This window comes from Nocardioides imazamoxiresistens (genome assembly GCF_032378595.1).
Classification (GTDB): domain Bacteria; phylum Actinomycetota; class Actinomycetes; order Propionibacteriales; family Nocardioidaceae; genus Nocardioides; species Nocardioides imazamoxiresistens.
This window is the reverse complement of sequence record NZ_JAVYII010000001.1, coordinates 696,095-750,706: the sequence shown is the minus strand read 5'-3', so window position 1 is coordinate 750,706 and position 54,612 is coordinate 696,095. Positions and strand designations below refer to the sequence as shown.

The window sequence follows — 54,612 nt, the reverse complement described above, 5'->3', positions numbered from 1 at the left end:
GGCGAACGGCCCCTGACCTGCGAAGACGCGGGTCGGGGGCCTTTCTGCTAGGTGTTCGGGTGGTGGAGGGCGGCACCGGCTGTCAGCGGTCGGACGCGGCTGGCCTGCCGAAGCCGTGCCGTAGTCTCAGACCTTCGGGTCGGGCCCGCGGGTGTTCGGAGCGCCGAGCGCTGTGCGCGCCGTAGCACCGGTTGCTCGCCGGTGCAGCTCTCCACGAGCCGGCTGTGACGGACGGCGTCGCCGGCAACGCGTCGGGGTTGGTCGATCTGGTGCTCGTCCTGCTGATCCACGTGGTCGGTCTCCGGCGCCGGCCGTTCGTGCGATCGACGGCGCCCCGCCGGTGGGGCGGCTTGGTCCAGCCGAGCTCGGGATCGTCGAGGGGGATGTCGATAGCGGCGTTGCGAGGTAGGCGTCGACCAGGTCGCGGTCACTGACCGGTTCCCTGTCGAGGCGTAGAACCCTTGCCGGGAGCTGCCGGGCACCCGGCAGGTCACCGCGACAGGGACCGGGCCGGTCTCATCGGCGGCGAGGTCAGGGACCAGCGGGAACGTAGCTTCGTGTGTGCCGAGCCGTCGCGTCGAGGCCCTCGACCGGCTGACGGCGGGCGAGCCGCCGGACTCGCCGGACTCGCCGGACTCGTCACCGTCCCCGGCCGGTTTACGTCGAACTTACGCACCGGGACGCGCACCGTCTTCCAGACGTGACCAGTCCGAAACATCCGGCTCGTGGACTTCTCCCATGACGTTCACGGCTCACGACGCCCACCGGCACATCGGTCGGCTGCCGGCGTACCCCTTCTACGGTGGTCCGGCGATCCAGCCCGACGTGACCGCCCGCGAGAGCGTCGCCGAGCTCGTGGCCGACCTCGACGCGGAGGGGACCGAGCGGGCGCTGGTGCTTCCGAACTACGGCGTGCCGGACCCCGACGTCTCGTTCCGCCTCAATCACCTCGCCCTCGACGCGGCGCAGGTCGACGACCGGATCCGTTGCGGCCTGTGGGTCTCACCCAAGGCCTCCGACGCGGAGCGCAACACGGCGGCGCTCGCCCTGGCTGCGGAGGAGGGGGTCGCCGCGCTCAAGACCAGCTTCCTGCTCGGCGGCTCCGTCGACGACCCCGACTGCCGGGTCGAGCTCGACCGGATCTTCACCACGGCCGCCGATCTGGACCTCGTCGTCCACGTGCACACCTCGCCCGGCGCCGCCTCCGACGTCGACCGCATCGGGGAGCTGGTGGAGCGCCACGGCGACGCCACCAAGATCCACCTCGTCCACCTCGGCGGGGGCATGAGCGGTCACCTGAAGCTCATCGGCGGCCGGTTCTTCGACTGGATCGAGGCAGGCAAGCAGGTCTACACCGACACCTCCTGGGCCATCGGGTTCGCCCCCGTGTGGCTCTGCGAGGAGATCCAGCGACGCGGTGTCGGTGCCGACCGTGTCCTCTTCGCCACCGACACCCCCTGGGGCGACCACGCCGGCGAGTTCGCCCGCCTGGCTGCCGCGACCGACGACCCCGAGCTCACCGCCGCGCTCTTCCGGGGCAACTTCGAGGCCCTCTACGGGGGCTGAGACCGCACCAACCCGCCGTACCCGACCCGCCGTACCCGACCCGCCGTACCCGCAAGCCGGACCACCCAAGGAGACCCGCATGCCCACGTTCGACGACGAGATCATGGCCAACATCGAGAAGTCCGTAGCCGAGATCCCGCACCCCTCGCAGCCGAAGGGCACCAACCTCTACGGCTCGACGAAGATCTTCCCGGACTACCAGGCGAGCGAGGGGCAGAGCTACCTCACCCTCGTGCACGGCATCCCGCACGAGAGCTCGGTCAGCTTCGTCGCCGTCCTCCAGGCGACGCGCGCACTGCGCAAGGGTTTCGAGTCGGCGCTCTACTTCTACGGCCCGGGCGCCCTGGCCTGCGTCGACACCCGTGGCTTCCCGACGACGGGCGACGTCGCCTTCCCCGGCAACCAGAACATGAACGACTCCATCAAGACGTTCGTGAAGGAGGGCGGCACGGTCTTCTGCTGCCGCTTCGGGCTCGCGCTCCACGGCAGCCGCGAGGAGGACCTGATCGAGGGCGTCATCCCCGCGCACCCGCTCGACGTGCAGGACGCGGTCATCCACTACGCCAACAAGGGCGCCATCATCAACTCCGTCTACAACCTCTGAGGGCCGGACGATGACCGCACCGGCCCCCTCCACCCGGGTGGACGTCGCCATCCAGGGCATCCGTCTCCTCGACGCCCCCGTCGCGCGCCGTGCCGGCGCGGGACCCAGCGACGACGGGCACGTGCTGCTGGGCGGGGTCGGCGCGGCCATCCCCCTCAACCCCCGCAGCCCCTACACCGTCCGGGGCGGCAAGCTGCTCCTCGACGGCGCCGACACCGGCCTCGGCCTCGAGGCGATCCGCCGCCCGCGGTTCTACGACCTCACGACCGCCGACGGCGTCCCCTACGAGAAGATCGCGCGCCTGCACTCCTCCAACGTGCTGGCCACGACGGTGGTGCAGACCTGCGCCCGGTACGCCGAGGCCGAGCGCTGCCGCTTCTGCGCCATCGAGGAGTCGCTGCGGGCGGGCGCCACGGTGGCGGTGAAGACCCCGGCCCAGATCGCCGAGGTGGCCCGCGCCGCCCACGAGCTCGACGGGATCACGCAGGTCGTCATGACGACCGGCACCTCGACGGGCCGCGACCGCGGCGCCACCCACCTGGCCCGCTGCGTCCGGGCCGTGCGCGCCGTGCTCCCGGACCTGCCGATCCAGGTGCAGTGCGAGCCGCCCGGCGACCTCGCGACCATCACCGAGCTGAGGGAGGCGGGCGCCAGCTCGATCGGCATCCACGTGGAGTCGCTCGACGACGAGGTGCGTCGCCGCTGGATGCCGGGCAAGGGCAGCGTGCCGATGGCGGAGTACCGCGCCGCCTGGGCCGAGGCCGTCCGCGTCTTCGGCTGGAACGAGGTCTCGACCTACGTGCTGGTCGGCCTCGGCGAGGACCCCGACGAGCTCGTCGCCGCGGCGGCCGGGCTCATCGCGATGGGCGTCTATCCCTTCGTCGTCCCCTTCCGACCCCTCGCGGGCACCCTCGCGACCGACGTCGACCACGTCCCGGCCCCCGACCCGCGGGTCGTCGCCGACGTGACCACCCGCGTCGCGGCGCTCCTGCGCGCGGCCGGGATGGCCGGCGCCGACCAGTCCGCCGGCTGCGCGGCCTGCGGCGCCTGCTCCGCGCTCTCGTGCGAGGGGGCCTGAGGTGACGCTCGACCTCCACGTCCTCACCGGGGTGCGGCGCGACGCCGCCCCTGCGCGCACCCCGGCCCCCGGCTGGTCGGTGGCCGAGGCCGCGTCGGTGGCGGAGCACGCGGCGTACCGGCGCCTGCGGCGCGACGTGTTCGTCGCCGAGCAGGGGCTCTTCGCCCACGACGACACCGACGCGGTCGACGACGACCCCCGCACCGTCGTGCTGCTCGCCCGCGCCTGCGACGGCACGGTGCTGGGCGGCGTGCGCCTCCACCCGGCGCCCGAGGCCGACGGCTCCGTCCGGGCCCGGGACATCGGCTGGTGGCGGGGGAGCCGGCTGGTCGTCGCCCCTGGCGCCCGCAGCGTCGGGCACCTCGGTCCCGCGCTCGTGCGCGCCGCCTGCGCCCGCGCCGAGGCGGAGGGCGCGCTGCGGTTCGACGCCGTCGTGCAGGTCGCCAACGAGCGGCTCTTCACGCGGCTCGGCTGGCGCACCCGCGCCTCGGTGACCGCGCACGGCACGGCGCACGTCGTCATGGACTGGCCGATCGACCGCGTCCAGCGGCTTGCGGACGCCACGAAGGCGGCGCTCGGCCGGCTGCTGGACCCGCTGCGCGCCGGGGTGCCGGCGGGGTACGTCGGGGACGACGCCGCCCCCGTCCCCGGCGCCGACGGCCTCGTCGCCGCCTGCGACGCGATCCTGCCGTCGATGGTCGAGCGCGACCCCGAGTGGGCCGGCTGGTGCGCGGTGCTCGTGAACGTCAACGACCTCGCGGCCATGGGCGCCCACCCCGTCGGCCTCCTCGACGCGGTCGGGGCGCGCGACGCCTCCTTCGCGCGCCGCGTGCTGCGCGGCCTCGGCGACGCCGCCGCCGCGTGGGGCGTGCCGGTGCTCGGCGGCCACACGCAGCTCGGCGTCCCGGCGGCCCTGTCGGTGACCGCGCTCGGCCGCACCGACGACGCCCTGCCGCGCCCCGTGCCCGGGGGCGGCGGTCGCGCCGGCGACGTGCTCCGGGTGACCGCCGACCTCGGTGGCGGCTGGCGCCCGGGCTACACCGGCCTGCAGTGGGACTCCACCTCCCACCGTCGGCCCGAGGACCTGCGGGCGCAGGCCCGCGTCGTACCGGCCCTGGCGCCCACCGCCGCCAAGGACGTCTCGATGAGCGGCCTGGTCGGCACCACGGGGATGCTCGCCGAGGCGAGCGGCTGCCGCGCCGTGCTCGACGTGGCAGCGATCCCCACGCCCGCCGACGCGCGCGTCGGCGACTGGCTCACCTGCTTCCCGGGCTTCGCCGTCGTCACCGCCGAGCGCCCCACCGCGCTCCCCGGCCTCGCGGCCGCGCTGCCCCACCACGTCGACACCGCCCGCTGCGGCGGGCTCACCCCGGGGACCGGGGTCGGGCTGCGCTGGCCGGACGGCGTCGTCACCGAAGCCGTCCGTCACACCGTCACAGGAATGGGACCCGCATGAGCACTCCCGCCACCACTCCCGGCAGCAGCGCGGCCGGCACCCCCGCGGTCGCCGCCGCTTGCGCCGGCTTCGGCCGCGACGTCGAGGAGAACCTCGCCCAGGTCGCCGCCCACGTCGAGGCCGCCCGCGCCCAGGGCGTGCGCCTCCTCGCCCTGCCCGAGGCCTGCCTGGGCGGCTACCTGTCCGTGCTCGGCCGCGGCCGCGACGGCAGCGGCGACGAGCTGCCGGCCGACCTGCCGCCCGTCATGGACCTCGACGGTCCCGAGCTGCGCCGCGTCGCCGCCATCGCCCGCGAGATGACGCTCGTCGTCGGGCTGTGCGAGTCGGACGGCGCCGAGCGCTACAACACGGCCGCCATCGTCACCGGCGACGGCCTCGTCGGGGCGCACCGCAAGGTGCACCAGCCGCTGGGGGAGAGCCTCTTCTACGCCGCGGGCGACACGTACGCCGCGTTCGACACGCCGGCCGGGCGCGTCGGCGCGCTGATCTGCTACGACAAGGCGTTCCCGGAGGCGGCCCGCGCGCTCGCGCTCGACGGGGCCGAGGTCGTCACCTGTATCTCGGCGTGGCCGGCCTCGCGCACCGCCGGCGCCGCGGACATCGCCCAGGACCGCTGGACGACGCGCTTCAACCTGTTCGACGCCGCGCGGGCGCTGGAGAACCAGGTCGTGTGGGTTGCCTCCAACCAGCACGGCACCTTCGGGTCGCTGCGCTTCGTCGCCAACGCGAAGGTCGTGGGCCCGGGCGGTGACGTGCTCGCGAGCACCGGCACCGCCGCCGGTCTCGCGGTCGCCCACGTCGACGTGCCGGCCGCGCTCGAGACCGCCCGGCGGGCGATGTTCCACCTCGGCGACCGCCGTCCGGACACCTACCCGGCGACCCTCGCGCAGGGCGCCCCGACGCGGGACCCGGTCCGTGCCTGAGGCCACCTTCACCGTGCGCTGGCCCGACGGCGCCGTCACCGACTGCTGGTCGCCCTCCCTCGTCGTCCACGACCACCTCGACGAGGGGGCCACCTACACCGTCGAGGAGTTCACGCGCCGCTCCGCCGCGGCCCTGGCGGAGGCGAGCGAGCGGGTCAGGGCGCGCTACGGCTTCGCGTGCACCGCCTCGGCCGCGTCGCTCGACCGGATCGAGGTCCGCGCGGCCACCCACGCGCCCGACGCCTCCGTCGAGGTGCTGCGCCTGTTCCCGCCCCTGCCCGAGGAGGCTCCCCGATGAGCACCGCACCCACCCTGCACCGCACCGACGTCGTGGTGGTCGGCGGCGGCCAGGCCGGACTGTCGACCAGCTGGTACCTCACCCGCGACGGCGTCGACCACGTCGTGCTCGAGGCCGGCACTGCCACCCACGAGTGGGCCGACACCCGCTGGGACGCCTTCACCCTCGTCACGCCCAACTGGCACTGCCGGCTGCCGGGCTGGTCCTACGACGGACCCGATCCCGACGGCTTCATGACCCGCGACGAGGTCGTCGCGTGGCTGGCGGGCTACCCCGCGAGCTTCGGCGCGCCGCTCCGCGAGCACACCCGCGTCACCGCGCTCACCGAGCGCGAGGGCGGTGGCTTCGTCGTCGACGCGGTCGGGCCCGCCGGGCCCGAGGTGTGGGAGGCCGACCAGGTCGTCGTGGCGACCGGTGGCTACCACGTGCCGATCGTGCCCGCCTGGGCCCCGGCGCTCTCGCCGTCCGTGACGCAGCTGCAGTCGGCGGACTACCGCAACCCCGACGCGCTCCCCGACGGCGAGGTGCTCGTCGTCGGCACCGGCCAGTCCGGCGCCCAGATCGCCGAGGACCTCCACCTCGCCGGGCGTCGGGTCCACCTCGCCGTGGGTGACGCGCCGCGCGTCGCCCGCTGGCACCGGGGCCGCGACGTGATGACGTGGCTGGCCGAGATGGGGCTCTACGACACGTCGGTGGCGCAGTACCCCGGCGGCCTCGCCGCCCGCGAGAAGACCAACCATTACGTGACGGGCCGCGACGGTGGGCGCGACATCGACCTGCGGGCGTTCGCGGCCGAGGGGATGCGGCTCTACGGGCTGCTCGACGGCCTCGGGGCCGGCAGCGGCACGACGTTGACGTTCCGCCCCACCCTGCGGGCCGCGCTCGACGCCGCGGACGACACCTACCGCTCCATCTGCCGCGACGTCGACCGCTGGATCGAGGCGCGCAACGCGGAGGGCGCCGGGATCGACGCGGCGCCGGCCGCGCCGTACGAGCCCGTCTGGGAGCCCGAGACCGAGCCGGGGTCGCTGGACCTCGCCGCGGCGGGCGTCACGAGCGTGGTGTGGGCGATTGGCTACCGCCCGGACTACCGCTGGGTGCGCGTCGGGGTCTTCGACGGCACGGGGCGACCGACCCACACGCGCGGGGTGACCGCGGTGCCGGGCCTCTACTTCCTCGGCCTGCCCTGGCTGCACACGTGGGGCTCGGGCCGCTTCCTCGGGATCGCGGCCGACGCCGAGCACGTCGCCGGCTGCATCACGGGACGCCCGACGCGCACCACGCCCGCCGCGTCCGCGCTCGCCCGCGAGGTGTCCCCGGGGCCGTGGGGTCGCGACGTGCGGGTCGAGACCGCCGCAGCCACCGCGCGCTAGGGTCACCGGCCGTGCCCGCCCTCCGCATCGCCGCCGTCGCCGCCCATTTCGGGCGGGACGTCCAGCGTGCCCTCGCGAAGGTCGAGGGCATCATCGGCGACGCCCGGGCGGCGGGCGCGGGCCTGCTCGTGCTGCCGGACGCGACGTTGGGCGGCTACCTGTCCGACCTCCGGCACCCCGACCCGGCCGCGCTGCCGCCGGCGCTGGCCGAGGACTCGTGGGAGGTGCAGCGCATCGTCGCGCTGGCGGGCGACATGGTGGTGTGCTTCGGGTACGCCGAGGAGGTCGTCGTCGACCGCCCCGGCGACCCCGCGGGGCCGGAGGTGCGGCTCTACAACACCGCCCTGGCCGTGACCGGCGACGGCGTGCTCGGACGGCACCGCAAGGTCCACCAGCCGGCGGGGGAGTCGCTCGTCTACGCCGCCGGCACCACCTTCGAGGCCTTCGACACCCCGGTCGGGCGGCTCGGGATGCTCATCGACTACGACAAGACGTTCCCCGAGGCGGCGCGCACCCTCGCCCTCGACGGCGCACGGCTCCTGGCCTGCCTCTCGGCGTGGCCCGCGAGCGTCACCGACCGCGCCTCCCGCCTGCCGCAGGACCGGCAGTCCCGTCTCTTCGACCTGTACGACGCGGCCCGCGCCGCCGAGAACCAGGTCGTCTGGGTGTCGTCCAACCAGACCGGCGTGATGGGCGGGCTGCGGTTCCTCGGCCAGGCCAAGGTGGTCGGCCCGGGCGGCGACGTGCTGGCGCGCACCTCGTCCAAGGGCGGGCTCGCGCTGGCGGAGGTCGACGTCGACGTGGAGGTCGCCCGGGCCCGGCGGCTGCTCCACCACCTCGCGGAGCGCTCGCCAGCGGCGTACGGGAGCCTGGACGGGTGAGGATCGCGCTCGTGACCTACTCGACGAAGCCGCGCGGCGGCGTCGTCCACACGCTCGCGCTCGCGGAGGCGCTCGTCGGGCTGGGGGCGGAGGTCGACGTCTGGACGCTGGGGCGTGGCGGGGACACCGCCTTCTTCCGTCCCGTCGCGCCCGGGGTCGGGGTGCATGCCGTGCCCTTCGAGGCACGGGACGACGAGAGCGTCGGCGAGCGGATCCTGCGCTCGATCGAGGTGCTGGGCGCCGCCCTCCGGGCAGCGGGGCCGTCGTACGACGTCGTGCACGCCCAGGACTGCATCTCGGCCAACGCGGCGCTGGGCGCCGGCCTGCCGTGCCGACGCACCGTGCACCACCTCGACACCTTCACGACGCCCGAGCTCGTGGCCTGCCATGACCGTGCCGTCGCGCTGCCCACCCACCTGCTCTGCGTGTCCGCCTCGGTCGCCGCCGAGGTCGAGGAAGGGTGGGGACGCACGCCCGTGGTCGTGCCGAACGGGGTCGACGCGGCCCGGTTCGCGGGCGGTGCCGGGGACGCGGTCGGCCGGGCGACGTGGGCCGCCCACCTGGGGCGCTACGTGCTGGCCCTCGGCGGGATCGAGCCGCGCAAGGGCACGCTCGACCTGCTCGAGGCGTTCGCCGCACTGCGGCACTCGTCACCCGACCACGCTGACCTCGAGCTGGTGGTCGGCGGCGGTGAGACGCTCTTCGACTACCGCGACTACCGCGCCGCCTTCGAGTCCCGCGCTGCGGAGCTCGGCGTGACTCCCGTCGTGCTCGGCCCGGTCCCTGACCCCGACCTGCCGTCCCTCGTGGCCGAGGCCGCGGTGCTCGGGTTCCCCTCGACCAAGGAGGGCTTCGGGCTCGCCGCGATGGAGGCCCTGGCCGCCGGCGTCCCGGTCGTCTGTCGCGACCTGCCGGTGCTCCGCGAGGTCTTCGACCCCGCGGTGCTCTTCGGCGCCGACGTACCGGAGCTGACCTCCGCCCTCGACCGCGCGCTGCGTTCGCCGCTCGACCCGGACCTCGGGCGGGAGCTGGCTGTGTCGTACACGTGGGAGGCGGCGGCAGGCCGGCACCTGGAGTGGTACGCGCACGGTTGACGGGATCTGGCGCCGCGGCACTCACCCGACGGGGCCGATCCGATGCCCGAACATCGACCCGCCCGGTACGGCGGCCTCTCGCTGGTCTGCGAAGTCGGCCCACATGGACCAGGGAGCGTTGACGTGTCGGACTCCGCGTGTCGCCGGTTCGCCTCGGCCAGCGCTCTGCGGGCCGCGGACTGTGGAACCGTCGGCGTAACCTCCGGTCGGGCTGCTGCTACGTTGAGCGGGCTCACCCGCGCTCCCGGACGCCCGGTCGTCCGAATCATGACGGAGAGGGCCTGTCGCCAGGCACACGTCCGCATGGAGTGTTGCGTCGCTGGACGCACCCCATGACGTCGACGCCCGCGCGTCGGCCAGCGAGAGGACACACGCATGACCAAGGACGAGAAGAACCTCGAGCAGGTGCTCGCGAAGATCGCCGGGCTGGACCAGCCCGAGCGCAGTGCCGTGCAGCGGATGCACGAGGTGATCCTCGAAGCGGCCCCGCACCTCAAGCCGCGGATCTGGTACGGCATGCCCGGTTACGCGAGGACGGCGAGCACCCCCGTGCTGGTCTTCGTGCGCAAGGACGACGTCATGGTGCTCGGCGTGAGCGAGAAGGCCGCCCGCGTCCCGGGCGGCGAGGGCGACGGGCGCCTGAGGCCCTCCGCGTGGTACTTCGACGCCGTGGACGCGGCGACCGAGCGCCGCGTCGCCGAGATCGTCCGCGCCGCGACGGCGTGAGCCGATCTGCGCCCGCGTGCCTACGCTGACCGGGTGAGCGCGACGAGCGGGGCCTGACGTGCCCGTCTGGCTGGAGGCCGGGGCGTGGGGCCTGGTCGGGGGCGGGGCCCTCGTCGTCGGCGCGCTCGTGGCCTGGTTCGTCCGCGTGCCCCAGCGGGTGGTCGCCTCCGTGATGGCCTTCGGGTCCGGCGTGCTGATCTCGGCGCTGTCGTTCGAGCTCGTCGACGAGGCGGCGTCGACCGGCGGTCTGGTGCCCACCGCGGTCGGCTTCCTCGCCGGCGCGGTGACCTACGTGCTCGCCAACGTCGCACTGGCCCGGCGCGGAGCCGCCCACCGCAAGCGGTCGCAGGACCAGCAGGCCAGCGAGTCGGACCAGCCGGGGTCGGGCGCGGCCATCGCGGTGGGCGCGTTGCTCGACGGGGTCCCGGAGTCGGTCGTGCTGGGTGTCTCGCTGCTCGGCGGCGGCAGCGTGGGCGTACCGGTCCTCGCCGCGATCGTCATCTCCAACGTGCCCGAGGGGCTGTCCAGCGCTGCCGGCATGAAGCGGAACGGGCGCAGCGCGCGCTACGTGTTCGGCGTGTGGGTCGGCATCGCGCTCGCCAGCGGCCTCGCCGCCCTGCTCGGCGCCCTGCTGCTGCAGGGCGCGCCGCCCGAGGCGCTCGCCGTGATCACCGCGCTGGCCGCGGGCGCGATCCTGGCGATGGTCGCGGACACCATGATCCCGGAGGCGTTCGAGCGCACGCACCTGTACGCCGGGCTCATCGCCGCGACCGGCTTCCTGCTCGCCTTCGTGGTCGGCCGCGCGTAGCGCTAGCGGACCTGGCCCGCCGTCGGCGCCTCGCCGGCCGGCGGCACCTGCACCACGGGCTCCGCGTGGCGCAGCCGGCCGCGGGCCCAGAGCCGGTGCACGACCCACGCGCCCACCACGGCGCCCACCACGCCGAGCCCGAGGTCGCCCAGCGTGTCCTCGTAGGCGAAGCGCTTCTCGGTCGACTCGGACAGGAAGGCGGCGTACTCGGCCAGCTCCCACGCGATCGCGGCCGTGGCACCGAACGCCAGGGCCCGCTCGACGAGCGCTCCGAGCGAGGCCGTGCGCGGCAGCGTCAGCACGATGACGGCGGCGGCGAGCAGGACCAGGTTGAAGAAGTGCATCCAGTCGTCGAACCACCAGATGCTGTCGTAGAGGTCCAGCCGGTTGCCGAGGATGTCGCTGAAGCACGTGACGGTGATCAGGGTGTCCGCGAGCCAGGGGAAGCGCACCCGGTGCTGCCACAGCGCGAACCACAGGGCCGGCAGCGCGAAGGCCGCGGCGGTGTAGCCGATCGCGCGGGCCTCGGCGCCCTTGTCGCGCAGGTGGGCGCCGTCGGGGTCGACGAGCGCGGCCACCAGCATCACGACCAACGTCGTCTTGGCGGCGACGTCGACCAGCTTCACCGCGCCGTGCACGGTGCCGGCCTCCGTCCCGGACAGGTGCCCGGCGGGCGCCGCCGGCGCCGCGGGGGCCACGGGCGCCGCTGCCGTCGGGCGCAGGGGGTCGGGGGTCTCCACTGGTGTCACCGGTCCGGAAGGTCGGGGGAGGGCGGGGATGGTCGGTCCCGGAGACTACCGAGCCGGGGGCCGTGCGACCTGATCGTCGCGACGCTGTGCGATGGTGCACACCCGCCCTGCGCGACCGGGCATTGTGTCGTGCGTCTCTCGTGGCGAGGGTGGGCGGGCCGCGCGCGCGGTGGAGGACCGACGGCTGGAAGGACGCCTGTGAACCTGGACGACGACGACGTCGAGGCGATGGTGGGGGCGGTGCGCGCGTTCGCGGGCAGTGAGCTGGCGCCGTTCGCGCAGGAGCGTGACGAGCAGAAGATCTTCCCGGTCGAGGCGTTGGCGCGGGCCGGTGGGCTGGGCCTGGGCGGGTTGTACGTGGGTGAGGAGCACGGGGGGATCGGGTTGCCGCGGCGGGTGGCGGTGCGGATCTTCGAGGAGCTGGCGCGGGGTGATGTCGCGGTCGCGGCGTACATCAGCATCCACAACATGGCGGCGGCGATGATCGACGCGTACGCGACCGAGGAGGTACGGGCGGCGTGGTTGCCGGAGCTGACGGCGATGACGCGGTTGGCGAGCTACTGCCTGACCGAGCCGGATGCGGGTTCGGACGCGGCGGCGGTGCGCACGAGCGCGCGGCGTGAGGGTGACGAGTACGTGCTGGACGGGGTGAAGCAGTTCATCTCGGGTGCGGGGTCGACGCATGCGTACGTGGTGATGGCGCGCACCGGTGGCCCGGGCCCGAGGGGGATGTCGGCGTTCTTGGTGCCGGGTGAGAGCGAGGGGCTGTCGTTCGGGGCGAACGAGCGGAAGATGGGCTGGAACGCGCAGCCGACCCGTCAGGTGGTCCTGGACGGTGTGCGGGTGCCGGCCTCGCACCTGTTGGGTGAGGAGGGTCAGGGTTTCGCGATCGCGATGCGGGGTCTGGACGGGGGTCGGTTGAACATCGCGGCGTGCTCGTTGGGTGGGGCGTCGTGGGCGGTCGAGCGGGCGGTGGCGCACCTGCGGGAGCGGGTGGCGTTCGGTCGGCCGTTGAGCGAGCAGCAGGCGTTGCAGTTCCGGGTGGCGGACATGGAGACGGCGTTGGAGGCGTCGCGGTGCCTGTTGGAGCGGGCGGCGGGGGCGTTGGACGCGGGGTCGTCGGATGCGTTGAAGCTGTGTGCGATGGCGAAGCGGTTCGTGACCGATGAGTGCTTCGATGCGGCGAACGCGGCGTTGCAGCTGCACGGTGGGTACGGCTACCTGGCGGAGTACGGGGTGGAGCGGGTCGTGCGCGACCTGCGGGTCCACCAGATCCTGGAGGGGACGAACGAGGTCATGCGGGTGATCATCAGCCGGGCCGTGCTGGAGCGCGCGGCATGAGCGGCCAGACGAGCGACGTCACGGTCCAGGCGGCCCCGGCCGAGGCGCCGGTGCTGCTGGAGCGGCGCGGCCGGGCGGCCGTGCTGACCCTGAACCGGCCGCGGGCGATCAACGCCCTGACCCACGAGATGGTCGGTCTGCTCGACCGGGCGCTGCGCGAGCTGGCCGACGACGCGAGCGTCGAGGTCGTGGTGCTGCGCGGCGCGGGGGAGCGCGGCCTGTGCGCCGGCGGCGACATCGTCGCCATCCACCGCGACGCCACGACGGGCGGCACCGGGTCCGAGGACTTCTGGCGCGACGAGTACGTGCTGAACGCCCTGATCGCCCGCTACCCCAAGCCCTACGTGGCGCTGATGGACGGCATCGTCCTCGGCGGCGGCGTGGGGGTCTCGGCCCACGGCTCGGTGCGGGTGGTCACGGAGCGCACGCGCATCGGCATGCCCGAGACCGGCATCGGCTTCGTGCCCGACGTCGGCGGCACCTGGCTGCTCTCGCACGCCCCCGGCGAGCTGGGCACCTACGTGGCGCTGACCGCCGGCCACGTCGACGGCGCCGACGCGATCGCGATCGGCCTGGCCGACCACTACGTCGCCTCGGGCGACCTCGACCGGCTCGTCGACCTGCTGGCCGCGCGGCCCCTCGACGAGGCTCTCGGGGAGGTCACGACCGAGCCCCCGGCCTCGCGGCTGCTGGCCTCCCGCCCGTGGGTGGACGCCGGCTTCGCCGCCGACGACGTACGCGACGTGCTCGCCGCCCTGCGCGAGCGTCCGGAGCCCGAGGCCGCCGAGGCCGCCGACGCGGTGGCCGCCAAGTCCCCGACCGCGGTCGCCGTGACGCTGCGCGCCCTCCGTGGCGCCCGAGCGATGGGCTCGCTCGAGGAGGCGTTGGCGCAGGAGTACCGCATCGTCCTGCGGATGCTGCGCGGCCACGACTTCCCCGAGGGCATCCGGGCCCAGGTCATCGACAAGGACCGCAGCCCGCGCTGGCGCCCGGCCTCCGCCGACGACGTCACCGCCGACGTGGTCAGCGCCCACTTCGAGCCCCTCGAGCCGTCCCGCGAGCTCGACCTCCCCCACCCCGACCGAACGGAGCAGCAGTGAGCGAGTCCCCCCAGTCGTCCGAGTCCGCGGGCGAGCCCCGCAACATCGTCGTCGGCCGGATCGGCCGCGTCGGCACGATCACGCTGGACCGACCGAAGGCCCTCAACGCCCTCAACGTCGAGCTGATGGAGGAGGTCGTCGCGGCCGCGCTGGCGTTCGACGCCGACCCCGAGATCGGCGCGATCCTGCTGTCCGGCTCCGAGCGGGCCTTCGCGGCGGGCGCCGACATCAAGGAGATGGCGGCCCAGGACTACGCGGCGATGGCCGTGGGCGACTGGTTCTCGGCGTGGGACCGCTTCGCCGGCCTGCGCACGCCGGTGGTCGCGGCGGTGTCGGGGTACGCCCTGGGCGGCGGCTGCGAGCTGGCGATGATGTGCGACGTGCTGATCGCCTCCGAGACGGCGAAGTTCGGCCAGCCGGAGATCACGCTGGGCACGATCCCGGGCATCGGCGGCTCGCAGCGCCTGACCCGGGCGATCGGCAAGGCCAAGGCGATGGACCTCGTGCTGACCGGCCGGATGATGGACGCCGAGGAGGCGGAGCGCGCGGGCCTGGTCTCGCGGGTGGTGCCGGCCGACGAGCTCGACGCCACCGCGGCCGAGGTCGCCGCGACCATCGCGGGCATGTCGTTGCCGGTGGCCTACGCGGCCAAGGAGGCGGTGGCCCGGTCGTTCGAGACGTCGCTGGCCGAGGGAGTGCGCTTCGAGCGCCGCACCTTCCACGCGACGTTCGCGCTGGAGGACCGCACCAGCGGCATGCAGGCGTTCCTGGCCAAGGAGCGCCCCACGTTCCAGCACCGCTGAGCCCAGCAGCACGACGCCCCGCCCGCCGGACCGGCGGACGGGGCGTCGCTGCGTGCGGGGGCGGTTACGGGTTCGAGACCCACAGCCAGTACGACGTGCTGCCGCCGCGGTAGGTCGGGTCGCTCGGGACGAACGAGACCGAGACCTGGTGCGTGCCGCGCTGGGTGAACCACGGGGTCCACACGTTGCGGCCGTAGCCGTCGTACCAGTACGACGTCGTGGTGACGACGTCCGAGCCGAGCGCCCTGGTGGACACGTAGACGCGGCCGGTGATCCGGGCGTCGTCGCGGCCGCCGTACCAGACGGCGAGGCGCTTGGGCTTGCCCACGCCGGCGTACCGGTAGGGGGCCGCGGCCTTCACAGCCTGGTAGGTGCCGACCGAACCCGGCTCGGGCTCCGGCTCCGGGTCGGGCGCGACGGTCTCGGTGAACGTCCAGGTGCCGGAGCCGATCTCGAAGACCGCGCGGCCGTCGGCCTGCTCGACGAGCTGCGCCTCGGCGTCGCCGCGGCGGGCGTCGACCACGTTGCCGTCGGCGACCGGCACGGAGACCGTGGCGGTGGTGTTCACCGGCACGCTGACGCTCGCCTCGGTGCGGCCGTCGCCACGGTCCCAGTCGACCGCGACGGGTCCGCGCTGGGTGTGGATGGTGCCGCTGGCCGCGTCCAGCTCGAGCTCGGGCACGACGATGTCGAAGGAGCGTGCCCCCGCCTCTGCGAGGCGGATGCCGACGATCTCCTCGACGATGTCGCCCATCACGTTGGCGCTCCAGCCGTGCGACAGGCTGTTGGCCGAGCCGGCCGGCTGCCACGCCTCCGAGGTGAAGGTGTCGCCCGCGGCCAGGCGCTGGGCCCAGCCGAAGTCGTCCTCGTTGGTCAGCAGCCGCACCAGCGCGTCGCCCTGGCCGCCCTCGCGCAGCGCCGAGGCCAGCCAGTGCACCGTCATCGGCCCCTGGCGCATCCCCATCGCCGCGATCGCGGCGGCCAGCTCGACCCGCTCGTCCTCGGGCGCGATGTCGAAGGCGATGGCGTACGAGGTCGCGTGCTGACCGGCGTGGGTGCTCTGGGTTCCGTCGGCGAGCAACCCGTCGACGTACAGGCCGTCCTCGCGGCGCAGCTCGGTGTTGATGGTCGCGACGAGCTCGTCGCGGGCGGCGCGCAGCCCGGCGACGTCCTCGGCGGGCTCGCCGAGCAGCTCGCCCATGTCGGCGACGCGGGTCAGCACGTCGACGGACAGGGCGTTGACGGTGGTGCGGGCCGCCGCCGTCATGTCGTAGCCGAAGCGGCCGTGCTCGGGCCAGTCGACGATGCCGTACTGGTACTGCCCGCTGCCGCCACTGAGCTGGGTGACCAGGCCGGCGGTGGGCCCGGTCTCGGGGATGTGGCGCAGCACGTAGTCGGCGGTCGCGCGGATCGCGTCGTACGCCTCGGCGACCATCTCCTCGTCGCCGCTCTGCTCGTAGTACTGCCACACCCAGCCCGGGACGGTGAGGGTGAAGTCGGGGATGTCCCGCTTGCCGTCGCCGTTGGGGTAGACCGCGTTGAAGCGGCCCGCGTCGTTGCCCGAGGTCCAGTGCCGCTCCTGCGAGGCCAGGAACTCGCGCAGCGCCTGCCGCGAGTGCACGCGCTCGTTGAAGCCGAGCGTCGTGGCCGCCGAGATGTTGACGGTGTCGTGGAGGAACTGGCCCTTCTCGCGGGTGGGGGTGTCGACGAACTGCTCCTGCACGGAGTAGAGCGCCGAGCGCGACATCAGGTCCCACACCTCGTCGAGGGTCTCGTCGGAGCTCGTGAACTCCGCCTGGTCGCCCTCGGGCACCTCGGTGTGCACGATCGTCGCGGTGACGTCGTCGACCGTGATCTCCTCGCCGGCCCCGGGGATCTCCAGGTAGCGGAAGGCGAGGTGGGTGAAGGCCTCGAAGCTCTGCTCGCCCGCCACCTGCGTGTAGGGGAACGACATGTTGGTGCCCTGGGTCGCGACCGAGTCGGTCGCCACGCGGCCGTCCTCGCGCAGCTGGTAGCTGGCGCGCAGGGTCAGGGTGCGGCCCTGCTCGCCGGCGTCGAAGTCGACGGCCGGCCGGGCGGGCACCACGACGCCGAAGTCCGCGACGGCGGTGCCGTCGTCGGCCACGAGGATCTGCTCCGGGTGCACGACGGTCTCGGTGATCCGCGACTCCTGACCGGTCAGCGCCGTGAAGGGCGCGACCGGGTGGGCGCCCAGCTCCTGCGCCGGGGCCCAGGCGGAGTCGTCGTAGCCGTGCGCGGTCCACTCGCCGATGGCCGCGGCCGCGGTGGCGTCGTAGTGCTCGACGAAGTCGCCCTCGCCGTTGCGGGCGCCCGCCTGCGTGTAGGGGCCGCGTCGTGTGCGCCACGAGTCGTCCGTGACGACGACCTGCTCGGAGCCGTCGGCGTACTCGACCACGATGCGGGCCAGCAGACCCGGCGCGCCGGCCGGTCGCCCCTGCCCGCCGCTGTACCAGTGCAGCACCGCGCCGAGACCGATCTCGGTGCGGCCCTGGACCAGGTCGGTGATGTCGGCGGCCTGGTAGTAGCCCTCGCCGGGGTGGGAGAACGACTGGCCGCGGTCGGCGCGCTCGCCGTCGATCAGCAGCTCGTAGGTGTGGCTGCCCGCGACGTAGCTGCGGGCCCGCACGATCTCCTTGTCGGCCAGCTCGACGTCGGTGCGCAGCAGGCTCCAGTCGTCGGCCTCCTGCACCCCGCCGGTCGGGAAGTCCCAGCGGCCGAGGCCGTCGGAGAAGTCGTCGGCGAAGAGCTCCTCGCCGTCCAGCGTCGTGACGCGGACGTCGTCGAACTCGGCCGTGTCGGTGCCGCCGCCGCTGGAGACGTGGCGGAACCCGACGGTGCCGGCGCTCGACCCGGAGGCCGACGGGTCGGTCCAGTCGTCGACGAGGGTGTCGTCGACCCACGTGCGGATCCGCTGTCCCTCGACCCGGATGCGCACGTCGTAGGTGCTGCCCAGCGTGATCGCGGGGGTGATCGCCACCGTGCGCCGCGCGTCCTGCGGGTACGCCCCGTTCGTGCGACGGTGGGTCTTCAGCCCGTCGGGCGAGAACTGCCACAGGTAGCCGCTCGAGGTGTCGGGGGCGCGGAAGATCAGGCCGGCCGCGCGGCTGACCGGGGTGACCTGCGCGGACAGCTCGTAGTCGGTCCAGTCGGTGCCGGTGCCCGCGAGCACGATCTCGTTCGCGGCCTGGCCGCCGTTGCCGGCGATCCGCAGCCGCTCCTGCGGCGTGACGCTGTAGATGCTGGCGGTCGGCGTGCGCTTGATCCAGGCGGCGCCGTCCCAGTCGCCGTCGCCGATGCCCGTGTCGAAGGTCGCCGGCTCCGACCACGGCGAGACCTGCTCGGTCCGGTCCCACGTGCGTACCTGCCAGGAGTAGCTCGCGCCGGGCGCCAGCTCGGGGCCCGCGTACGCGACGTTGCTCTGCTCCTCGGAGGCCTGCACGCCGCTGTCCCACACGTCCGCGCCGTCGGCGTCGAGGACGCGCAGCTGGTACGCCGTCTGCACCTCGCCCGGGTCGACGTCCTGGGGGAGCCAGCCGAAGCGGGGCGTGCCCTCGACGTTGAGCGGACGGGCGGAGTCGTTGACGGTGGTGCTGATCGGCGCGGTGGGCGCCGTCCCCGCAGCCGTGGGAGCGGCGGCGGGGGCGGGGCCCGGTGGGCCCGAGGCGCCGGCGGGTCCGACCGACCCGGCGACCAGCCCGGCGGCGAGCAGCGCCGTGGAGGCGACCACCACCCCGGCCAGCTGTGGCTTCGACGTCGACATCGTTCTCCTCTCGACGGGCCGGTGTGACCCGAGACACACGTGCAACGTAAAACGATTCAACGTGGGATCGGTAAAACGATTCAAAGATTCTCACCCAGTGGAATCACGGGCGCGGGGAACTGCTCCACGCACGACGCCCCGCCCGCCGGACCGGCGGACGGGGCGTCGCTGCGTGCGGGGGTGGTTACGGGTTCGAGACCCACAGCCAGTACGACGTGCTGCCGCCGCGGTAGGTCGGGTCGCTCGGGACGAACGAGACCGAGACCTGGTGCGTGCCGCGCTGGGTGAACCACGGGGTCCACACGTTGCGGCCGTAGCCGTCGTACCAGTACGACGTCGTGGTGACGACGTCCGAGCCGAGCGCCCTGGTGGACACGTAGACGCGGCCGGTGATCCGGGCGTCGTCGCGGCCGCCGTACCAGACGGCGAGGCGCTTGGGCTTGCCCACGCCGGCGTACCGGTAGGGGGCTGCGGCCTTCACGGCCTGGTAGGTGCCGATCGAACCGGGCTCGGGCTCGGGCTCCGGCTCGGGCTCCGGCTCGACGGCCGAGCCGAGCAGCACGACGGAGAGCGTGCTGCCACCCCGCGGCCACTCCTCGCGCGGCAGGTCGCGGTTCTCCGGGAGCGTCTCCCAGCGCAGGACGTAGCGGCCCCGGTCGGTCGCGGGCTCGGGCACGTCGCCGCGGTCGCGGGTGACGTTGACCTGAAGGCCCTCGGCGCCGTCCCACTCGGTGCGGACCTCGGAGAGGTCGCCCGGCAGGTCCGGCGTCGCCGTCTGCGCGATCGGCTGCAGGTCGGGGTCGATCACGATGCTCTGACGGGCGCCGCTGCACAGGAAGTTGACCTGCACGTTGCCGTCGGCGAGCACCTCGGAGCCGAGCATCTGCACCTCGAAGATGAGGGTGCCGCCGCCGCCGAAGCTCCAGCGGCCCTCCCAGTCGCTGATCTGGCTGATCTGCCAGTCGGCGTCGGCCGGGCTCGCGGCGTAGAGCTGCGAGTGACCGTCCTCGTCGTACTTGTGGTAGCTGATGAGGATCTCGTCGTCGGCCGTGAAGCCGATCCGGGCGTTGCCGTTGAGCAGGCCGGCGCGGTCCGGGATCGGGTCGACGACGTCGCCCTCGCCGTAGCGGAACGGGGTCTCGAGCGGCTCGCCGCTCGCGTCGACCCAGTTCACGAGGTCCTCGCTCTTCGCGTAGGTCAGCATGCTGTTCGTCGCGGCGTCGGGGGTGTCGCGCCAGACCCACACGAGGTGGAACATGCCGTCGGGGCCGAGCGTGGGGCCCTGGAAGTAGGAGTTCCAGGTGCCGTCGGGGTTCTCGTCGGAGCCGAGGCCGTCGAAGAAGGGCTCGTCGACGAGGCGCGACCAGGAGCCGGTGGTCTCGTCGTAGACGTTGAAGTACGTCACCCCGCTGCCGCTGCCGCCGTTGCGGTGGCTGAAGACGAGGCTGCCGTCCTTGCGGTTCACGAACTCCGGGTAGGTCACGGAGTTCTCCGTGGCCGGGTCGACCATCGTCGTGACCCGCTCGAGCGTCGTGATGTCGCCGCCCGGCGCGCTCTTGAAGTAGCGCAGGTTCACGTTGTGCATGTTGCCGGACACGTGGAGCGTGTCGTCGCGGTCGAGGCCGAGCGAGATGTAGTTGTGGCTGTCCCACACGATGCGCTCGTCGAGCACGCGGTAGGTCCACTCGCCGTCGGGCAGCGTGCGGTGGGCGATCACCATGTTGCGGTCGACGTCGTAGAAGCCGACGTACTGGTCGTCGCCGCGGGTCAGCAGGTCCTGGACGACGAACATGCCGGCCCACGTCATGCCGAGCTCGCTGGTCTCGAGGACCTCGTTGTCGGCCTCCGGGAAGGTGTACTGCCCCTCGGGCTCGTCGCACACCAGCGGGCCGGGCGGGTTCACCGCGGGCGTCGAGGTGGTGACACCGAAGGAGTCGGCCCGGAGGTTGTCGGTCACGGTGTAGAGGCCGGCGTGGCCACCGACGAGCATGATGTCGCGCTCGACCGGGACGGTCTCGTCGATGACGACGGTCTCGTCGGGAGCGACGACCGTGGCGGTCAGCTCGTCGCCCTCGCGGGACAGGGTCGCGGTGACGCCGGCGTGGCCGGGCCGCGAGGCGTCGCCGGTGAAGGTGCCCTCGCGCAGCACCTGGATGGTGGTGTTGTTCGTCATCTTGAGCAGGTGCCAGCGCCCGGTGGTCGGGGACCCGGACGTGGCGGCGGTCGCGAGCCGCAGCAGGTAGTAGGAGAACTGGCCGGGCGACGTCTCCTGGACGTTGCCGGCGATGCCGCTCCACTCGCGACCCGTGGCGGGCGAGTACGGGGCCACGCGCAGGTCGGAGGTGACGCTCCAGGACGCGCCGAGGTCGACGCCGTCCTGGACCAGGAGGTTGTTCTGCGCGCCGCTGACCGCGTTGCGCACCTCCCCGTCGTCGATGCGCCACTCGCCCCGTGCGGCGCGCCAGTCGTTGCCGACGGCGCCGGCCGCGCGCTCGAAGTCGTCGGTGAACGTGACGGTCTCCGCGTCGTCGGTGGGCTCGGCGGCGGCGACGGGGGTGCCCGTCGCGAGCAGGCCGACGACGACGGCGGCAGCGGTCGCGAGGACCGTGCCGGAGGCGGACGCCCGGCGTCGTCGCCGGGGGAGGGATCTGAGGTGCATGCGGTGGCTCCGGATCAAATCGTTTTAATCGGGGACGCCGCCCACCCTTCCACATCGGTGTGACCGCTGTCACCCCTGTGGTCCGACCTCAGCGACACCGGTCAGGCCGCGTCGGGGTCGCTCCAGCGTGCGCGGCGCCAGGTCGCGAGGACCGTGAGGGGCACTGCGAGCGCGGCGAACCCCGCGTACACGACCCAGAACCGGCCGGCCTCCGCCAGGCCGCCGACGAGCGCGGCGCCCAGCGCGTTGCCGACGAAGAGCGCCGAGGCGAAGAACGAGACCATCGTGGCGCGCGCGCCGGGCACGACCTGGGTGGCCCAGGTCTGCAGGCTCGAGTGCATCGAGGTCCACGCCAGGCCGATGCAGGTCGCGGCGAGCACGGCCGACCACGGCGAGCGGGCCACGACGACCAGCAGGCTGCCGACCACCGCGAAGGAGCCGCCGATCGCGATCAGGCGGGCCGGGGGCCAGGTGGCCGAGAGCCGGCCGACGACCTGCGAGCCCACCAGCACCGCGGCGCCGTAGACGGCGGCCACCGCGCCGGCCACCGTGGCGCTCGCGCCGCCGCTCTCGACCGCGGCGGGCAGCAGGGTGAGGGCGCCGAGCAGGACGGCTCCCTCGACCAGCGCGAAGCAGAGCACCACGAGCGCCACGGGGGTGCGGCGGATCGCGCGGATCGCCGCCATCGGTCGCGGTCGGGGCTGGTCCGAGGCCGGCTCCGGCAGCGCCCCGAGCAGGACCGCGAGGACCACCGACGCCGTGCCGGTCACGACGAACGCCGCGCGCCAGGTCGCCACGTCGGCGAGCAGCCCGCCGCCGACCGAGGCGAGTGCCGTCCCGAGCGCCACCCCGACCATGAGACCGGTGATCTGCCGCTGGCGCCGCTCGGGCGGCACGGTGTCGCCGACGTAGACGAGGGTGGAGGGGTAGGCGGCGCCGAAGAACCCGCCGGCCAGCGCCCGCGCGACCGCCAGGGCGGCCACGGTGGGGCTCAGGGCCGAGAGCAGCGAGCACACCCCCGCGAGCGCCAGGGTCACCCGCATGGTGCGGACCCGCCCGAACCGGTCGGAGGCGAATCCCCACAGGGGCTGGGTGAGGCCGTAGACGAGGAAGTACGCCCCCGCCGCGGCCACGACGTCGGCCAGCGAGACGCCCAGGTCGGCCGCGATCGCGACCAGCATCGGCGGCATGACGTAGCGGTCGAGGCTGCTGGTGCCCGTCGTCAGTCGCAGCAGGACCGCGGGGGAGGGGCGGCCGGGCATGCCCGCCATCGTAGGGAGCCGTCGGCGCGCCCGCCGCGGCGCGTCGCCTACCAGGCGCCGGGGAAGCGCAGCAGCTGGCCCGCCCCACCCGTGCTGCCGGCCACGACGGCCGCGCCGTGGCCGGTGGTCAGCCAGTCGAGGTGGTGCGCGACCTCGGCGGCCAGCGCGGTCGCCAGCTCGGCCGGCTCGGCGTCGGTCCGCTCCTCGACGACGGTGTGCACGATGCCGTCGGCGAGCAGGTCGTGGGCGCGTACCCGCTGGCGGGCGGCCAGCTCGGCCGCACGGTCCGGGGTGCCGTGCACGATCACGCTGGCGCCCTCCGGCGGCAGCGGCGAGAGCCACGCGTTGCCGGCGGCCACGACGACCCGGGCCGGGAGCAGGGCCAGCGCCCCGCCGCCGCAGCCCTGGCCCATCAGCAGCGCGACCGTGGGCACCGTCATCGTCGTCATGGTGGCGATGCAGCGCGCGATCTCGCCGGCGATCGAGCCCTCCTCGGCCTCCTGCGACAGCTCGGCGCCGGGGGTGTCGATGACCGTCACCAGCGGGAGGCGCAGCTCCTCCGCCAGCCGCATCGCGCGCCGGGCCTCGCGCAGGGCGCCCGGGCCCATCGGTGTGGCCGGCGTCTGGCGGGCCCGGTCCTGGCCGACGACCACGCAGGGCTGCCCGTCCAGGCGCGTCAGCGCGATCAGGACGGACCCGTCGCGCTCGCCCTGCTCGGTGCCCCGCAGACGCAGGGTGCCGGAGCCGCCGAGGCGCAGGAGCTCGCGTACGCCCGGTCGCTCGGCCGCCCGGGTGGCCGTGACGGCCTCCCACGCGGTCGGCGGCTCGGTGTGGTCGCCGTCGACCGCGCGCACCGGGCGTGCGGCCGAGAGCGCGTCGGGCCGCGGCAGGCGTGGCGGGACCGGCGCGTCGAGCAGCGTCGCCAGCGCGAGGTCGACCAGGCCGCGCAGCTCGTCGGCGGTGGCGACGGCGTCGATGATGCCGTGGGCGGCCAGGTTCTCCGCAGTCTGGACCCCGGCGGGGAAGGGCTCGCCGTTGAGCGCCTCGTACACCTTCGGGCCCAGGAACCCGACCAGCGCGCCGGGCTCCGCCAGCGTCACGTGGGCCAGCGAGCCCCAGGAGGCCAGGACGCCGCCGGTGGTGGGGTGGCGCAGGTACGCCAGGTAGGGCAGCCCGGCGGCCCGATGGTCCATGACCGCCCGGGTGATGTCGACCATCCCGACGAAGGCGGGCGTGCCCTCCTGCATGCGGGTGCCGCCCGAGGACGTGCTGGCGAGGAGGGGGAGGCCCTCGTCGGTCGCCCGACGCACGGCCGCGACGATCCGGGCGGCGGTGGCCGCGCCGATCGAGCCGGCCAGGAAGCCGAAGTCGTTGACGACGACCGCGACGGGGCGACCGCCCACCGTGCCCCAGCCGGTGAGGACCGACTCGTCCAGGCCGGTGCGCTCGGAGGCGCGGGCGAGCTGCGCGCGGTAGTCCTCGTCCCAGCCGGAGGTGTCCACGGGGATGTCCCAGCACTCGAAGGAGCCCGGGTCCAGCACGGTCGCGACGAGCTCGGGCGCCGACAGGCGGGCGGGGGTGCGGTCGGCGGAGCTCGTGGTCATGCGCGCGGGCCTCTCGTTGGTCCGTTGTACCAATGGCTGATTGGCCTAGCCAATAGGTCAACAGTGGAACTGTCAATAGAGTGCGGCGCATGAGTGCCTCGGAACCCCGGCTGCCCGGCCGGGTCGCGCGGACGCGGCTCTACGAGCAGGTGGCGGAGCAGATCACCGCCTGGGTGGCCGCCGAGGGTCTCGTCGCGGGGGACCGCCTGCCGCCCGAGCGCGAGCTCGCGGTGCAGCTCGGGGTCAGCCGCGCCACGCTCAGCCAGGCCCTCGTGGCCCTCGAGGTCGTCGGCGTCGTCGCGGTGCGCCACGGCGACGGCACCGTGCTCACCGGCGCCGAGGCCGCCTCCGCCCCGGTGATGAGCGCGATCCGGGCGCACGCCGACCGGTTGCCCGAGGTCATCGACGCGCGCGACGCGCTCGAGACCAAGATCGCCCGCCTCGCGGCGGAGCGACGCACCGACGACGACCTCGCCGAGATCGACGCCGCACTGCGGGACATGGAGCGCGACATCGAGGGTGGCGGCCGGGGCGTCCACGCCGACGAGCGCTTCCACGGCGCCGTCACCCGAGCGGCCCACTCGCCCCTGCTCGCCCAGATGATGGCGACCATCGGCGAGCTGATCCGCGAGAGCCGGATCGAGTCGCTGGCCCAGCCCGAGCGTCCCCGCAACTCGCTGGCGGGGCACCGTGCGGTCGCCGACGCCATCGCGGCCGGCGACGCCGACGGCGCGGCCGCGGCGATGCACGCGCACATCATGATGGTCAGCGACGTCGCGCTGCTGCGCGACTGAGTTCCCCGGGTCGTCGGGGCTTCGGGGCGTCAGCCCTCGCCGTCGTCGACCAGGCGCGCCTCGAGGCGCGCGAGCAGGTCGACGCCGCGGCGCACCGCGTCCTCGTCGTCGCCGAGCGCGGGACGCAGGCTGGCGGCCCAGGCGGCGCGCAGCTGCTCGAGGTTGCGGCCCGCCAGGGCTGTGGCGGTCACCGCCACGCCCCGGCCGGAGGACGCGGACCGCGTCACCATGCCCTTCGTCTCCAGCGAGCGGAGGGCGGCGCTCACGTTGGTGCGCTGCAGCCGGGCGCGGGCGGAGATCTCGCTGGGCGAGGAGCCGGGGAACAGGTCGACGAGCCGCATGACGGCCCGCTCGGTCTCGGTCAGCGGCACGGCCTCGGCGTCGGCGGGGGTGCGCGCACGCACGAGGCGCCCCACGTTCATCACCAGGTCGGCGAGCTCGGCCAGGAGGTGGTCCGGGTCGGGGACTGCGGGATCCGGCGGGGGCATGCGGGCATCCTACGAGAGTTATGGCAGGATCATTATGTGACAATAACTCGACCGGTCGCATCCCCCGGGCGGCTCGTGGCGCTGCTGGGCGTCCTCAGCGCCCTCCCGGCCCTCGCGATCGACCTGTACCTCCCGGCGCTGCCGACCATGAGCGGCGACCTCGGCACGACGCCCGGGCTCCTCCAGCTCACGGTGACGGTGTTCGTCCTCGGCCTCGCCGTCGGCCAGGTCGTCGTCGGGCCGCTCTCCGACGCGTGGGGGCGCAGGCCGCTGCTCGTGACCGGGATGGTGGCCTTCGTCGCGGGCTCCCTCGGCTGCCTCGCCGCACCGGGGGTCGACTGGCTGCTCGGGGCCCGGGCGGTGCAGGCGCTCGGCGCCGCCGCGGTCACGGTGCTGGCCCGGGCGGTCGTGCGCGACCACTTCGAGGGCGACGAGATGACCCGGTTCTACTCGACGCTCATGCTCGTCAACGGCGTCGCGACGGTGCTCGGGCCGATCGTCGGCGGGCAGCTCCTGCTCGTCGCGTCGTGGCGCTCGTGCTTCGCCGTCCTGGCCGTCGGCGGCACGCTCCTGCTCGTCGTCGTCCTCGCCCGCCTGCCCGAGTCGCTGCCGCCGCAGCGACGCCGTCCCGCCCGGCCGCGGGCCGTGGCGGCGGCGTTCGCCGAGGTCGCGCGCGACCGCGGCTACCGGGCGTACGCGCTCGCGGGTGCGTTGATGTTCGCCGCCATGTTCGCCTACATCTCCGGCAGCCCGTTCGTGCTGCAGACGCTGCACGGCCTGAGCGCGCAGCAGTACAGCGTCGTGTTCGCCGTCAATGCCTCCGGGATCGCGCTGCTCGGCCACGTCAACGCCCTCCTCGTCGGCCGGGCCGCGACCGCGGAGCGCCTGCTCGGCCTCAGCCTCGCCGGCGGCGCCGTCGCCGGCCTGGGCGTCCTCGCCGCGGTCGTGCTGGCGCTTCCGCTGCCGGTGCTGCTCGTCGCGCTGTTCGCCGTGGTCGGCCTGCTCGGGCCGGTGCTCGCCAACGCCACCTCGCTCGCCCTGGCCGCGCACCCCGGCGCGGCGGGGACGGCGGCGTCGCTGCTGGGGGTGGTGCAGTACGCCGCGACCGGCGCCGTGGTCCTCGCGATGGGGCTCGTCGGTCACGACGCGGCGGCGTCGGGCACGGGGATGGCGGTCGCCGTCGCGACGTGCACGGCCGGCGCGGCGGGCGCGTACGCCCTCCTGCGGCCCGCCGGTCGGGACCAGGTCACCCGAAAGTGGGACGCGGTGGCCCCGGTGCGCCAGACTTGACCGGGTGGGACCACCGTCGTGGGGGCGGTGGCTGCGACGTCCGGCGTGGGGCCGGACCCGCTGTCTCGGGGGACAGGGGACGTGTGTCATGGGTTGGGAAGAAGAGTGGGCGACCGAGGTCGTCGGGACGCCGCTGGCGACCCGGGTGACGGTCACCCGGTTGCAGGGCGCCGGGACGGCCTTCGACGTGGAGCTGGTGCCCGGTCGCGGCACCCGGTGGATCGCCGTCGGGCGGGCCGTGCGCGGGCTCGCGCAGGGCGGCACCTCGGTGTCGTCGGCGTTCGCCGTCGAGGCCGGCGCGACGAGACCGACGGTGCGCCTGCGCTGGCGTGACTCGCACCTCGGCGAGGTGCGCGCGGCGGACCTGCCGCTCAGCGCCGCCTGAGCGGGGCACGGGGCGCGTCACCTACGCGCAGCCGACGCAGCGCGTGGCGGACGGGCGTACCGCCAGTCGCTCGGGGTCGATGGGCCGCCCGCAGGCGGTGCACACGCCGTAGCCGCCGCGCTCGGCCCGCGCCAACGCCTCGTCGACGTCGGCCAGCCGCCGCACGGCCTCCCGCAGCAGGGCCTCGACCTGGGCGCGCTCGAACGCGATCGTGGCGCCCTCGGGGTCGTGCTCGTCGTCGGCGTTGCTGTCGCGGCTCGCGCTCACGAACTCGGCGTGCGTCGCCTCGAGCCGCCGGATCCGGGCGGCCACGCGCTCCCGCTCCGCGCGCAGGGCAGCGGCGGGGGCGGCGGGACCGGTCGTCCCCTCCTCGCTCATGCCGGACCGTCCCGGCGGGCGCGCAGCCGCTTGTCGAGGTCGCGCACCAGCTCGGCCACCCGGGAGCGGCCGTCCGGTGCCGGCGGGTAGCGGCGCAGGACCGCGACGACGACAGGCTCCGCAGCAGCCGCGGAACGGGTCAGGCGCTCCTCGGCCGCGGCCGGGTCGCCGGCCTCGAGCTCGGCGACGCGGGCGGCGAGCGCCGCCGCGCGCAGGACGTGCCCGACCTGCGTGGCCCGGGCGATCGGGTGGAGGTACGCGGCGGCCGCGGCGTCCCCGGCCGCCCGCGCGGCGAGTCGCGCCGGCTCGCCGTCGGCGCTCGCGGCGGCCCGGTGGGCCTCGACGGCGGCGACCCGCAGCCGGTTGCCCCGCGGGGCGCCGCTGACGAACGCGCGGGCCGCCGCGAGCGCCTCGCGCGGGCGGAGGTCGTCCGGGTGGGCCGCCTCGAAGACGTCGAGCAGCTCGGCGGCGGTCTCCAGGGCGTACGCGGTGACCGCCCGCAGCTCGTCGACCGTCAGGTCGAGGTCGGCCACGGGCTCAGCGCAGCGGCAGCGACGCCGTCACGAGCGTCGACTCGGTGATGGGGTCGCGCTCGACGCGCCAGGCGTCGCAGATGGCGTCGACCATGAGGAGGCCGCGACCACGGGGCGCCTCGTCGTCGTGGACGCCGGTCTGGTCGCCGATGAAGGAGGGGCCGCTCCCGGAGTCGAGGACGCTGACCTCCACGTGGGTGGTCGTGCGTCGCCACGCGAGGCGGATCGTGCCGACCGGCCCGGCCGCGCCGTGGTCGACGGCGTTGAGGACGAGCTCGCCCGCGACGATGACGACGTCCGCGACGAGCGCGGGGTGCAGCCCGAGGCCGTCGTCGCCCAGCGCCGCGCGCAGGAGGTGGCGGCTGCGGGTGCCGGCGTCGGTGGCGTGCGGGAGGTCCTCGGTGACCCAGGCCTGGTCAGCACCCTCGTGCCGCACCCCGTCGGGGCGCTGCTGGAGGTCGGAACCGAGACGCACGTGGGCCAGATTAGCGAGACCGTGGGCGCCTGCGGGCCGGGGGAGGGGCCCGCACGTCCCGCGGCCCCGGCCCTCCCGTCCCACGACGGCAGCCGCGTCACCGCTGACGTGCGACGATGTGCCCCGGAGCTCCGCGGGACGTCCGCGGCGCAGGTGAGGGAAGTGGCGATGATGATGCAGCACCTGTCGGACACGTCGTCCGGCGCACCTCGATGAGCGACGCCTCCCTCCCCGAGCGTCGGCGCCCGTCCGGCTCGTCCGACCTGTCCGGTCCGTTCGGCTCCGCGCGCAGCAGCGGCGAGTCCGCCCGCGTCGAGCAGGCCCGGCGCCTCGCCGCCCGCGCGGACGGGCTGCCCTCCCTGAACCGTCTGGCCGAGCTGGCCGCCCGGCTGCTGCACACGTCGTCGGCCCAGGTCTCGGTGATCGCCGACGACCAGACCGTCATGGGTGGCGCGGGCGACGCGTCGTCGTCGGTCGGGCAGCGCTCCCCGTCCGCCGACTCCCTGTGCACCGTGACGACCGAGGCCGCCGTGCCGGTCGTCATCCCGGACGCCACCGCCGACCCGCGCACCCGCGACCTGCCGTCGGTCCGGTCCGGCGCGGTGGGGGCGTACCTGGGGGTGCCGCTGCACTCCGGCGACCACGTGGTCGGTGCCCTGTGCGTGTTCAGCCCCGGCGAGCGGGCGTGGACGGCGGAGGAGGTCGGCCTGCTGGCCGAGCTGGCCGGCCCGACCATGACCGAGCTGGAGCTCGCCGCCCTCGAGTCCACCTACGAGGAGGACCGCGTGCTGTGGCAGCTCGCGGTCGACGCCGCCGGTGTCGGAGCCTTCGACTGGGACCTGCGCACCGACGTGCTGCGCTGGGACGAGCGGCTGCTCGAGCTGTTCGGCCACACGCGCGAGTCGTTCGGCGGCACGATCGAGGCGTTCAACGCCTGCGTGCACCCCGAGGACCGTGATCGCGTGGGGCTCGCGCTGTCCAGTGCCATCGAGAGCTGCGGGGGGTACGCGGCGGAGTACCGCGTCGTGCGCCCCGACGGCGAGGTCCGGTGGGTCTCGGCCCGCGGCCACGCCATCGCCGGGCCCGACGGCACCGCGGCGCGGGTGGTCGGCGCCGCGTACGACACCACCGCGGTGCACGACGGCGAGGCCCGCGTCGCGCGCACCCTCGACGCGATGCCCACGGCGTTCTTCCACCTGGACCGCGACTGGCGCTTCAGCTACGCCAACCCCGAGGCGCGGCGCCTGCTGGGCGCCATCGGGTCCGAGGTGGTGGGCCACGTCATCTGGGAGCTGTTCCCCGACGCGGTGGGCACCGAGTTCGAGAGCAGCTACCGCGGCGCGATGGACTCCGACGAGCCGGCCGCGTTCGAGGCGTACTACCCGCCGCCGCTGGACGCCTGGTACGAGGTGCGCTGCTGGCCCGTGCCCGACGGTCTCTCCGTCTACTTCATCGAGGTCACGCAGCGGCACCAGGCGCGGGCGGTCCTGGAGCGCGCCGCCCGCCGCAGCGAGCTGCTCGCCGAGGTGACGCGCGCACTGACCGCCACGCTGGACGAGGAGGAGGCCGTCGCCCGCCTGACGCAGATCCTCGTGCCCGGGCTCGGCGACTGGTGCGTGGTGACGCTGGTCGAGGGCAGCCCGCCGCCGGACCCGCGCTCCGAGCGCGGCTGGCGACGGCGGCTGCGGGACATCGGGTGGTGGCACCGCGACCCGGAGCGCCGGACGATGGTGGAGCGGTACGCCCAGCTGCGGGTGCCCGCGCTCACCGACGACTCGCTCGTCGCCGAGGCGCTGGTCAGCCAGGAGCCGGTCGTCGTCCCGTCGGGGGCGACCGAGCGGATCGTCGGGATCCTGCGCCCCGGCGAGGCCGGGCAGATCTGTCGCGACCTCGCCCCCTCGGCCGTGGCCGTCCTCCCGCTGCAGGGCCGCGGGCGGCTCTCCGGGCTCATGACCGTCTTCCGCGACGCCGAGCGCGGCTCCTTCAGCGAGGAGGACCTCGACCTGCTGGCCGACGTGGCCGGTCGCGCGGGCCTCGCGCTCGACAACGCGAACCTGTACGCCGGCCAGCGCAAGCTCGCCGAGGGCCTCCAGCGCAGCCTGCTCACGGCCCCGCCGCAGCCGGCGGACCTCGAGGTGGCGGTGCGCTACGAGCCCGCTGCCGAGTCGGCGCAGGTGGGCGGCGACTGGTACGACGCCTTCGAGCAGACCGACGGCACCCTGACCCTCGTGATCGGCGACGTCGTCGGCCACGACACCGTCGCCGCCGCCGAGATGGGCGAGGTCCGCGGGCTCCTGCGCGGCATCGCCGCGACCACGGGGGACGGGCCCGCCGCCCTCCTCGAGCGCGTCGACCGGGCCATGGAGACGCTGGCCGTCGACACGATCGCGACCTCGGTGGTCGCCCGTCTCGAGCCCTCCGACGCCGGCCCCGGCTGGCGGCGGCTGCGCTGGGCGAACGCCGGGCACCCGCCGCCGCTGCTGCTGGAGCCGGGGGACGACGGCGTACGCACCGCCCGCCTGCTGTGGTCGACCCCGGCGAACCGGATGCTCGGCCTGCCGACCGACGACGAGAGCCGCGCCGAGTCGGTCGTCGACGTGCCGCCCGGCGCCGTGCTGCTGCTGTTCACCGACGGCCTCGTGGAGCGACGCGGCGAGGTGCTCGACGTCGGTCTCGAGCGGCTGCGCGACACCGTGCTCGCGACCTCGCCCGACGCCTCGCTCGAGGAGGTCGCCGACCAGGTGCTGCGGCGTCAGCTGCCCGGCTGGACCGAGGACGACGTGGCGCTCGTGGTCGTGCGGCTGCGCGGCTGACGGTCCCGTCGGGGAGCTCAGGCCGCGCGGGCGCGCGCCGAGAGCGTCGAGCCCGCGCTGGCCGCGACGACCAGCAGCACCGCGCAGACCACGAGCAGGCTGACCCCCTGCCCGAGCAGGACCAGGCCGGCGACGACCGCGACGACGGGCTCGAGGCTGAGCAGCACCCCGAAGACCGGGCGGGGGAGGCGGCGCAGGGCGGCGAGCTCGAGCGTGTACGGCACCACGGACGCCAGCACCGCCGTGCCCACCGCGATCGCCAGGAGCCGCGGGTCGAGCGCCACGGTCGGGAACGCGCGGGCGCCGAACGGGAGCAGCACGAGCGCGCCGACGGCGAGCGCGACCGCGAGCCCGCCGGTCCCGGGCACCAGTGCGCCGACGCGGTGGCTCGCGAGGATGTACAGCGCCCAGAAGGCGCCCGCGGCGAGGGCGAGCGCCACCCCCAGCGGGTCGAGGACGCTGTGGCCGGTGAGGTCGGCGACGAGGAACAGGGCCATGCCGGCGAGCGCGAGGCCGACCCATCCGAGCTCGCGCAGGCGCCGGGACAGCGCGGCCGCCAGGGCGAGGGGTCCGAGGAACTGGATGGACACCGTGACGCCCAGGGGCAGGCGGTCGATCGCCGCGTAGAAGAAGCCGTTCATGCCGGCGAAGGTGAGTCCGAAGGCGACCACGGCGACCCACTCGGTGCGCCGCCAGTGCCGCACCCGCGGGCGCACGAGCACGAGCAGGACCAGGGAGGCGATCGCGAGGCGCACGGCCGTCGTGCCCCAGCTGCCCACGACCGGGAACAGCGACATCGCCATCGCGGCGCCGAACTGCAGCGAGACGCACGAGCCGAGGACGAGGGCGACGCCCGAGAGCCGGACGGTGCCGTCGGTCGGGGTGGTCGTCGAGTCGCCTGCGGGTCGCGCCGCCACCGCCTCCGTGCTCACGCCGCGCAGTCTCGCCGCGCCGCCCGCGCGGCGCCGAATCGGCCGGGGTGGTGGGGGAGCCGGCTCCTCTGGATTACCCGGTTCACCGGGTAACGCTCGACTTGGGACCCGTTCGGACGGGGTCGAGGTCGAGCGTTCCGGCACAGAGTCCCCGGCGTCGGTTCGGACGCGCTGGGAGCCCTTCGGGTCTTTCTCCACAACTGAGTCTCCGGCCGGGCCGGACTGTCGGTGGCTCCTGCTTGAGTGGGTTCATGGCAGGGGGAACGGGGACCTTCTCGCCGGGATCGAGGCATCCGGTGCTGGCGGCGATCGGGCGCGCCGACGAGCACGTCGGGGACGCGCTCGAGCTGGGTCTGCTGACGCTCGGTGAGGCGGATGCGCGGTCGGCGCTGGTCGCGGTGCAGCAGGTCTCGGCCAGGCTCGATGCCCTGGCCGCGAAGCTCGCAGCGCGTGCCGATGAGCTGCAGGTCGGCCGTGTGAATGGGTCGCCGTCGACGGCGGTGTGGTTCGCGAACGCGACCGGCGTGACGCGGGGTGAGGCGTACCGGGTGCTGCGGGTGGGTGGCGCGTTTGAGCGGTACGTACGTGTGGCCGCGGCCGCCGCAGCCGGCGCCGTGTCGCTCGACCAGGCCGACGTCATCGTCCGCGCCATCGACGCGCTGCCGGACGAGTTCGACGCCGAGACACGGCAGCGGGCGGAGGCGGTGCTGGTCGAGAACGCGGCCCGGTTCGACGCACTCGCGCTGCGCAAGCTCGGCAAGCGGATCCTCGACGTGGTCGCCCCGGAGGTGGGTGAGGCGCACGAGGCGCGGTTGTTGGCGGCCGAGGAGCGTTCGGCGATGGCGGCGGCGTCGTTGACGCTGCGTGACCTCGGCGACGGGCGCACCTCGGTCCGGGGGATCCTGCCGACCCTGCACGCCGAGATGCTGGGCAAGGCACTGGACGCCTACGCCTCACCGGGCCACAAGAACGCCAGTTCTGATGAGGCGGACCGGTTCGCGACCGGGACCCCGTCGCCGCTGCGCCGCGGTAAGGCGTTCGTCGAGCTCATCGAAGGCCTCGATGCCCGCGACCTGCCCGAGGTGGGCGGCACGAGCGCGACCGTGGTGGTGAATCTCGACCTCGATGCGTTGCTACGTGACCTGGGCGTGGCCACGTTGGACACCGGCGGGCGGATCAGCGCCGCCGAGGCCCGGCGCCTGGCGTGCTCGGCGAATCTCGTGCCCGCGGTCCTGGGCGGCAGCAGCGAGGTGCTCGACCTCGGACGGGCGCAGCGCTACCACTCCAAACCGCAACGACTGGCGATCGCGATCCGCGACAAGACGTGCGTGACCGACGGTTGCGACCGACCGGCCCACCAGTGCCAGGTCCACCACTGGACCCTCTGGTCCGCGGGAGGCTCCACCACGGTGAGAGATGCCGGACTGCTGTGCGGCCACCACCACCGCAAGGTCCACGACCCCCGCTACGAGACCCGCCGCACCCGACATCCCCTCGGCCACACCAGCGTCAGATTCGTGCGACGGCCCTAGACGGCACATCTGCAGAGCACCCTGGGCCGAGACCGTGCACGTCAGTCCGGCAGCGAGAACCACGCGACGGTGCCGCCGCCGGCACGTGGCAGCAGGCTGATCCGGCCGCCGTGGCTCGCCACGACGCGGCGGCACGTTGCGAGCCCGATGCCCGATCCCTCGGCCTCGCCCACGCGGACGAGGGGCTCGAAGACGTGCTCGGTCTCGGTCGGGTCGATCCCGATCCCGCGGTCGGCGACCTCGACCACCCAGCCCGGTGCTCCGGAGCGGGTGCGCCGGGCGGAGACCTCGATGCGCGGGCGGGTTCCCGGGGCGACGAACTTGGCCGCGTTCGCGATGAGGTTCTGCAGGACGGCGCGCAGCTGCGTCGGGTCACCGACCACGGTCGGCAGCGCGTCGACCGTGACGTCGGCCCCGACCAGGGCGTCCGCGAGGTCGGACAGCACGTCGCGGACGACCTGGCGGAGGTCCACGGCGACGCGGCCGTGCTCGCCGCCCACGCGGGCGTACGACAGCAGGTCCTCCACCAGCGTCTCCATGCGGGCGACGCTGCGCAGGGCGTGGTCGAGGACGTCGACACCGTCGGCCAGTGACGTCCGCGGCGCGGGTGCGTCGTCCCCGAGGTCACTGCCGTTCCCGAGGTCGCCGAGCTCGTCGTGCTCGGTGAGCACGTCGCGCAGGAGGTGCAGCGCCATGGACGTGGTGGTCAGCGGGTTGCGCAGGTCGTGGCTGACCTGTCCCGCGAACGCGGCGAGGTGCTCGTTGGAGCGCTGCAGCTCGGCGGAGACCTCGGTGACCCGCAGGAGCGCGGCGTCCAGGGCCTGGGCCTGGCGCGACATCTCGATCACGTCGACCACCCGGTCGGCGAGCGCCTGCAGGCCGAGCCGCTGACGACGGTCGACCTCCCGCGGCTCGACGTCGAAGACGCACAGGGTGCCGATCACCACGTCGTCGGAGGTCACCAGCGGGTGGGCGGCGTAGAAGCGCACCGCCCCGGCGCGTCCGTCGACCCACGGGTTGTCGCGGAACCGCTCGTCGAGGCGCGCGTCGGCGACCACGACCGGCCGGCCGTCGTCGACGGTCCGGGCGCACAGCGAGGAGGCGCGCTCGACCGGCGGTCCGTCGAACCCGACCGTGGCGACCTGGTGCTGGGCCTCGGAGGTGACGACGTTGACGCTGGCGAGGGGTACGCCCGCGATGCTCGCGGCCATGTCGACGACGGCCTGCAGCTCCTTCGGGGCGGCGTCGAGCACCCCGAGGGGGGCGATCTCCTCGTCGCGGCGCCGCAGGACGTCGAGCGGGGCCGTGTCGGCCAGGGTGGTGGCGGTGGAACGGTGCATGCGGCGGTGCGCTCCCGGTGGGGTGGTGGGTCGTCGTGCTCTCCCGAGAGCGGACGCTGCGGACGGCGGTCCGCCGGTGCCGCAGGCCCAACGCCCGGCGGCGCCCGACGTCACGGCCGATCGCGCGCCGCGCGGAGTCGGCCGCGTCACACCCCGGCTGCCACCATGGCCGGATGGATTCCGAGACGCGCTCCTACCGCACCGGTGGCCAGGACACGGTGCTCGACCTGACCCGCGACTGCGAGGCGTACGGGTCGTCGCGCGGCAGCGGCCTGCTCCACCTGTTCGTGCCGCACGCGACCGCCGGCCTGGCCATCCTCGAGACCGGTGCCGGCAGCGACGACGACCTGCTCGCCGCGCTTGCCGACCTGCTGCCCGCCGACGACCGCTGGCAGCACCGGCACGGCACCCGGGGCCACGGACGGTCGCACGTGATGCCGGCGCTCGTCCCGCCGTACGCCACGGTGCCCGTCATCGACGGCCGCCTGATGCTCGGCACCTGGCAGAGCGTGTGCCTCGTCGACCTCAACGTCGACAACCACGAGCGCGAGGTGCGGTTCAGCTTCCTGACGGGCTGAGGCGGCCGGGCCGCGAGGGGCGCCGTACGCCCGATGCGCGCAAGGTATCGCGGGATGCCAGAGAAGTGTTGGACGGGAATGACCCCGGCTTCCTAGTCTCACTGTGTCGGCGGCCACACCCGCCTGCCGGCCCGAGACCGCACGGAGGAAGCCGATGACCGCCACCGCCACCCCGCCCACCAGCGCGCTCGCCGGCCCCGGTGCCGCCCTCGTCGCGGCGTCCGCGGGACCCTCCACGGTGGACCGGATCGCCCACGTCAAGCTCTCCTCGGTCGTGCTGCCCCTGGCCACGCCGATCAGCGACGCGAAGGTGCTCACCGGTCGCCAGAAGCCGATGACCGAGGTCGTGTTCCTCGTCGTCGAGATCCAGACCGAGGGCGGCCACGAGGGCGTCGGCTTCTCCTACTCCAAGCGCGCCGGCGGCCCCGGCCAGTTCGCGCACGCCCGCGAGATCGGCGACGTGCTGATCGGCGAGGACCCCAGCGACATCGCGAAGCTCTGGACGAAGCTGGCGTGGGCCGGTGCCTCCGTGGGTCGCAGCGGTCTCGCCACCCAGGCCATCGCCGCGTTCGACGTCGCGCTGTGGGACCTCAAGTCCAAGCGCGCCGGTCTCCCGCTGGCGAAGCTGATCGGCTCGCACCGCGACTCCGTGCGCACCTACAACACCTCCGGCGGCTTCCTGCACACGCCGATCCAGGAGGTCATGGAGAACGCGGCCAAGTCCCTCGAGGCGGGCATCGGCGCCATCAAGCTCAAGGTCGGCCAGCCCGACTGGCGCACCGACGTCGCCCGCGTGACCGCCGTGCGCGAGCACCTCGACCCCGACGTGCCGCTGATGGTCGACGCCAACCAGCAGTGGGACCGCGCCACCGCCATGCGGATGGGCCGCATCTTCGAGGAGTTCGGCCTGGTCTGGATCGAGGAGCCCCTCGACGCCTACGACGCCGAGGGCCACGCCGAGCTGCGCCGTGCCCTCGACACCCCCATCGCCACCGGCGAGATGCTGGCCAGCGTCGACGAGCACCTGCGGCTCATCGAGGCCGGCGCCCAGGACATCGTGCAGCCGGACGCCCCGCGCATCGGTGGCATCACGCAGTTCCTCAAGCTCGCCACGATCATGGAGAGCAAGCGTCTCGAGATGGCGCCGCACTTCGCGATGGAGATCCACGTCCAGCTCGCGGCGGCGTACTCCATCGAGCCCTGGGTCGAGCACTTCGACTGGCTCGACCCGCTGTTCAACGAGAGCCTCGAGACGCGCGACGGCCGCATGTGGGTCTCCGACCGCCCCGGCCTCGGCTTCACGCTCAGCGACCAGGCCCGCGCCTGGACCGTCGCGACCGCCGAGCTCGGCACCCGCCCCTGATCCTCGCGGGCTCCGCGACGTCCCGACGGAGTCCGCGGGACCCACCGCTCCGGCGCCGCGCCCACCCGGCCGGCGGCGCCCGCCACCACCACGACCTCACCACTCAAGGAGATCCACGATGGGTCGCTACGCCCCCGACGAGCTGCGCACCGCGCTCGGCTCCGGACTGCTCTCGTTCCCGGTCACCCACACGACCCCCGACCTGGCCTTCGACGAGGCGGCCTACCGCGAGCACCTGCGCCACCTGGCGCAGTTCGACGTCGCGGGCCTCTTCGCCGCGGGCGGCACCGGCGAGTTCTTCTCGCTGACCCACGCCGAGGTCGACACGGTCGTGCGGGCCACGGTCGACGAGATCACCGACATCCCGGTGATGGGCGCCGCGGGCTACGGCACCACCCAGGCCGTGGCGATGACGCGGGCGTCCGCCGAGGCGGGGGCCGACGGGGTGCTGCTGCTGCCGCCGTACCTGACCGAGCTGTCCGACGCCGGTCTCTACGAGCACACCGCCCGCGTCTGCGCCTCGACCGACATCGGCGTCGTCGTCTACCACCGCGCCAACGCCCGCTACTCCGCCGAGACCGTGGAGCGCCTCGCCGACGAGTTCGACAACTTCATCGGGTTCAAGGACGGCATCTGCGACATCGACCTGCTCGCCACGCTGAACGCGCGGCTGGGCGACCGGCTGGTCTACGTCGGCGGCCTGCCGACGGCGGAGACGTACGCGCTGCCGTACCTGGAGCTCGGGGTCACCACGTACTCGTCCGCCATCTTCAACTTCGCGCCCCGCTGGGCCACCGAGTTCTACACCGCGGTGCGCTCCGGCGAGCGCGACGAGGTCCTCGCCCGACTGCGCGAGTTCGTCGTGCCTTACATTGCGATCCGTGACCGCCAGGCCGGCTACGGCGTCTCGATCGTGAAGGCCGGCCTGACGGCCGCGGGTCGTCCCGCCGGTCCGGTCCGTCCTCCGCTGACGGACCTGACCGACGCGGAGCTGGCCGAGCTGACCGACCTCGTGAAGAAGGTGATCTGAGATGACGCAGCCGCAGGCGGCCTCGGGGCTGACCGGCGAGATGTTCCTGGGCGAGCGACGCGTGCTCGGGACCGAGGGCACCGTGCGTGCCGTCGACCCGCGCACCGGTGAGGAGGTGGGGGTCGAGTACGGCCTGGGCTCGGCCGCCGAGGTCGACATCGCCGCCACCCTCGCCGCGCAGGCCCACCCGGTCTACCGGGCCACCGGCCCGGAGGAGCGCGCCGCGTTCCTCGAGCGGGTCGCGGACAACATCGCCGCCCTGGGCGACACCCTCGTCGCCCAGGTGCTGCTCGAGTCGGGCCTGCCGGAGCCGCGGGTGCGCGGCGAGATCGGGCGCACCACCGGCCAGCTGCGGCTCTTCGCCTCCGTCGTGCGCGACGGCTCCTTCCACGGCGCCCGCATCGAGACCGCGCTGCCCGAGCGCACCCCGCTGCCGCGTCCCGACGTGCGCCAGCGCAAGGTGCCCGTGGGTCCCGTCGCGGTCTTCGGCGCCAGCAACTTCCCGCTCGCCTTCTCCGTCGCCGGCGGCGACACCGCCTCGGCGCTCGCGGCCGGCTGCCCCGTCGTGGTGAAGGCCCACGAGGCCCACCCCGGCACCTCCGAGCTCGTCGGCGGCGCCATCGCGTCGGCCGTCGCGGAGTCCGGGCTGCCGCAGGGCGTCTTCTCGATGGTCTACGGCGAGGGCCCGGTCGTCGGGTCCGCGCTCGCCGCTCACCCCGCGATCAAGGCCGTCGGCTTCACGGGCTCGCGCCGCGCCGGCGTGGCCCTCATGCAGGTCGCCGCGGCCCGCGAGGTGCCGATCCCCGTCTACGCGGAGATGTCGTCGATCAACCCGGTGTTCCTGCTGCCCGGCGCGCTCGCCGAGGACGCGGCGGGCATCGCCGACGGCTACGTCGCGTCGCTGACGACCGGAGCCGGTCAGCTGTGCACCAGTCCGGGTCTCGTGCTCGCGGTGGCGGGCGAGGGTCTCGACACCTTCCTCGAGCGCGTGGGCGAGCAGCTGCCCGGCTGCGCCGCGCAGACCATGCTCACCCCCGGCATCCACTCCGCCTACGAGGCCGGCGTCGAGCGGCTCGTCAACGCCGACGGCGTGCGGGTCGTCGGCCGGGGCGCCACGCCCGCCGAGGGCGCGCCCACCGAGGGCCAGGCGCTCGTCGTCACCGTGCCCGCGGAGACGTTCGTCGCGAACCCGGCGCTGGGCGAGGAGAACTTCGGGTCCTCGTCGGTCGTCGTCGTCGCCGACGACACCAGCGCGCTCGTGCGGGTCGCCCAGGAGATCGAGGGCCAGCTGACCGCGACCCTCCAGGCCACCGGCGCCGACCACGAGGCCGCGGCCGCGCTGCTGCCCGTGCTCGAGGACAAGGTGGGCCGCATCCTGTTCAACGGCTGGCCGACCGGCGTCGACGTCGGCCAGGCGATGGTGCACGGCGGCCCGTTCCCGGCCACCTCCGACGGGCGGAGCACGTCGGTCGGCACGCTGGCGATCGAGCGCTTCCTGCGTCCCGTGGCCTACCAGAACGTCCCGGCCGACCTGCTCCCCGCGCCCGTCGCGGACGCCAACCCGCTCGGCATCTGGCGCCAGGTCGAGGGGGACCTGACCCGTGACTGAGACGGCGACCAGCACGAGCACGGACACCCTCGAGCGCAGCCGCGTCGTCGAGGCGGCCGGCCGCGGGCCGGTCGTCGCCGGCCTGCGGGTGGTCCCGGTCGCGGGGCACGACTCGATGCTGCTGAACCTCAGCGGCGCCCACGCGCCCTTCTTCACCCGCAACATCGTCGTGCTCACCGACTCCGACGGCCGCACCGGCGTCGGCGAGGTGCCCGGCGGCGAGGCGATCCGCTCGACGCTCGAGGAGTCGGCGCGGCTGGTCGTGGGCCAGCCCGTCGCGCGCTTCCGCACCCTGCTGCGCGAGGTGGCCGACGCGTACGCCTCCCGCGACGCGGGCGGTCGGGGCCTGCAGACCTTCGACCTGCGCACGACGGTGCACGTCGTCACGGCGCTGGAGTCGGCCCTGCTCGACCTGCACGGGCAGGCGCTGGGGGTGCCGGTCGCCGAGCTCCTGGGCGAGGGCCAGCAGCGCGACTCCGTGCAGGCGCTGGGCTACCTGTTCTTCGTGGGCGACCGCGGCCGCACGGACCTGGCGTACCGCTCCGAGCCCGACGGCGAGGACGACTGGACCCGCCTGCGCCACGAGACGGCGCTCGACGCCGACGCCGTGGTGGCGCTGGCCCGCGCGGCGCAGCAGCGCTACGGGTTCGCGGACTTCAAGCTCAAGGGCGGCGTGCTGCCCGGCGAGCAGGAGGTCGAGGTCATCACCGCGCTCGGCGCCGCGTTCCCCGAGGCGCGGGTGACGCTCGATCCCAACGGCGGCTGGCTGCTGGCGGACGCGATCCGCCACGGCCGCGCGCTGCGCGACGTGCTCGCGTACGCCGAGGACCCCTGCGGCGCGGAGGGCGGCTACTCCGGGCGCGAGGTGATGGCCGAGTTCAAGCGGGCCACCGGTCTGACCACGGCCACCAACATGATCGCGACCGACTGGCGCCAGATGGGCCACGCGGTGCGCACCAACGCCGTCGACATCCCGCTGGCCGACCCGCACTTCTGGACCATGGCGGGCTCCGTGCGCGTCGGCCAGATGTGCGACGCGTGGGGCCTGACGTGGGGCTCGCACTCGAACAACCACTTCGACGTCTCGCTGGCGATGTTCACCCACGTCGCGGCAGCGGTGCCCGGCGAGCCGACCGCCATCGACACGCACTGGATCTGGCAGGACGGGCAGCGCATCACCCGCGACCCGCTGCGGATCGTGGACGGGCGGATCGCCGTGCCGACGACGCCCGGCCTGGGCGTCGAGCTCGACGAGGAGCGGCTGGCCGAGGCGCACGAGCTCTACCTGCGCGAGGGCCTCGGCGCCCGCGACGACGCGGCCGCCATGCAGTTCCTGGTGCCCGGCTGGTCCTTCGACCCCAAGCGACCGGCGCTCGACCGATGACGGCGGCCGTGACGCCCGGGCGCGTGCTGCGCACCACCGGACTCAAGCCCGACCTCGCCGCGACGCTGGCGCAGCGCTACGCCGCCCCCGAGCTCCCCGCGGGCCGCGCGGCGCTCGGCAGCGACACGGTGGCCGCGTTCGGCGCGGACGCCGAGATCGTGGTGACGTCCAACCGGGCCGGGTTCGAGACCGACCTGCTCGACTCGCTCCCGCGGCTGCGGGCGGTGCTGAGCTTCGGGGTCGGCTACGACACGATCGACGCCGCGGCGCTCGCCGAGGCGGGGGTCGTCGTCTCGAACACCCCGGACGTGCTCACCGACTGCGTGGCCGACGCCGCGGTCGCGCTGGCGCTCGACGCCATGCGCGGCTTCAGCGCGGCCGACCGCTGGGTGCGCGCCGGCGGCTGGGACCCCGGGGGCGTCGAGTTCCCGCTCACCCGGCGGCTGTCGCGCTCGCGCGTCGGGATCCTCGGGCTCGGTCGGATCGGCCGCGCCATCGCGCACCGGCTCGAGGCCTTCGGCTGCTCCGTGAGCTACCACAACCGCCGCGAGCTGATGGACGTCTCGTACCCGTACGCGGCCTCCCCGCTCGACCTCGCCCGCGGCGTCGACCTGCTCGTCGTCGCGGCGGCCGGCGGCACCGCCGCCTCGCCGCTGGTCGGTCGCGAGGAGCTGGAGGCCCTCGGGCCCGGCGGGTTCCTCGTCAACGTCGGCCGCGGGTCGGTCGTCGACGAGGAGGCGCTCGTCGATCTGCTGGTGGACGGCGGCCTGGGCGGCGCCGGCCTCGACGTGTTCGCCTCCGAGCCCCACGTGCCCACGGCCCTGCGCACCCTCGACAACGTCGTGCTGCTGCCGCACATGGCCTCCGGCACGGTCGAGACCCGCGCCGACATGGCGCGGCTCGTGCTGGAGAATCTCGACACGTGGCTGGGCGAGGGACGACTGGTGACCCCGGTGCCGGAGTCCGACGCGGTCGTCCGGTCCTGAGCGACCGCACCCGGCCGGCGGTCGGGTCGTGACCGAGGCGCTCCTGCTGGTGCTCGCCGGGGTCGGCGCGGGCCTGTGCGGCTCGATCGCGGGCCTCGCCTCGCTGGCCTCGTACCCCGCCCTGCTCGCCGTCGGTCTGCCGCCCCTGGCCGCCAACGTCACCAACTCGGTGGCGCTGCTGGCCAACGGGGTCGGCACCGCGGTGGGCTCGCGGCGCGAGCTCGTGGGCCAGGGCCGGCGCGTCGCCGTGCTCTGCGCCTGGTCGGCCCTCGGCGGCACCGTCGGAGCCGGCCTGCTGCTGCTCGGCGGCGAGGAGACCTTCGAGGTCGTGGTGCCGGGGCTCGTCGCCCTCGGGGCGGTGCTGCTGCTCGCGCGCGACCGGATCCGGGCGTACGTCGCGCGCCGCGGTCGCGGTGGCCTCGACGCCGGCACGATGCCCGGCACGCAGGTGGCTGCGGTGGGCGTCTACGGCGGCTACTTCGGCGCCGCCTCCGGGATCATCATGCTGGCGGTGCTCTCGGTGCGCACGAGCGAGCCGTTCCCCGTCACCAACGCGGTGAAGAACCTCGCGACCTCGGCGGCCAACGCGGTGGCGGCCGTCGTGTACGCCCTGCTGGCGCCGGTCGACTGGTCCGCCGCCGGCTGCGTCGCCCTCGGGGCCCTCGTCGGCGGGTGGACCGGCCCGCAGCTGGTGCGCGTGCTGCCCGAGACGGCCCTGCGCTGGGGCATCGGCATCGCCGGCCTGGCGCTCGCCGCGCACCTCGCGCTGGGCTGACCGCGCGGGCGGCGCTCAGCCGTCCGGGTCCAGCTCCTCGAGCGCGGCCAAGGCGTGGGGGAGAGCGGGGTTGGTGGAGTCGCGCGGCCACAGCAGGTGCAGCTCGACCGGCTTGGCCTCCCGCGTGCGCAGCGGCAGGTGCACGACGCCGTCGATGCCGAGGCGCGCGGCCGAGCGCGGCACGAAGGCGACCCCGCGGCCCGCGGCGACCAGCCAGATCATCGTGGCGACCTGGCTGACCGTGTGCGCCACGTTGTGGTGCTCGACCGGCAGCAGGCCGACGACGAGGTCGTAGAAGTAGCGGGCCTTCGTCGGCGAGTGCATGACGAGCGGTACGCCCGCCAGGTCGCCCACCTCGACGGGCCGGTCCAGCGCGGCCAGCGGGTGACCGGCGGGCACCGCCACCACCAGCTCCTCGCGGCGGATCAGCCGGGAGCCGAAGAGGTCCGGGTCGAACGGCGGGCGGGCCAGGGCGAGGTCGATCTCGTGGGCCAGCAGGGCCTCGACCTGCTCGCGGGTGACCATCTCGTAGAGGTCGAGCTCGATCTGCGGCAGCGCCACCGAGATCCGGTCGAGCACGTCGGTGAGCACGCCGAACGTCGAGGCGGCGGTGAACCCGACCCGCACGATGCCGGTGGTGCCCTCGGCGATCCGCCGCGCCAGGTCCGGCGCCGCGTCGGCCAGGGCCAGGAGCCGCGTGGCCTCCACGAGGAAGGCCCGCCCCGCGGCGGTCAGCTCGACGCGGCGGTTGTCGCGGTCCAGCAGCGTGACGCCGATCGAGCGCTCCAGCTTCTGGATCTGGCGGCTGAGGGGTGGTTGGGTCATGTTCAGCCGCTCGGCGGCGCGGCCGAAGTGCAGCTCCTCCGCGACGGTCACGAAGCCACGGAGCTGCTCGAACGAGAACATGATGCGCGGACGGTATCATGCAATGCCTCATCGGGTTTGGACATGCATGACGCGCGGCTCCTAGTGTCCTCGCGTGACGGCGATCACAGGGCCGTCTGACCGACCGAAATCCCAGGAGCTCCCATGCAGAAGCACCGTCTCGTCCGCGGCGTCGCGGCCCTCTCGACCGCCGCCCTCGGGCTCTCCCTGACCGCCTGCGGCGGAAACCTCGGCGGTTCCTCGGCGGAGGACTTCCCGAACGGCGCGATCAACCTGACCGTCGGCCAGGACGCCGGCGGGTCCACCGACCTCATCGCCCGCGCGCTCGCCGAGCCGGTCTCCTCCGACCTCGGCGTCCCCGTCCCCGTGATGAACCGCCCCGGGGCGAACGGTGCGCTCGCGGCCCAGACGCTGTCCGGCGAGAACGCCGACGGCCAGGAGCTGATGGTCATCAACGCCTCGCTCATCGCGATCACCTCCCTGGTGGTCGGCGAGGACGAGGTCGTCTCCCTCGACGACTACGAGGTCGTCACCGGCATCTCCCAGGACGACTACGTGCTCGTCGCCAACGTCGACTCCGGCTGGGAGTCGTTCGAGGACGTCGAGGCCGCCGGCCAGACGATCGACTACGCGACCACGGGCGTCGGCACCGGCAGCCAGCTCTCGCAGGAGCTGCTGTTCAACCAGACCGACGTGCAGGGCAACGACGTCCCGTTCGACGGCGGGTCGCCCGCGCTGACCGCGCTGCTCGGCAACCAGGTCGACGTGACCAGCATCCAGCTGGGCGAGGCGTACCCGCAGATCGAGGCCGGCGAGATCGTCCCGCTGATGGTCTTCTCCGAGGAGCGCAACCAGTACTTCGAGGACGTCCCGACCGCCACCGAGCTGGGCTACGACGTCCCGGTCGCGCAGTACCGCGCGATCGTCGCGCCGAAGGACACCCCGCAGGAGACGATCGACACCCTCAAGGACGCCTTCGACGAGGCCTTCGCCACCGAGGCGTACCAGTCCTTCAACGAGAACGCCCTGCTGACGCCCTACGAGCTCGACGGCGCGGAGGTCGCGGAGGAGTGGAACGCGCAGAAGGAGACCTACGCCGCGCTGATCGAGGAGTACGGCATCGACATGGGCGGCGAGTCGTGACCTCGTCCGCCCCCGGGGCCGCCGAGCCGGCGGCCCCGACCGGGCCGGACGGCGCCCCCGAGGCGGCCACGCCCGAGGAGCTGGCCGCGCAGTGGGACGCCGAGAAGCCCGAGCCCGCGGGCGTGGTGACCAACGCCGTCATCGCCCTGCTGGTGATCGGCTTCGGCCTCGCCGGCGTGCTGGGCTCCTGGGCGCTCGGCGCCGGGTCGCTCGGCTCGCCCGGCCCCGGCACCTGGCCGCTGGTCATCTCCAGCGCCATCACCCTGCTCGGCCTGGTCCTCCTGCTGCAGGCCCGCGCCACCGACGACACCGAGCGGTTCACCTCCGAGAGCTGGGTGATCGTGCCGGCCGTCCTGAGCCTCGTGCCGTTCGCCTACCTGATCGAGGTCATCGGCTTCGAGATCCCGTCGGCCGCGCTCGCCTTCGTCTGGCTGAAGTTCCTCGGCCGCGAGGCCTGGCGCACCTCCGTCGTCGGCGCGCTGCTCATGGTCGCCGCCTTCTACGGCATCTTCGTCGTGGCCCTCCGGGTCTCGATCCCGCACCTGTTCTGAGAGGAGCCGCACCGTGGACATCGCCCCGGTCATCGACGGCTTCGGCGTGGTCCTCCAGCCGGAGAACCTGCTCTACTGCCTCATCGGCGTCGTCGTCGGCATGCTCGTCGGCGTCCTGCCCGGCCTCGGCCCGGCCGCCACCATCGCGATCCTGCTGCCGCTGACGTTCAACGTCGAGCCGGTCACCGCGATCATCATGCTCGCCGGCATCTTCTACGGCGCCCAGTACGGCGGCACGATCACCTCGGTGCTCCTGCGCCTGCCCGGCGAGGCGTCGTCGGTGGTCACCGTCTTCGACGGGTACGCCTTGGCGCGCCAGGGCAAGGCCGGCACCGCGCTCGGCATCGCCGCCGTCGGATCGTTCGTCGGCGGCACCGTCTCGATCGTCGCGCTGACCCTGGTCGCGCCGCTCGTCGCCACCTTCGCGCTCGACTTCGGCCCGCCGGAGTACACCCTGCTCGCGATGCTCGGCATCCTGCTCGTCGCCGCCGTCGGCAACGGCGGGCGCACGAAGGCGTTCGTCGCCGCCGGCATCGGCCTGCTGCTCGCGACCGTGGGTCGCGACGGCTTCACCGGCGCGGAGCGCTTCACCTTCGACTCGCTGTCGATGGCCGACGGCCTCGACTTCGTGCCGATCGCGATGGGCATCTTCGGTCTCGCCGAGATTCTGCACAGCCTGGAGAATCGCGAGAAGCTCGCGAAGCCGATGTCGAAGGTCAAGAACCCGTGGCCCTCGCGCAAGGAGCTGCGTCAGTCCTCCGGCGCGATCGGCCGCGGCTCGGTGATCGGCTTCGTGCTGGGCATCCTGCCCGGTGGCGGTGCGACGCTGTCGTCGCTGGCGGCCTACGGCCTGGAGAAGAAGCGCGCCAAGAACCCCGAGCGGTTCGGCCGCGGCGCCGTCGAGGGCGTCGCCGCCCCGGAGACCGCGAACAACGCGGCCGCCACGTCGTCCTTCATCCCGCTGCTGACGCTCGGCATCCCGGCCAACGCCACGATCGCCGTCATCTTCGGAGCCCTGCTGATCCAGGGCATCACCCCCGGCCCCGGCCTCGTCGAGGACCACCCGGACCTGTTCTGGGGCGTCGTGAACTCGATGTACATCGGCAACATCCTGCTGCTGATGATGAGCATCCCGCTGGTCGGCCTGTTCGTGAAGATCCTGACGGTGCGGTCCACGATCATGGCGCCGATCACCGTGCTGATCACGATGATCGGCGTCTACACGGTCAACAACAACACCTTCGACATCCTGCTCGTGGTCGTCTTCGGCGTCCTCGGCTACCTGATGAAGAAGGCGGGCTTCGAGCCCGGCCCGCTGGTGCTCGCGTTCGTGCTCGGCTCGCTGCTCGAGTCCAACGCCCGCCGCTCGCTGATCCTGTTCGACGGTGACGTCAGCGGCTTCGCCACCCGGCCGATCTCCGGCACGCTCCTCGCGGTCCTCGTGATCGTCCTGGTCCTGCCGCTGCTGGGGCTCGTCTACCGCCGCACCCGGTCCGGCGGCGCCAACGCCGCCGGCCCGAGCGGCCCGAGCGGCCCGACCGGCCCGACCGGTCACGCCGGCCCGACCGCGGGCGGTCCGGACACCGACGGCACCACGGGCGCGGGCGACGTCCCGCGCGACAACTCCAAGGAAGAGGCCACGTCATGACCGTCCTCGTCGGCTACGTCGACACCGCCCCCGGCAACGCGGCCTTCGAGGCCGCGCTGGCCGAGGCCGTCCGCCGCGGCGAGCCGCTGCTGGTGCTGAACTCGCCGCAGGGCGGCGCCCTGGTCGACAAGGCGCTCGTGGGCGACGATCGCCGGGCCCAGCTGGAGCAGGCGGCCGCCGCGGCGGGCGTACCGCTCGAGCTGCGCCAGCCCACCCACCACGACGACCTGCCGGGGGCGATCGCCGCCCTGGCCGACGAGGTCGACGCCTCCGTCGTGGTGATCGGGATCCGGCGCCGCTCGCCGGTCGGCAAGCTGTTCCTCGGCAGCGACGCCCAGCGGGTGCTGCTCGAGCTCGACCGCCCGATCCTCGCGGTCAAGCCGCGTGGCTGATCCCGACCTCCTCCGCACCGCGCTCGTCGACGTCGTCGGCGAGCGCGGTGTGCTCGTCCCGGGGGTGCACGACGACCGCCTGGCGACGTACGCGGCGGACTGGCGCGGCGCGTACGCCGGACGGCCCGCCCTCGTCGTCCTCCCGTCCACCACCGACGAGGTCGCGGCGGTGCTGCGCGCCTGCGCCGCCCACGGCGCGGCCGTCGTGCCGCAGGGCGGCAACACGGGCCTGTGCGGCGGAGCCGTGCCCGACGCGAGCGGAACGCAGGTGGTGGTCTCCACCGACCGGCTGCGCGCGGTGCGCGACCTGGACGTCGCCAACCGCACGCTGACCGTCGAGGCCGGCGTCGTGCTCGCCGACGCGCAGGCGGCCGCCGGGGCCGCGGGCCTGCTGCTGCCGCTGACCATGGGCTCGCAGGGCCGCTGCACCGTCGGCGGGGTCGTCGCGACGAACGCCGGCGGCACCGGCGTGCTGCGCTACGGCAGCACCCGGGCGCTGGTGCTCGGCCTCGAGGTGGTGCTGCCCGACGGCCGCGTGTGGGACGGGCTGCGAGGCCTGCGCAAGGACAACACCGGCTACGACCTCAAGCAGCTCTTCGTCGGCGCCGAGGGCACCCTCGGTGTCGTCACCGCCGTCGTGCTGGCCCTGCAGCCGGCCGTGCGCCGCCGCGTCGGGCTGTGGGTCGGACTCGACTCGCTCGCCGCCGCCGTCGGCCTGCTCGGCACGGCCCGGGAGGTGGCCGGCGAGCGCGTCACCGCGTTTGAGGTGATGTCGGCGCCGAGCCGCGCCATGGTGCTCGACCACGTGCCCGGCACCCGCGACCCCCTCGGTCCCGAGCACCCCTGGTGCGGGCTGGTCGAGCTCGGCGACACCGCCCCGGACGCCGACGTCGAGGCCCTCGCCGAGCGGCTGCTGACCGCCGCGGCCGAGCGCGACCAGCTCGTCGACGCCGTCGTGGCCACCGGGCCGCAGCTCGACGCCCTGTGGGCGTTGCGCGAGGGGATCTCGGAGGCCCAGAACCACGAGGGCCCCAGCCTCAAGCACGACGTGTCGGTGGCGCTCGGCTCGATGGCGGACTACGTCGCCGCGTGCGACGCGGGGCTGGCGCGCGAGCTGCCGGGCGTACGCGTCGTCGCCTACGGCCACGTCGGCGACGGCAACCTGCACCACAACCTGTCGAAGCCGCCCGGCACCGACGACGCGGACTTCCTGGCGCTGGCGCCGCGCCTGACCGAGGTGCTGTACGCCCAGGTGGCCGCCCACGGCGGGTCGATCAGCGCGGAGCACGGGCTCGGCACGGCGAAGCGGGACGCGGCCGCGGCGTACAAGTCCGACGTCGAGCTCGACCTGATGCGCGCCGTGAAGCGGGCGATCGACCCCGACGGCCGGATGAACCCGGGCAAGGTGCTCGCCGCGTCCTGAGGCGACGCCTCGACGTTCAGCCGCCGAGCAGGACCTCGGCGACGAAGTCGGCGGCCGGGTCCTCGAACTCGCGGTGCTGGCGCAGCATCGCGTGCTTGCCGCCCTCGACCTCGACGAAGCGGACGTCGGTCGTGCGCGCGACCCGGTCGGCGAGGGCGCGGGCGCGGGCGGGGGAGGCGATCCGGTCGGCGGTGCCGTGCACGACCAGCACCCGGCGTCCGCGCAGGTCCGTCGCGTCGCTCGGCAGCACCCAGGGGTTGAGCGCGACCACGGCGCGCACCGGCGCGGCGCCGCCCGCGAGCAGCGCCGCGCGCCCGCCCAGGGAGTGCCCGACGAGCGCGGTCGGCAGGTCGCCGTAGCGTTCGGCGAGGCGACCCAGCGCCCACCGGACGTCGTCGACCGGGGTGGTCGTCGGGTCCCAGCCGCGGTGCGAGTTGAGCAGCCGGTGCACGGCGAGGTCGCGGGACCTTCGGGCGACGCGGCGGGCGAGGGGCTTCATCCGCAGCACAGAGAGCTGGGCCGGGCTCACCATCGGGCTGCCGGGGCGCGAGCCCCCGCCGTGCATGACGAGCACCGCGCCTCGTGGCCGGTCGGGCTCCTGGACGGCGATCAGCCGCGGCTCCATGCACTACCTCCGTCGGGTCGGCTGCTGCTCGGGTCGGGCGCCCGGTACCCCGCCGGTGACGGTACGCGCGGGGTTTGGCCACCGCGGCGAGCACCGCCTACGTTCCGACGGTGAACGACCCCCGTGCCAGTGTCGGTGCCAGCCCGAGCGCCAGTGCCCCGACCGTGCGTCGGGCCCGTGCCGGCGTCTCGCTGATGTTCTTCACCAACGGTGTGCTGTTCGCGGCGCTGCTGCCGCGCTACCCCGAGATCAAGGCGGCCCTGGGCCTGTCGAACGCGGGCTTCGGGCTCGCGGTGGTGGCCTTCGCCCTGGGATCGATCACGGCAGCGGCCGTGGGCGCACCGATCGTGCGGCGCTACGGCGCCCGCGCGGTCACCGCGGTCGGGTCGGCCGCCCTCGCCGCGGTGATGACGCTGGCGGGCGGCGCGCCGTCGCTGGCGGTCTTCGTCCTCGCCCTGTTCGTGGGTGGCGCGGTCGACGCGGTCGTCGACACCGCCCAGAACGTGCACGGCGTCGCCGTCGAGCGGTGGAAGGGCTCCTCGATCATCAACTCGCTGCACGCCACGTGGAGCCTGGGTGCCGCCACCGGCGGCGTGATCGGTGCGGTCGGCGCCAACCTGGGGATCCCGCTCGGCTGGCAGATGGGAGTCAACGGCGCCGTGTGGACCCTCGCGGCGATCGGCGCCTCCGTCCTGGCCCGTGTGCCCGCCCGCGTCGAGGAGGCCGCCGAGACCGCGGGGGAGGCGGCGGCCGGCGCCGCCCTCGAGGCCCCCGCGACGGCACCCCGGCGCCCGTTCGTCCTCCTGCTCCCGCTCGTCGCCCTCGCGATCTGCGGCACCGTCGTCGAGGACGTGGCCAGCAACTGGGTGGTGCTGTTCCTCCACACGGAGACGGCGGCGCCCGCGCAGGTCGCGACGCTCGGTGTCGCCACGGTCGTGGCCAGCCAGTTCGTCGGCCGCGTCCTCGGCGACCCGATGACCGACCGGTGGGGCCGCGAGCGGGTGGCGGTCAGCGGCGGCCTGCTCATCGCCCTGGGGGCCGCGCTGGTGGTCGCGCCGACGGCGTACCCCGTCGCCATGCTCGGCTTCGGCCTCGCCGGCTTCGGCAGCGCCACGCTCGTGCCCGCCGCGTTCGCCGCCGCCGACCGCGTGCCCGGCCTGCCGGAGGGCACGGGCATCGCGCTCGTCGGCTGGCTGATGCGCCTGGGCTTCCTGCTCACCTCCCCGCTGATCGGGGTGGTCTCGCAGGCCAGCAGCCTGCGCGTCGCGCTCGTCCTGCCGCTGGTCGGCGGCCTCGTCGCGGCGGGCATCTCGCTGCGCGCCCGGCGCGCTCAGTCCAGCGGCCGCAGCTCGTCGGCGTAGGACAGCGAGACCCGGCGCAGCGTCCCCGCGTCGTCGACGGAGTACTGCCCCATCCGCCACAGCGGCGGGCTGTACGCGTGGATGCTCACCGACCCCGCGCGGGCCCCGTTGAGGCGGTGGATGTGGTCGGGGCCGAAGGAGAACACCCGGCCCGCGCCGACGCTGGTCTCGCGGGCGCCGGACAGCAGGGTCAGGTTGTTCTCCACGAGCTCGCCGTCGACGACCGCGACGGCGCCGGAGGACACGTCGTGGTCGTGCCAGCCGGTGTCGTTCTCCGGGGTCCAGCACAGCAGCCAGATGTCGACGTGCGCGTCGCGGTGCAGCGAGGCGTACACGCGCTCCTCGGAGTCGAAGCCGACGAGGTGGCGCCAGGTCTCCGGCTGCTGGGCGACCGCGGCGGCGACGGCCTCGAGCTCGGCGGGGTCGAGGTCGCGCCGCGGCAGGTCGGCGACCGTGAGGTCGGCGGGGTAGGAGGCCAGGTCGGCCGCGGCGTCCGCGGCGACGGGGAGGCGGCACGCCGTTCCGCTCTCGGAGTGGCCGGGCTGGCGGGTGTCGTCGGCGACGAGGGTCATGGTCGTGCTCCTTCCAGGTGGCGGCCTGCTCCGTCGAGCAGGCGGTGGGGGTTGGTGACCCGCACGGCGTGGGTCGCCGCGGGGTCGAGCAGGTGGTCCAGGGGCGCGGCGTACGGCCGGTCGCTGCCGAGCGCGAGGGCGTCGATGCCGACGACGCGCACGAGCGACTCCAGGGCGCGCGGTCCGTGCCCGGAGGTGTCGAGGTAGACGTGCGGGTCGACCACGCCGCGCGCGAGCAGGCCCTCGGGGTCGCGCAGCGCCTGGCGCTCGCGGAGCAGGGGAGCCAGGCCGGCGCCGGCGGCGAAGAGCACGCGCAGGCGCGGGTGGTCCCCGCGTACGCCCGCGGCGTGCCAGGCCCACCACGCGGCCTGCAGCTGCGCGGTGTAGCCGACCGTCGGCGCCCACCACGCCGGCAGGTCGCGCGCGCCCGGGCGGGCGGGCTCGGGGCCGGGATGCACGAACAGCACGGAGCCCTGGGCGGCGACCACGTCGAGGAGCGCCCCAGCGCGCTCCCAGGCGGCGGGGGTCGTCAGGTGGGTCGCGGGCACCTGGAGGCCGACGTAGCGCGAGGTGCCGAGCCGGTGGCGCAGCTGGTCGAGGTCGGGGTCGGCCGCCACGCTCGCCCAGGCGCGGAAGTGGCCCGGCAGGGCCTCGACGTCGGCGTGGTACGCGGCCAGCAGCGGCCCTGCGGACGTGCTGCGCAGGTCCTCGACGCCCAGCGGGGAGGAGATCCCCACGACGGCCGAGCCCACCCCGTCCGCCTCGTCGGCGGCGACCCGGGCGGCGACGTCGTGCGCCGTCGGGTCGACCTCGAACGGGCGCTCGCCGTCGAGGTGCAGCGTCCAGCCGCGCAGGTACGGCGGCTGGGAGCGGGCCCGGAGACGGTCCACGAGCGTGTCCGACCACAGGTGCTGGTGCACGTCGACCGCGTCGCCCACGGGTTGCCTCCCTCTGCCGCTCCGCGCCGAAGCGCACTAACTGAACTGGTTCGATCGACTTTAGGTGCCGATCGTGGTCGTGCCCGGGCCGTCTCACGCTGTGGCACCGTGGACGCATGGCACTCATCGGCGTGACGGGAGCGACGGGCGCGGTCGGGGGACTCATCGCGCGGGACCTGGCGGAGCGCGGGGTCGCCCAGCGACTGCTGGTGCGCGACCCGGGACGCGCACCGGACCTGCCCGGCGCCGAGCCTCGGACCTGCGACTACGCCACCCCCGACGCCGCCGCGCTGCAGGGCGTGAGCACCCTGCTGATGGTCTCCGCGGGCGAGAGCGCCGACCGGGTGGCGGCGCACCGGGCGCTCGTCGGGGCCGCCGCGGAGGCGGGCGTGCGGCACGTCGTCTACACCTCGTTCGTCGGCGCCTCGCCGACCTCGACCTTCACCCTCGCGCGCGACCACCACGCGACCGAGCGGGCGATCGACGAGGCCGGGCTGGCGCGCACCTTCCTGCGCGACAACTTCTACCTCGACCTCCTGCCGCACTTCGTCGGCGACGACGACGTCCTGCGCGGTCCGGCCGGCGACGGGCGGGTGGCGGCCGTCGCGCGCGCCGACGTCGCCCGCGCGGCCGTCGTGGCACTGCTCGACCCGGCCGCGCACGCGGGCGCGATCTACGACCTCACGGGTCCCGAGGCGCTCACCCTCGACGAGGTCGCCGCCCGGGTGGCGTCCGCCACCGGCCGGCCGGTGCGCTTCCACGACGAGACCGACGAGGAGGCGTACGCCTCGCGCCGGCGCTGGGAGGCCCCGCAGTGGCAGTACGACGCGTGGGTCAGCACCTACACCGCCATCCGCGCGGGCGAGCTCGCCGCCGTCAGCGACGACGTGCGACGCGTGACCGGCCGCGAGCCGCTCTCGCTAGCCGACGTGCTGGCGGGGTGACGGGGACGACGCCGTCGACGAGGCGGGACCGGGGCGCTCCGCGTGCCAGTCTGGAGCGGTGCGTGAGACCGAGCCGAGCGACCTGACCGAGCCGACCCGGCTGCCCGACCTGCCCGACCTGCCCGACCTGCCCGACGGGCTCGGGCTGGTCGTCGCCGACATGGACGGCACGCTGCTCGACGGCGACGGCCGGGTGCCTGACGCGCTGTGGCCGCTGCTGGAGCGCCTCGACGCCGTCGGGGCGGCGTTCGCGCCGGCCAGCGGGCGGCAGTACGCCACCCTCCACCGCCTCTTCGAGCGGGCTGCCGACGGCATGGTCTTCATCGCGGAGAACGGCACGTACGTCGTGCGTGACGGCGTCGAGGTCAGCTCCACCACCCTGGACCCCGCGGTCGTCGCGGACCTGGTGCGCCGCGGCCGCGAGATCGCCGCGGAGCGCGACCTGGGCACGGTCGTGTGCGGCAAGCGGTCGGCGTACGTCGAGCGCACCGACGCCGCGTTCCTCGCCCAGGTGGACACCTACTACGCCGCGCGCACCGTCGTCGACGACCTCACGGCGGTCGACGACGAGGTGGTAAAGGTGGCGCTCCACGACGCCGCGGATTCCGAGCCCGTCGCCGACCTCGTCCGTCCGGCCGCCGGCGGGCAGCAGGTCGTCGTCTCGGGCGCGCACTGGGTCGACGTGATGCCGCGCGGCGTCACCAAGGGCGACGCGGTGCGGCGCCTGCAGGCCGAGCTGGGGGTCGGCGCGCACCAGACCGTCGCGTTCGGCGACTACCTCAACGACCTCGAGATGCTCGATGCCGCCGACGGCTCCTTCGCCATGGCCGGCGCGCACCCCGACGTGCTCGCCCGCGCCCGGCACACGGCGCCGCCGCACACCGAGGCCGGCGTGGTGCAGGTCCTCGACGCCCTGCTGCGTCGCCTGGGCGCCTGAGCGCCTGAGCGCCGGGCGTCGTCGCTCAGCTCGCGGAGGCCCACAGCGTGTAGGAGACGGTCGATCCCTGGTACGCCGGGTCGCTCGGCACGAAGGTGACGCTGATGCGGTGGTTCCCGCGCTGCGTGAACGCGTGGGTCCACACGTGGCGGCCGCGCCCGTCGTACCAGTAGGACGCCGTCGTGGTGCGCCCCGTCGCGACCTCGCGCGCGGTCACCTGGACCCGGCCGGTGATGCGGCGGCCGTCGCGACCGCCGTACCAGACCGAGAGCCGCTTCGGCTTGCCCACGCCGCCGTAGCGGTAGGGGCTCGCGGCCGTGACGTTGGTGTAGATGCCGGTGCGGGGGAGCGCCTCGAGGACGGCGGGGCCGACGTCGAGCGGGCCTCGGGTCGGGGTGGTCA

At 74.5% G+C, this 54,612-nt stretch carries 50 protein-coding genes and 1 pseudogene (1 of these 51 running past the window's edge); 34 read left to right on the top strand and 17 right to left on the bottom strand.

Features of this window, described 5'->3' with window-relative positions; genetic code table 11:
- Positions 1 to 355: 355 nt before the first annotated feature.
- A pseudogene (locus tag RDV89_RS03560) lies at positions 356 to 548 on the bottom strand (IS3 family transposase); the annotation flags it as partial.
- A gap of 190 nt (positions 549 to 738) precedes the next feature.
- Here RDV89_RS03560 and RDV89_RS03555 point away from each other — a divergent pair.
- From RDV89_RS03555 to RDV89_RS03505, 11 genes are all read left to right on the top strand, one after another.
- Positions 739 to 1,566, top strand: coding sequence for an amidohydrolase family protein (locus RDV89_RS03555; RefSeq protein ID WP_315731350.1), 828 nt, complete (start codon positions 739 to 741; stop codon positions 1,564 to 1,566).
- A gap of 79 nt (positions 1,567 to 1,645) precedes the next feature.
- Positions 1,646 to 2,170, top strand: a complete 525-nt coding sequence (locus RDV89_RS03550) for an MSMEG_0572/Sll0783 family nitrogen starvation response protein (protein WP_163774083.1) — start codon at positions 1,646 to 1,648, stop codon at positions 2,168 to 2,170.
- Between the two features lie 10 nt (positions 2,171 to 2,180).
- A complete protein-coding gene (locus RDV89_RS03545) occupies positions 2,181 to 3,248 on the top strand; it encodes an MSMEG_0568 family radical SAM protein (protein ID WP_315731348.1) in 1,068 nt (355 codons plus the stop codon).
- Position 3,249: 1 nt separating this feature from the next.
- Positions 3,250 to 4,704, top strand: coding sequence for an MSMEG_0567/sll0787 family protein (locus RDV89_RS03540; protein ID WP_315731347.1), 1,455 nt, complete (start codon positions 3,250 to 3,252; stop codon positions 4,702 to 4,704).
- The gene (locus RDV89_RS03535; RefSeq protein ID WP_315731346.1) at positions 4,701 to 5,627 is read left to right on the top strand and encodes a carbon-nitrogen hydrolase family protein; all 927 of its coding nucleotides are present in this window, start codon (positions 4,701 to 4,703) and stop codon (positions 5,625 to 5,627) included. Before RDV89_RS03540 ends, RDV89_RS03535 begins: the two co-directional genes overlap by 4 nt.
- Entirely contained in the window at positions 5,620 to 5,925 is a 306-nt protein-coding gene (locus tag RDV89_RS03530) for an MSMEG_0570 family nitrogen starvation response protein (protein ID WP_315731344.1), read from the top strand. The genes RDV89_RS03535 and RDV89_RS03530 overlap by 8 nt, the downstream gene beginning before the upstream one ends.
- Positions 5,922 to 7,298, top strand: a complete 1,377-nt coding sequence (locus tag RDV89_RS03525; RefSeq protein ID WP_315731343.1) for an MSMEG_0569 family flavin-dependent oxidoreductase — start codon at positions 5,922 to 5,924, stop codon at positions 7,296 to 7,298. Before RDV89_RS03530 ends, RDV89_RS03525 begins: the two co-directional genes overlap by 4 nt.
- Positions 7,299 to 7,309: 11 nt before the next feature.
- Positions 7,310 to 8,179 carry a carbon-nitrogen hydrolase family protein gene (locus tag RDV89_RS03520; protein WP_315731341.1) on the top strand — a complete coding sequence of 290 codons (870 nt, stop codon included), beginning with the start codon at positions 7,310 to 7,312 and terminating at the stop codon, positions 8,177 to 8,179.
- A gap of 11 nt (positions 8,180 to 8,190) precedes the next feature.
- Entirely contained in the window at positions 8,191 to 9,273 is a 1,083-nt protein-coding gene (locus RDV89_RS03515; RefSeq protein WP_315731340.1) for an MSMEG_0565 family glycosyltransferase, read from the top strand.
- A gap of 375 nt (positions 9,274 to 9,648) precedes the next feature.
- Positions 9,649 to 9,999 (top strand): DUF1801 domain-containing protein, encoded by a 351-nt coding sequence (locus RDV89_RS03510; protein ID WP_315731338.1) that lies wholly within the window; start codon positions 9,649 to 9,651, stop codon positions 9,997 to 9,999.
- Between the two features lie 58 nt (positions 10,000 to 10,057).
- Positions 10,058 to 10,807 carry a ZIP family metal transporter gene (locus RDV89_RS03505; RefSeq protein ID WP_315731336.1) on the top strand — a complete coding sequence of 250 codons (750 nt, stop codon included), beginning with the start codon at positions 10,058 to 10,060 and terminating at the stop codon, positions 10,805 to 10,807.
- 2 nt (positions 10,808 to 10,809) lie between these two features.
- Here RDV89_RS03505 and RDV89_RS03500 read toward each other — a convergent pair whose 3' ends face one another.
- Positions 10,810 to 11,556, bottom strand: coding sequence for a DUF2238 domain-containing protein (locus RDV89_RS03500; protein ID WP_315731334.1), 747 nt, complete (start codon positions 11,554 to 11,556; stop codon positions 10,810 to 10,812).
- Between the two features lie 198 nt (positions 11,557 to 11,754).
- On the opposite strand from RDV89_RS03500, the gene RDV89_RS03495 reads away from it, so the two are divergent.
- The 3 genes from RDV89_RS03495 to RDV89_RS03485 are packed head-to-tail and all read left to right on the top strand — an operon-like array spanning position 11,755 to position 14,800.
- Positions 11,755 to 12,897: an acyl-CoA dehydrogenase family protein gene (locus tag RDV89_RS03495; protein WP_315731332.1), complete on the top strand. Its 1,143-nt coding sequence runs from the start codon at positions 11,755 to 11,757 to the stop codon at positions 12,895 to 12,897.
- Positions 12,894 to 13,997, top strand: a complete 1,104-nt coding sequence (locus RDV89_RS03490) for an enoyl-CoA hydratase/isomerase family protein (RefSeq protein WP_315731331.1) — start codon at positions 12,894 to 12,896, stop codon at positions 13,995 to 13,997. Before RDV89_RS03495 ends, RDV89_RS03490 begins: the two co-directional genes overlap by 4 nt.
- On the top strand, positions 13,994 to 14,800 hold the full coding sequence (locus RDV89_RS03485; protein ID WP_315731329.1) for an enoyl-CoA hydratase: 807 nt from the start codon (positions 13,994 to 13,996) through the stop codon (positions 14,798 to 14,800). The genes RDV89_RS03490 and RDV89_RS03485 overlap by 4 nt, the downstream gene beginning before the upstream one ends.
- Before the next feature lie 64 nt (positions 14,801 to 14,864).
- Here RDV89_RS03485 and RDV89_RS03480 read toward each other — a convergent pair whose 3' ends face one another.
- From RDV89_RS03480 to RDV89_RS03465, 4 genes are all read right to left on the bottom strand, one after another.
- Positions 14,865 to 18,581 carry a family 78 glycoside hydrolase catalytic domain gene (locus tag RDV89_RS03480; protein ID WP_315731328.1) on the bottom strand — a complete coding sequence of 1,239 codons (3,717 nt, stop codon included), beginning with the start codon at positions 18,579 to 18,581 and terminating at the stop codon, positions 14,865 to 14,867.
- 184 nt (positions 18,582 to 18,765) lie between these two features.
- A complete protein-coding gene (locus RDV89_RS03475) occupies positions 18,766 to 21,240 on the bottom strand; it encodes a BNR repeat-containing protein (RefSeq protein ID WP_315731327.1) in 2,475 nt (824 codons plus the stop codon).
- A gap of 101 nt (positions 21,241 to 21,341) precedes the next feature.
- Positions 21,342 to 22,502: an MFS transporter gene (locus RDV89_RS03470; protein WP_315731325.1), complete on the bottom strand. Its 1,161-nt coding sequence runs from the start codon at positions 22,500 to 22,502 to the stop codon at positions 21,342 to 21,344.
- Between the two features lie 47 nt (positions 22,503 to 22,549).
- A complete protein-coding gene (locus RDV89_RS03465; RefSeq protein ID WP_315731323.1) occupies positions 22,550 to 24,106 on the bottom strand; it encodes a carboxyl transferase domain-containing protein in 1,557 nt (518 codons plus the stop codon).
- 89 nt (positions 24,107 to 24,195) lie between these two features.
- Between RDV89_RS03465 and RDV89_RS03460 the strand changes: the two genes are divergently transcribed.
- The gene (locus RDV89_RS03460) at positions 24,196 to 24,900 is read left to right on the top strand and encodes a FadR/GntR family transcriptional regulator (protein WP_315731321.1); all 705 of its coding nucleotides are present in this window, start codon (positions 24,196 to 24,198) and stop codon (positions 24,898 to 24,900) included.
- A 29-nt stretch (positions 24,901 to 24,929) separates the two neighbouring features.
- Here RDV89_RS03460 and RDV89_RS03455 read toward each other — a convergent pair whose 3' ends face one another.
- A complete protein-coding gene (locus RDV89_RS03455; RefSeq protein WP_315731320.1) occupies positions 24,930 to 25,388 on the bottom strand; it encodes a MarR family winged helix-turn-helix transcriptional regulator in 459 nt (152 codons plus the stop codon).
- Positions 25,389 to 25,424: 36 nt separating this feature from the next.
- Here RDV89_RS03455 and RDV89_RS03450 point away from each other — a divergent pair, with 36 nt between their 5' ends.
- Positions 25,425 to 26,678 (top strand): multidrug effflux MFS transporter, encoded by a 1,254-nt coding sequence (locus RDV89_RS03450; RefSeq protein ID WP_315731319.1) that lies wholly within the window; start codon positions 25,425 to 25,427, stop codon positions 26,676 to 26,678.
- Positions 26,679 to 26,766: 88 nt separating this feature from the next.
- Positions 26,767 to 27,063 carry a hypothetical protein gene (locus RDV89_RS03445; protein ID WP_315731318.1) on the top strand — a complete coding sequence of 99 codons (297 nt, stop codon included), beginning with the start codon at positions 26,767 to 26,769 and terminating at the stop codon, positions 27,061 to 27,063.
- A 21-nt stretch (positions 27,064 to 27,084) separates the two neighbouring features.
- Here the strand turns inward: RDV89_RS03445 and RDV89_RS03440 are convergent, their stop codons facing one another.
- From RDV89_RS03440 to RDV89_RS03430, 3 genes are read right to left on the bottom strand one after another with little or no spacing between them, the layout of a single operon-like run.
- Positions 27,085 to 27,441, bottom strand: coding sequence for a TraR/DksA family transcriptional regulator (locus RDV89_RS03440; protein WP_315731317.1), 357 nt, complete (start codon positions 27,439 to 27,441; stop codon positions 27,085 to 27,087).
- Positions 27,438 to 27,974 carry a putative immunity protein gene (locus tag RDV89_RS03435; protein ID WP_315731316.1) on the bottom strand — a complete coding sequence of 179 codons (537 nt, stop codon included), beginning with the start codon at positions 27,972 to 27,974 and terminating at the stop codon, positions 27,438 to 27,440. Before RDV89_RS03435 ends, RDV89_RS03440 begins: the two co-directional genes overlap by 4 nt.
- Before the next feature lie 4 nt (positions 27,975 to 27,978).
- On the bottom strand, positions 27,979 to 28,449 hold the full coding sequence (locus RDV89_RS03430; protein ID WP_315731314.1) for an ATP-binding protein: 471 nt from the start codon (positions 28,447 to 28,449) through the stop codon (positions 27,979 to 27,981).
- A gap of 212 nt (positions 28,450 to 28,661) precedes the next feature.
- Here RDV89_RS03430 and RDV89_RS03425 point away from each other — a divergent pair, with 212 nt between their 5' ends.
- Entirely contained in the window at positions 28,662 to 31,262 is a 2,601-nt protein-coding gene (locus tag RDV89_RS03425; protein WP_315731313.1) for a SpoIIE family protein phosphatase, read from the top strand.
- Positions 31,263 to 31,279: 17 nt separating this feature from the next.
- On the opposite strand, the gene RDV89_RS03420 is transcribed toward RDV89_RS03425, so the two are convergent.
- Entirely contained in the window at positions 31,280 to 32,194 is a 915-nt protein-coding gene (locus tag RDV89_RS03420; RefSeq protein ID WP_315731312.1) for an EamA family transporter, read from the bottom strand.
- 251 nt (positions 32,195 to 32,445) lie between these two features.
- Here RDV89_RS03420 and RDV89_RS03415 point away from each other — a divergent pair, with 251 nt between their 5' ends.
- Complete coding sequence (locus RDV89_RS03415; RefSeq protein WP_315731310.1) at positions 32,446 to 33,726, top strand: HNH endonuclease signature motif containing protein; 1,281 nt, start codon at positions 32,446 to 32,448, stop codon at positions 33,724 to 33,726.
- Positions 33,727 to 33,767: 41 nt separating this feature from the next.
- Here RDV89_RS03415 and RDV89_RS03410 read toward each other — a convergent pair whose 3' ends face one another.
- Positions 33,768 to 35,066, bottom strand: coding sequence for a sensor histidine kinase (locus RDV89_RS03410; RefSeq protein ID WP_315731309.1), 1,299 nt, complete (start codon positions 35,064 to 35,066; stop codon positions 33,768 to 33,770).
- Positions 35,067 to 35,239: 173 nt separating this feature from the next.
- On the opposite strand from RDV89_RS03410, the gene RDV89_RS03405 reads away from it, so the two are divergent.
- The 7 genes from RDV89_RS03405 (at position 35,240) to RDV89_RS03375 (ending at position 42,791) form a co-directional block, all read left to right on the top strand.
- The gene (locus RDV89_RS03405; RefSeq protein WP_315731308.1) at positions 35,240 to 35,644 is read left to right on the top strand and encodes a YjbQ family protein; all 405 of its coding nucleotides are present in this window, start codon (positions 35,240 to 35,242) and stop codon (positions 35,642 to 35,644) included.
- 154 nt (positions 35,645 to 35,798) lie between these two features.
- Complete coding sequence (locus RDV89_RS03400) at positions 35,799 to 37,007, top strand: L-talarate/galactarate dehydratase (RefSeq protein ID WP_315731307.1); 1,209 nt, start codon at positions 35,799 to 35,801, stop codon at positions 37,005 to 37,007.
- A 118-nt stretch (positions 37,008 to 37,125) separates the two neighbouring features.
- Positions 37,126 to 38,037, top strand: coding sequence for a 5-dehydro-4-deoxyglucarate dehydratase (kdgD, locus tag RDV89_RS03395; RefSeq protein ID WP_315731306.1), 912 nt, complete (start codon positions 37,126 to 37,128; stop codon positions 38,035 to 38,037).
- A 1-nt stretch (position 38,038) separates the two neighbouring features.
- Positions 38,039 to 39,646 carry an aldehyde dehydrogenase (NADP(+)) gene (locus RDV89_RS03390; protein WP_315731305.1) on the top strand — a complete coding sequence of 536 codons (1,608 nt, stop codon included), beginning with the start codon at positions 38,039 to 38,041 and terminating at the stop codon, positions 39,644 to 39,646.
- Positions 39,639 to 41,030: an enolase C-terminal domain-like protein gene (locus RDV89_RS03385; protein WP_315731304.1), complete on the top strand. Its 1,392-nt coding sequence runs from the start codon at positions 39,639 to 39,641 to the stop codon at positions 41,028 to 41,030. Before RDV89_RS03390 ends, RDV89_RS03385 begins: the two co-directional genes overlap by 8 nt.
- Before the next feature lie 8 nt (positions 41,031 to 41,038).
- Positions 41,039 to 42,016 (top strand): NAD(P)-dependent oxidoreductase, encoded by a 978-nt coding sequence (locus RDV89_RS03380; protein ID WP_315731303.1) that lies wholly within the window; start codon positions 41,039 to 41,041, stop codon positions 42,014 to 42,016.
- A gap of 28 nt (positions 42,017 to 42,044) precedes the next feature.
- Positions 42,045 to 42,791, top strand: a complete 747-nt coding sequence (locus RDV89_RS03375; RefSeq protein WP_315731301.1) for a sulfite exporter TauE/SafE family protein — start codon at positions 42,045 to 42,047, stop codon at positions 42,789 to 42,791.
- Between the two features lie 15 nt (positions 42,792 to 42,806).
- On the opposite strand, the gene RDV89_RS03370 is transcribed toward RDV89_RS03375, so the two are convergent.
- Complete coding sequence (locus RDV89_RS03370; RefSeq protein ID WP_315731299.1) at positions 42,807 to 43,697, bottom strand: LysR family transcriptional regulator; 891 nt, start codon at positions 43,695 to 43,697, stop codon at positions 42,807 to 42,809.
- Positions 43,698 to 43,820: 123 nt separating this feature from the next.
- On the opposite strand from RDV89_RS03370, the gene RDV89_RS03365 reads away from it, so the two are divergent.
- The 5 genes from RDV89_RS03365 to RDV89_RS03345 are packed head-to-tail and all read left to right on the top strand — an operon-like array spanning position 43,821 to position 48,833.
- Complete coding sequence (locus tag RDV89_RS03365; RefSeq protein ID WP_315731297.1) at positions 43,821 to 44,819, top strand: Bug family tripartite tricarboxylate transporter substrate binding protein; 999 nt, start codon at positions 43,821 to 43,823, stop codon at positions 44,817 to 44,819.
- Positions 44,816 to 45,370 carry a tripartite tricarboxylate transporter TctB family protein gene (locus RDV89_RS03360; RefSeq protein ID WP_315731295.1) on the top strand — a complete coding sequence of 185 codons (555 nt, stop codon included), beginning with the start codon at positions 44,816 to 44,818 and terminating at the stop codon, positions 45,368 to 45,370. The genes RDV89_RS03365 and RDV89_RS03360 overlap by 4 nt, the downstream gene beginning before the upstream one ends.
- A gap of 13 nt (positions 45,371 to 45,383) precedes the next feature.
- Complete coding sequence (locus RDV89_RS03355) at positions 45,384 to 47,018, top strand: tripartite tricarboxylate transporter permease (RefSeq protein WP_315731293.1); 1,635 nt, start codon at positions 45,384 to 45,386, stop codon at positions 47,016 to 47,018.
- Positions 47,015 to 47,410: a universal stress protein gene (locus RDV89_RS03350; RefSeq protein WP_315731292.1), complete on the top strand. Its 396-nt coding sequence runs from the start codon at positions 47,015 to 47,017 to the stop codon at positions 47,408 to 47,410. The genes RDV89_RS03355 and RDV89_RS03350 overlap by 4 nt, the downstream gene beginning before the upstream one ends.
- The gene (locus tag RDV89_RS03345) at positions 47,403 to 48,833 is read left to right on the top strand and encodes an FAD-binding oxidoreductase (protein WP_315731290.1); all 1,431 of its coding nucleotides are present in this window, start codon (positions 47,403 to 47,405) and stop codon (positions 48,831 to 48,833) included. The genes RDV89_RS03350 and RDV89_RS03345 overlap by 8 nt, the downstream gene beginning before the upstream one ends.
- Before the next feature lie 16 nt (positions 48,834 to 48,849).
- On the opposite strand, the gene RDV89_RS03340 is transcribed toward RDV89_RS03345, so the two are convergent.
- Positions 48,850 to 49,458: an alpha/beta hydrolase gene (locus tag RDV89_RS03340; RefSeq protein ID WP_315731288.1), complete on the bottom strand. Its 609-nt coding sequence runs from the start codon at positions 49,456 to 49,458 to the stop codon at positions 48,850 to 48,852.
- 110 nt (positions 49,459 to 49,568) lie between these two features.
- Here RDV89_RS03340 and RDV89_RS03335 point away from each other — a divergent pair, with 110 nt between their 5' ends.
- Positions 49,569 to 50,819, top strand: coding sequence for an MFS transporter (locus tag RDV89_RS03335; RefSeq protein ID WP_315731286.1), 1,251 nt, complete (start codon positions 49,569 to 49,571; stop codon positions 50,817 to 50,819).
- Here RDV89_RS03335 and RDV89_RS03330 read toward each other — a convergent pair.
- Both RDV89_RS03330 and RDV89_RS03325 read right to left on the bottom strand, forming a co-directional pair.
- On the bottom strand, positions 50,789 to 51,391 hold the full coding sequence (locus RDV89_RS03330) for a cysteine dioxygenase (RefSeq protein ID WP_315731284.1): 603 nt from the start codon (positions 51,389 to 51,391) through the stop codon (positions 50,789 to 50,791). The two genes, RDV89_RS03335 and RDV89_RS03330, sit on opposite strands and share 31 nt — an antisense overlap.
- On the bottom strand, positions 51,388 to 52,329 hold the full coding sequence (locus tag RDV89_RS03325) for an amidohydrolase family protein (RefSeq protein ID WP_315731282.1): 942 nt from the start codon (positions 52,327 to 52,329) through the stop codon (positions 51,388 to 51,390). Before RDV89_RS03325 ends, RDV89_RS03330 begins: the two co-directional genes overlap by 4 nt.
- 116 nt (positions 52,330 to 52,445) lie before the next feature.
- Between RDV89_RS03325 and RDV89_RS03320 the strand changes: the two genes are divergently transcribed.
- A complete protein-coding gene (locus RDV89_RS03320) occupies positions 52,446 to 53,273 on the top strand; it encodes an SDR family oxidoreductase (RefSeq protein ID WP_315731280.1) in 828 nt (275 codons plus the stop codon).
- 58 nt (positions 53,274 to 53,331) lie between these two features.
- Positions 53,332 to 54,210 (top strand): Cof-type HAD-IIB family hydrolase, encoded by an 879-nt coding sequence (locus RDV89_RS03315; RefSeq protein ID WP_315731278.1) that lies wholly within the window; start codon positions 53,332 to 53,334, stop codon positions 54,208 to 54,210.
- Positions 54,211 to 54,235: 25 nt separating this feature from the next.
- On the opposite strand, the gene RDV89_RS03310 is transcribed toward RDV89_RS03315, so the two are convergent.
- Positions 54,236 to 54,612, bottom strand: partial view of a hypothetical protein gene (locus tag RDV89_RS03310; RefSeq protein ID WP_315731276.1) — the final stretch only. Its footprint extends 1,045 nt past the window's final position; 377 of the gene's 1,422 nt are visible here — the last part of the coding sequence; the start codon falls outside the window, past its right edge — the gene reads right to left on this strand; its stop codon occupies positions 54,236 to 54,238.

Coding starts and splice junctions, on each gene's coding strand:
- RDV89_RS03555 (WP_315731350.1), top strand. CDS start 739: ATGACGTTCACGGCTCACGACGCCCACCGGCACATCGGTCGGCTGCCG.
- RDV89_RS03550 (WP_163774083.1), top strand. CDS start 1,646: ATGCCCACGTTCGACGACGAGATCATGGCCAACATCGAGAAGTCCGTA.
- RDV89_RS03545 (WP_315731348.1), top strand. CDS start 2,181: ATGACCGCACCGGCCCCCTCCACCCGGGTGGACGTCGCCATCCAGGGC.
- RDV89_RS03535 (WP_315731346.1), top strand. CDS start 4,701: ATGAGCACTCCCGCCACCACTCCCGGCAGCAGCGCGGCCGGCACCCCC.
- RDV89_RS03525 (WP_315731343.1), top strand. CDS start 5,922: ATGAGCACCGCACCCACCCTGCACCGCACCGACGTCGTGGTGGTCGGC.
- RDV89_RS03510 (WP_315731338.1), top strand. CDS start 9,649: ATGACCAAGGACGAGAAGAACCTCGAGCAGGTGCTCGCGAAGATCGCC.
- RDV89_RS03490 (WP_315731331.1), top strand. CDS start 12,894: ATGAGCGGCCAGACGAGCGACGTCACGGTCCAGGCGGCCCCGGCCGAG.
- RDV89_RS03480 (WP_315731328.1), bottom strand. CDS start 18,581: ATGTCGACGTCGAAGCCACAGCTGGCCGGGGTGGTGGTCGCCTCCACG.
- RDV89_RS03475 (WP_315731327.1), bottom strand. CDS start 21,240: ATGCACCTCAGATCCCTCCCCCGGCGACGACGCCGGGCGTCCGCCTCC.
- RDV89_RS03470 (WP_315731325.1), bottom strand. CDS start 22,502: ATGCCCGGCCGCCCCTCCCCCGCGGTCCTGCTGCGACTGACGACGGGC.
- RDV89_RS03465 (WP_315731323.1), bottom strand. CDS start 24,106: ATGACCACGAGCTCCGCCGACCGCACCCCCGCCCGCCTGTCGGCGCCC.
- RDV89_RS03460 (WP_315731321.1), top strand. CDS start 24,196: ATGAGTGCCTCGGAACCCCGGCTGCCCGGCCGGGTCGCGCGGACGCGG.
- RDV89_RS03455 (WP_315731320.1), bottom strand. CDS start 25,388: ATGCCCCCGCCGGATCCCGCAGTCCCCGACCCGGACCACCTCCTGGCC.
- RDV89_RS03445 (WP_315731318.1), top strand. CDS start 26,767: ATGGGTTGGGAAGAAGAGTGGGCGACCGAGGTCGTCGGGACGCCGCTG.
- RDV89_RS03440 (WP_315731317.1), bottom strand. CDS start 27,441: ATGAGCGAGGAGGGGACGACCGGTCCCGCCGCCCCCGCCGCTGCCCTG.
- RDV89_RS03425 (WP_315731313.1), top strand. CDS start 28,662: ATGAGCGACGCCTCCCTCCCCGAGCGTCGGCGCCCGTCCGGCTCGTCC.
- RDV89_RS03415 (WP_315731310.1), top strand. CDS start 32,446: ATGGCAGGGGGAACGGGGACCTTCTCGCCGGGATCGAGGCATCCGGTG.
- RDV89_RS03410 (WP_315731309.1), bottom strand. CDS start 35,066: ATGCACCGTTCCACCGCCACCACCCTGGCCGACACGGCCCCGCTCGAC.
- RDV89_RS03405 (WP_315731308.1), top strand. CDS start 35,240: ATGGATTCCGAGACGCGCTCCTACCGCACCGGTGGCCAGGACACGGTG.
- RDV89_RS03400 (WP_315731307.1), top strand. CDS start 35,799: ATGACCGCCACCGCCACCCCGCCCACCAGCGCGCTCGCCGGCCCCGGT.
- kdgD (WP_315731306.1), top strand. CDS start 37,126: ATGGGTCGCTACGCCCCCGACGAGCTGCGCACCGCGCTCGGCTCCGGA.
- RDV89_RS03390 (WP_315731305.1), top strand. CDS start 38,039: ATGACGCAGCCGCAGGCGGCCTCGGGGCTGACCGGCGAGATGTTCCTG.
- RDV89_RS03370 (WP_315731299.1), bottom strand. CDS start 43,697: ATGTTCTCGTTCGAGCAGCTCCGTGGCTTCGTGACCGTCGCGGAGGAG.
- RDV89_RS03365 (WP_315731297.1), top strand. CDS start 43,821: ATGCAGAAGCACCGTCTCGTCCGCGGCGTCGCGGCCCTCTCGACCGCC.
- RDV89_RS03350 (WP_315731292.1), top strand. CDS start 47,015: ATGACCGTCCTCGTCGGCTACGTCGACACCGCCCCCGGCAACGCGGCC.
- RDV89_RS03340 (WP_315731288.1), bottom strand. CDS start 49,458: ATGGAGCCGCGGCTGATCGCCGTCCAGGAGCCCGACCGGCCACGAGGC.
- RDV89_RS03330 (WP_315731284.1), bottom strand. CDS start 51,391: ATGACCCTCGTCGCCGACGACACCCGCCAGCCCGGCCACTCCGAGAGC.
- RDV89_RS03320 (WP_315731280.1), top strand. CDS start 52,446: ATGGCACTCATCGGCGTGACGGGAGCGACGGGCGCGGTCGGGGGACTC.